This window comes from Streptomyces johnsoniae (assembly GCF_031845565.1).
In the GTDB taxonomy this organism is placed as follows: Bacteria; Actinomycetota; Actinomycetes; order Streptomycetales; family Streptomycetaceae; genus Streptomyces; species Streptomyces johnsoniae.
This window is the reverse complement of sequence record NZ_JAVREV010000010.1, coordinates 57,672-113,752: the sequence shown is the minus strand read 5'-3', so window position 1 is coordinate 113,752 and position 56,081 is coordinate 57,672. Positions and strand designations below refer to the sequence as shown.

General features: G+C 73.0%; 56 protein-coding genes, 1 tRNA gene and 1 pseudogene (2 of these 58 cut by a window edge). 28 read left to right on the top strand and 30 right to left on the bottom strand.

All coding sequences use genetic code 11. The features are described from left to right. The 4 genes from RM779_RS19015 to RM779_RS19000 form a co-directional block, all read right to left on the bottom strand. Positions 1–18 carry the start of a spermine/spermidine synthase domain-containing protein gene (locus RM779_RS19015; protein WP_311619036.1) on the bottom strand. Its footprint begins 702 nt before the window's first position, so only the first 18 of its 720 coding nucleotides appear in the window; the start codon lies at positions 16–18; the stop codon falls past the left edge of the window. A gap of 96 nt (positions 19–114) precedes the next feature. Continuing rightward, the gene (locus tag RM779_RS19010; protein ID WP_311618925.1) at positions 115–657 is read right to left on the bottom strand and encodes a VOC family protein; all 543 of its coding nucleotides are present in this window, start codon (positions 655–657) and stop codon (positions 115–117) included. Beyond that, positions 654–830 carry a hypothetical protein gene (locus RM779_RS19005; RefSeq protein ID WP_311618924.1) on the bottom strand — a complete coding sequence of 59 codons (177 nt, stop codon included), beginning with the start codon at positions 828–830 and terminating at the stop codon, positions 654–656. Before RM779_RS19005 ends, RM779_RS19010 begins: the two co-directional genes overlap by 4 nt. A gap of 103 nt (positions 831–933) precedes the next feature. Then, the gene (locus RM779_RS19000; protein ID WP_311618923.1) at positions 934–1,656 is read right to left on the bottom strand and encodes a hypothetical protein; all 723 of its coding nucleotides are present in this window, start codon (positions 1,654–1,656) and stop codon (positions 934–936) included. Positions 1,657–2,469: 813 nt separating this feature from the next. On the opposite strand from RM779_RS19000, the gene RM779_RS18995 reads away from it, so the two are divergent. The 3 genes from RM779_RS18995 (at position 2,470) to RM779_RS18985 (ending at position 4,509) form a co-directional block, all read left to right on the top strand. Continuing rightward, on the top strand, positions 2,470–2,697 hold the full coding sequence (locus RM779_RS18995; RefSeq protein ID WP_311618922.1) for a MerR family DNA-binding transcriptional regulator: 228 nt from the start codon (positions 2,470–2,472) through the stop codon (positions 2,695–2,697). A gap of 61 nt (positions 2,698–2,758) precedes the next feature. After that, positions 2,759–2,911: a hypothetical protein gene (locus tag RM779_RS18990; protein WP_311618921.1), complete on the top strand. Its 153-nt coding sequence runs from the start codon at positions 2,759–2,761 to the stop codon at positions 2,909–2,911. Continuing rightward, positions 2,908–4,509 carry a peptide chain release factor 3 gene (locus RM779_RS18985; protein ID WP_311618920.1) on the top strand — a complete coding sequence of 534 codons (1,602 nt, stop codon included), beginning with the start codon at positions 2,908–2,910 and terminating at the stop codon, positions 4,507–4,509. The genes RM779_RS18990 and RM779_RS18985 overlap by 4 nt, the downstream gene beginning before the upstream one ends. On the opposite strand, the gene RM779_RS18980 is transcribed toward RM779_RS18985, so the two are convergent. Then, positions 4,490–4,672: a hypothetical protein gene (locus tag RM779_RS18980; RefSeq protein ID WP_311618919.1), complete on the bottom strand. Its 183-nt coding sequence runs from the start codon at positions 4,670–4,672 to the stop codon at positions 4,490–4,492. The two genes, RM779_RS18985 and RM779_RS18980, sit on opposite strands and share 20 nt — an antisense overlap. On the opposite strand from RM779_RS18980, the gene RM779_RS18975 reads away from it, so the two are divergent. The 3 genes and pseudogenes from RM779_RS18975 (at position 4,659) to RM779_RS18960 (ending at position 6,238) form a co-directional block, all read left to right on the top strand. Further along, a complete protein-coding gene (locus RM779_RS18975; RefSeq protein WP_311618918.1) occupies positions 4,659–5,006 on the top strand; it encodes a hypothetical protein in 348 nt (115 codons plus the stop codon). The two genes, RM779_RS18980 and RM779_RS18975, sit on opposite strands and share 14 nt — an antisense overlap. 114 nt (positions 5,007–5,120) lie before the next feature. Further along, positions 5,121–5,606, top strand: a complete 486-nt coding sequence (locus RM779_RS18970; protein ID WP_311618917.1) for a sensor histidine kinase — start codon at positions 5,121–5,123, stop codon at positions 5,604–5,606. A gap of 67 nt (positions 5,607–5,673) precedes the next feature. Beyond that, positions 5,674–6,238, top strand: a pseudogene (locus RM779_RS18960) (response regulator). A gap of 15 nt (positions 6,239–6,253) precedes the next feature. Here the strand turns inward: RM779_RS18960 and RM779_RS18955 are convergent. From RM779_RS18955 to RM779_RS18940, 4 genes are all read right to left on the bottom strand, one after another. After that, positions 6,254–6,418: a hypothetical protein gene (locus RM779_RS18955; RefSeq protein WP_311618915.1), complete on the bottom strand. Its 165-nt coding sequence runs from the start codon at positions 6,416–6,418 to the stop codon at positions 6,254–6,256. Positions 6,419–6,427: 9 nt separating this feature from the next. Beyond that, positions 6,428–6,637, bottom strand: a complete 210-nt coding sequence (locus RM779_RS18950) for a helix-turn-helix transcriptional regulator (RefSeq protein WP_311618914.1) — start codon at positions 6,635–6,637, stop codon at positions 6,428–6,430. 405 nt (positions 6,638–7,042) lie between these two features. Then, a tRNA-Pro gene (locus RM779_RS18945) sits at positions 7,043–7,116 on the bottom strand. A 73-nt stretch (positions 7,117–7,189) separates the two neighbouring features. After that, entirely contained in the window at positions 7,190–8,614 is a 1,425-nt protein-coding gene (locus RM779_RS18940) for a lipase maturation factor family protein (protein WP_311618913.1), read from the bottom strand. Between the two features lie 135 nt (positions 8,615–8,749). Between RM779_RS18940 and RM779_RS18935 the strand changes: the two genes are divergently transcribed. The 8 genes from RM779_RS18935 to RM779_RS18900 all read left to right on the top strand — a co-directional run bounded on the left by RM779_RS18935 (position 8,750) and on the right by RM779_RS18900 (position 16,743). Beyond that, on the top strand, positions 8,750–9,730 hold the full coding sequence (locus RM779_RS18935; protein ID WP_311618912.1) for an acetylxylan esterase: 981 nt from the start codon (positions 8,750–8,752) through the stop codon (positions 9,728–9,730). Between the two features lie 96 nt (positions 9,731–9,826). Beyond that, complete coding sequence (locus RM779_RS18930; protein ID WP_311618911.1) at positions 9,827–11,425, top strand: ABC transporter substrate-binding protein; 1,599 nt, start codon at positions 9,827–9,829, stop codon at positions 11,423–11,425. A gap of 20 nt (positions 11,426–11,445) precedes the next feature. Further along, positions 11,446–12,414 (top strand): ABC transporter permease, encoded by a 969-nt coding sequence (locus RM779_RS18925; RefSeq protein ID WP_311619035.1) that lies wholly within the window; start codon positions 11,446–11,448, stop codon positions 12,412–12,414. Positions 12,415–12,418: 4 nt separating this feature from the next. Continuing rightward, positions 12,419–13,297 (top strand): ABC transporter permease, encoded by an 879-nt coding sequence (locus RM779_RS18920; RefSeq protein WP_077057340.1) that lies wholly within the window; start codon positions 12,419–12,421, stop codon positions 13,295–13,297. 62 nt (positions 13,298–13,359) lie between these two features. Next, positions 13,360–14,268 (top strand): ABC transporter ATP-binding protein, encoded by a 909-nt coding sequence (locus RM779_RS18915; protein WP_079252329.1) that lies wholly within the window; start codon positions 13,360–13,362, stop codon positions 14,266–14,268. After that, complete coding sequence (locus RM779_RS18910) at positions 14,261–14,923, top strand: ABC transporter ATP-binding protein (RefSeq protein ID WP_077057339.1); 663 nt, start codon at positions 14,261–14,263, stop codon at positions 14,921–14,923. The genes RM779_RS18915 and RM779_RS18910 overlap by 8 nt, the downstream gene beginning before the upstream one ends. Positions 14,924–14,993: 70 nt before the next feature. Continuing rightward, positions 14,994–15,650 carry a response regulator transcription factor gene (locus tag RM779_RS18905; protein ID WP_311618910.1) on the top strand — a complete coding sequence of 219 codons (657 nt, stop codon included), beginning with the start codon at positions 14,994–14,996 and terminating at the stop codon, positions 15,648–15,650. Between the two features lie 97 nt (positions 15,651–15,747). Then, on the top strand, positions 15,748–16,743 hold the full coding sequence (locus RM779_RS18900) for an LLM class flavin-dependent oxidoreductase (RefSeq protein ID WP_311618909.1): 996 nt from the start codon (positions 15,748–15,750) through the stop codon (positions 16,741–16,743). Between the two features lie 60 nt (positions 16,744–16,803). Here RM779_RS18900 and RM779_RS18895 read toward each other — a convergent pair whose 3' ends face one another. Next, entirely contained in the window at positions 16,804–17,394 is a 591-nt protein-coding gene (locus RM779_RS18895) for a TetR/AcrR family transcriptional regulator (RefSeq protein WP_311618908.1), read from the bottom strand. Between the two features lie 93 nt (positions 17,395–17,487). On the opposite strand from RM779_RS18895, the gene RM779_RS18890 reads away from it, so the two are divergent. Next, positions 17,488–18,231, top strand: coding sequence for an SDR family NAD(P)-dependent oxidoreductase (locus RM779_RS18890; RefSeq protein ID WP_311618907.1), 744 nt, complete (start codon positions 17,488–17,490; stop codon positions 18,229–18,231). A 134-nt stretch (positions 18,232–18,365) separates the two neighbouring features. Here RM779_RS18890 and RM779_RS18885 read toward each other — a convergent pair whose 3' ends face one another. The 7 genes from RM779_RS18885 to xylB form a co-directional block, all read right to left on the bottom strand. Beyond that, a complete protein-coding gene (locus tag RM779_RS18885) occupies positions 18,366–20,042 on the bottom strand; it encodes an ABC-F family ATP-binding cassette domain-containing protein (RefSeq protein WP_311618906.1) in 1,677 nt (558 codons plus the stop codon). Between the two features lie 356 nt (positions 20,043–20,398). Further along, positions 20,399–21,736 (bottom strand): carboxyl transferase domain-containing protein, encoded by a 1,338-nt coding sequence (locus RM779_RS18880; RefSeq protein WP_311618905.1) that lies wholly within the window; start codon positions 21,734–21,736, stop codon positions 20,399–20,401. Then, positions 21,733–23,175 (bottom strand): acyl-CoA synthetase, encoded by a 1,443-nt coding sequence (locus RM779_RS18875; protein ID WP_311618904.1) that lies wholly within the window; start codon positions 23,173–23,175, stop codon positions 21,733–21,735. Before RM779_RS18875 ends, RM779_RS18880 begins: the two co-directional genes overlap by 4 nt. Positions 23,176–23,214: 39 nt before the next feature. Next, a complete protein-coding gene (locus RM779_RS18870) occupies positions 23,215–23,985 on the bottom strand; it encodes a bestrophin-like domain (protein ID WP_311618903.1) in 771 nt (256 codons plus the stop codon). Positions 23,986–23,994: 9 nt separating this feature from the next. Further along, positions 23,995–24,627 carry a hypothetical protein gene (locus tag RM779_RS18865; protein WP_311618902.1) on the bottom strand — a complete coding sequence of 211 codons (633 nt, stop codon included), beginning with the start codon at positions 24,625–24,627 and terminating at the stop codon, positions 23,995–23,997. A gap of 94 nt (positions 24,628–24,721) precedes the next feature. After that, positions 24,722–25,897, bottom strand: coding sequence for an ROK family transcriptional regulator (locus tag RM779_RS18860; protein WP_311619034.1), 1,176 nt, complete (start codon positions 25,895–25,897; stop codon positions 24,722–24,724). 41 nt (positions 25,898–25,938) lie between these two features. Continuing rightward, positions 25,939–27,372, bottom strand: a complete 1,434-nt coding sequence (xylB, locus tag RM779_RS18855; RefSeq protein ID WP_311618901.1) for a xylulokinase — start codon at positions 27,370–27,372, stop codon at positions 25,939–25,941. 112 nt (positions 27,373–27,484) lie between these two features. Between xylB and xylA the strand changes: the two genes are divergently transcribed. After that, complete coding sequence (xylA, locus tag RM779_RS18850) at positions 27,485–28,657, top strand: xylose isomerase (RefSeq protein WP_311618900.1); 1,173 nt, start codon at positions 27,485–27,487, stop codon at positions 28,655–28,657. Between the two features lie 29 nt (positions 28,658–28,686). On the opposite strand, the gene RM779_RS18845 is transcribed toward xylA, so the two are convergent. Next, a complete protein-coding gene (locus tag RM779_RS18845) occupies positions 28,687–29,733 on the bottom strand; it encodes a LacI family DNA-binding transcriptional regulator (protein WP_311618899.1) in 1,047 nt (348 codons plus the stop codon). Positions 29,734–29,988: 255 nt separating this feature from the next. Beyond that, positions 29,989–30,885 (bottom strand): aldo/keto reductase, encoded by an 897-nt coding sequence (locus tag RM779_RS18840; protein WP_311618898.1) that lies wholly within the window; start codon positions 30,883–30,885, stop codon positions 29,989–29,991. 135 nt (positions 30,886–31,020) lie between these two features. Between RM779_RS18840 and RM779_RS18835 the strand changes: the two genes are divergently transcribed. Then, positions 31,021–31,977, top strand: a complete 957-nt coding sequence (locus RM779_RS18835; RefSeq protein WP_311618897.1) for a LysR family transcriptional regulator — start codon at positions 31,021–31,023, stop codon at positions 31,975–31,977. Positions 31,978–31,992: 15 nt separating this feature from the next. On the opposite strand, the gene RM779_RS18830 is transcribed toward RM779_RS18835, so the two are convergent. The 4 genes from RM779_RS18830 to RM779_RS18815 all read right to left on the bottom strand — a co-directional run bounded on the left by RM779_RS18830 (position 31,993) and on the right by RM779_RS18815 (position 34,185). Continuing rightward, positions 31,993–32,124: a hypothetical protein gene (locus tag RM779_RS18830; RefSeq protein ID WP_311618896.1), complete on the bottom strand. Its 132-nt coding sequence runs from the start codon at positions 32,122–32,124 to the stop codon at positions 31,993–31,995. Beyond that, positions 32,094–32,801, bottom strand: coding sequence for an alpha/beta fold hydrolase (locus RM779_RS18825; RefSeq protein WP_311618895.1), 708 nt, complete (start codon positions 32,799–32,801; stop codon positions 32,094–32,096). The genes RM779_RS18830 and RM779_RS18825 overlap by 31 nt, the downstream gene beginning before the upstream one ends. Positions 32,802–32,808: 7 nt before the next feature. Then, positions 32,809–33,093 (bottom strand): SGM_3592 family protein, encoded by a 285-nt coding sequence (locus RM779_RS18820; protein WP_311618894.1) that lies wholly within the window; start codon positions 33,091–33,093, stop codon positions 32,809–32,811. A gap of 117 nt (positions 33,094–33,210) precedes the next feature. After that, entirely contained in the window at positions 33,211–34,185 is a 975-nt protein-coding gene (locus RM779_RS18815; RefSeq protein WP_311618893.1) for a TerC family protein, read from the bottom strand. Between the two features lie 89 nt (positions 34,186–34,274). Here RM779_RS18815 and RM779_RS18810 point away from each other — a divergent pair, with 89 nt between their 5' ends. Both RM779_RS18810 and RM779_RS18805 read left to right on the top strand, forming a co-directional pair. Next, positions 34,275–34,763, top strand: coding sequence for a YbaK/EbsC family protein (locus RM779_RS18810; RefSeq protein ID WP_311618892.1), 489 nt, complete (start codon positions 34,275–34,277; stop codon positions 34,761–34,763). A 106-nt stretch (positions 34,764–34,869) separates the two neighbouring features. Next, positions 34,870–36,099, top strand: coding sequence for an MFS transporter (locus RM779_RS18805; RefSeq protein ID WP_311618891.1), 1,230 nt, complete (start codon positions 34,870–34,872; stop codon positions 36,097–36,099). Here RM779_RS18805 and RM779_RS18800 read toward each other — a convergent pair. Both RM779_RS18800 and RM779_RS18795 read right to left on the bottom strand, forming a co-directional pair. After that, positions 36,083–38,407 carry a glycoside hydrolase family 95 protein gene (locus RM779_RS18800; RefSeq protein WP_311618890.1) on the bottom strand — a complete coding sequence of 775 codons (2,325 nt, stop codon included), beginning with the start codon at positions 38,405–38,407 and terminating at the stop codon, positions 36,083–36,085. The two genes, RM779_RS18805 and RM779_RS18800, sit on opposite strands and share 17 nt — an antisense overlap. Before the next feature lie 127 nt (positions 38,408–38,534). Further along, entirely contained in the window at positions 38,535–38,960 is a 426-nt protein-coding gene (locus RM779_RS18795) for an ATP-binding protein (protein ID WP_311618889.1), read from the bottom strand. Positions 38,961–39,160: 200 nt separating this feature from the next. On the opposite strand from RM779_RS18795, the gene RM779_RS18790 reads away from it, so the two are divergent. The 3 genes from RM779_RS18790 to RM779_RS18780 all read left to right on the top strand — a co-directional run bounded on the left by RM779_RS18790 (position 39,161) and on the right by RM779_RS18780 (position 41,132). Further along, positions 39,161–39,994 carry a helix-turn-helix domain-containing protein gene (locus tag RM779_RS18790; RefSeq protein ID WP_394813335.1) on the top strand — a complete coding sequence of 278 codons (834 nt, stop codon included), beginning with the start codon at positions 39,161–39,163 and terminating at the stop codon, positions 39,992–39,994. A gap of 3 nt (positions 39,995–39,997) precedes the next feature. Further along, complete coding sequence (locus RM779_RS18785; RefSeq protein ID WP_077057315.1) at positions 39,998–40,234, top strand: DUF397 domain-containing protein; 237 nt, start codon at positions 39,998–40,000, stop codon at positions 40,232–40,234. An 85-nt stretch (positions 40,235–40,319) separates the two neighbouring features. Then, a complete protein-coding gene (locus RM779_RS18780; protein ID WP_311618887.1) occupies positions 40,320–41,132 on the top strand; it encodes an SAM-dependent methyltransferase in 813 nt (270 codons plus the stop codon). Positions 41,133–41,185: 53 nt separating this feature from the next. Here RM779_RS18780 and RM779_RS18775 read toward each other — a convergent pair whose 3' ends face one another. Then, positions 41,186–44,122 (bottom strand): glycoside hydrolase family 2 TIM barrel-domain containing protein, encoded by a 2,937-nt coding sequence (locus RM779_RS18775; RefSeq protein ID WP_311618886.1) that lies wholly within the window; start codon positions 44,120–44,122, stop codon positions 41,186–41,188. A 294-nt stretch (positions 44,123–44,416) separates the two neighbouring features. On the opposite strand from RM779_RS18775, the gene RM779_RS18770 reads away from it, so the two are divergent. Then, the gene (locus RM779_RS18770; protein ID WP_311618885.1) at positions 44,417–45,226 is read left to right on the top strand and encodes an SGNH/GDSL hydrolase family protein; all 810 of its coding nucleotides are present in this window, start codon (positions 44,417–44,419) and stop codon (positions 45,224–45,226) included. On the opposite strand, the gene RM779_RS18765 is transcribed toward RM779_RS18770, so the two are convergent. Together RM779_RS18765 and RM779_RS18760 are read right to left on the bottom strand one after the other, a co-directional pair. After that, entirely contained in the window at positions 45,199–46,533 is a 1,335-nt protein-coding gene (locus RM779_RS18765) for an SWIM zinc finger family protein (RefSeq protein WP_311618884.1), read from the bottom strand. The genes RM779_RS18770 and RM779_RS18765 overlap by 28 nt on opposite strands. Further along, on the bottom strand, positions 46,533–49,433 hold the full coding sequence (locus tag RM779_RS18760) for a DEAD/DEAH box helicase (protein WP_311618883.1): 2,901 nt from the start codon (positions 49,431–49,433) through the stop codon (positions 46,533–46,535). The genes RM779_RS18765 and RM779_RS18760 overlap by 1 nt, the downstream gene beginning before the upstream one ends. 217 nt (positions 49,434–49,650) lie before the next feature. Between RM779_RS18760 and RM779_RS18755 the strand changes: the two genes are divergently transcribed. The 4 genes from RM779_RS18755 (at position 49,651) to RM779_RS18740 (ending at position 52,420) form a co-directional block, all read left to right on the top strand. Continuing rightward, positions 49,651–50,712 (top strand): fatty acid desaturase family protein, encoded by a 1,062-nt coding sequence (locus RM779_RS18755; RefSeq protein WP_311618882.1) that lies wholly within the window; start codon positions 49,651–49,653, stop codon positions 50,710–50,712. 91 nt (positions 50,713–50,803) lie between these two features. After that, a complete protein-coding gene (locus RM779_RS18750; protein WP_077057308.1) occupies positions 50,804–50,986 on the top strand; it encodes a hypothetical protein in 183 nt (60 codons plus the stop codon). 200 nt (positions 50,987–51,186) lie between these two features. Further along, complete coding sequence (locus RM779_RS18745; RefSeq protein ID WP_311618881.1) at positions 51,187–51,579, top strand: roadblock/LC7 domain-containing protein; 393 nt, start codon at positions 51,187–51,189, stop codon at positions 51,577–51,579. Between the two features lie 94 nt (positions 51,580–51,673). Beyond that, positions 51,674–52,420: a DUF6397 family protein gene (locus RM779_RS18740; protein ID WP_311618880.1), complete on the top strand. Its 747-nt coding sequence runs from the start codon at positions 51,674–51,676 to the stop codon at positions 52,418–52,420. Here RM779_RS18740 and RM779_RS18735 read toward each other — a convergent pair. Next, on the bottom strand, positions 52,398–54,911 hold the full coding sequence (locus RM779_RS18735; protein ID WP_311618879.1) for a DEAD/DEAH box helicase: 2,514 nt from the start codon (positions 54,909–54,911) through the stop codon (positions 52,398–52,400). The genes RM779_RS18740 and RM779_RS18735 overlap by 23 nt on opposite strands. 123 nt (positions 54,912–55,034) lie before the next feature. Between RM779_RS18735 and RM779_RS18730 the strand changes: the two genes are divergently transcribed. Then, on the top strand, positions 55,035–55,823 hold the full coding sequence (locus RM779_RS18730; RefSeq protein ID WP_311618878.1) for a metal-dependent hydrolase: 789 nt from the start codon (positions 55,035–55,037) through the stop codon (positions 55,821–55,823). 68 nt (positions 55,824–55,891) lie between these two features. Here RM779_RS18730 and RM779_RS18725 read toward each other — a convergent pair whose 3' ends face one another. Beyond that, on the bottom strand, positions 55,892–56,081 hold the 3' end of the coding sequence (locus RM779_RS18725) for an ABC transporter ATP-binding protein (RefSeq protein WP_311618877.1). 1,592 nt of this gene lie beyond the right edge of the window; the window shows 190 of its 1,782 coding nt (coding positions 1,593–1,782); its start codon lies beyond the right edge, outside the window; the stop codon is at positions 55,892–55,894.

Here is a 56,081-nt window from a genome sequence, read left to right as displayed (position 1 = left end):
CTCGAAACGCACGCTCAGCCGCTCCCGCTCGCTCATCCAGTGATCCGTCCCGCATCCTGTCGCCGGGCGTGCCGCCCTCATGGGCCAGAAAGCCGGCCGAACGTTCCGATGCCGTCATGATTCCAGGCGGCGAACGTGGCACGTCAGCCTCTCGGGGCCGCTCAACCGCACCACGGGGCGGCCGGTCTTCTCGGACCAGGTGACGACGTCCGCCCCGTGGTCGCGTGCACGTGCGACGACGTGATCCGGATCATCGACGCCGATCACGACTTCCCACTGCCGGGTGGACGGCGGAAAGCTGCCTGCGGTGACGAACTCGGCGCGGGCGAGATCGGCGCCGGTTGTCGCGCGGTAGAAATGCCGGGCTCGATCCGGCTGATCGCTGGCCAGGACCATGCGCTGTGGGGTGCCCGCCAAGTGGGGTGGGAGGCTCCACCCGGCGAACCGATGCGGCTGCCACAGGGAGAAGGCGGCGCCCACCGGGTCGATCAACGTCGCCAGACGACCCTGATCGCCCGCGTCGAAGGGGGGAACGACCAAACGGGCGCCGTTCGCCGTCGCTGCTTCGGCGCGGCGGTCGACGTCGTCGACCGCCAGGTAGTAGGCGATGTGGGCAGGGGTCTCCGGTGGGTAGATGGGGCTGGCGAGGTCGCTCACCCGCCGATCCGGTGACCATCGACAGTGATCTTGGTGGCCTGGCGCCAGTCCTCCTCATCCACCGCGAAGTGCCGGCCCAGCATCTCCGAGAAGAAGGTGACGGTGCCGGGCACGTCGCGGGCCTTGAGGTCCATCCAGCAGAACTCGTTCAATGAACCCGGACGGGGCGTCATTCCGGTCTCCCTTTCTCCTGTACCTGATATCGGGACGTTCAGACGGTCCCTACAGGCGGCGTCCCACCCGGGCTGCCCTGGGCGTAGTCTTCCGTCCGCCATGTCATGGGCCGCCTCGTTCGCGAGGATTCGCGCCTGTGTGCTCGCGCGAGATGGCCTCTCCGCCGAGTCGCGCGATGCTGGGCTGCACCAGCGGTCGGGTGAGCCGGCGCACCGGCGGAGAGGCGAGGAACGCGGCCAGAAGCACCGCGCCGGTGATGACTGCCAAGTGGTCGTGCCACTGGTCGACGTGCTCGTGCAGCCCGTGGTCGCGGGCGGCACGGATGAAGAAGATGTGGAGCAGGTAGATGTACATGCCGCCCGTCCCCAGATAGGTCACCACGGGTATCCGGCGACGCGGGACCAGGTGGATGAAGCAGACGGCGACGGCGGCACCGAGGGCGATGACGGCGGCCCGTACGAGCCAGGCGCCGATCGTGCCGAATACCTCGCCCTCGCTGCCGTAGGGCCCCCGCATGGGCGGCCACGCCAGCCGGACGTCATCGTGCAGGACCCACATACAGGCCATGGACCCCGCTATCACCAGGGCACTGACCGGCCGGCTGCGGCGGGCGGCGAAGAATACGTCGAGGTCGCCCCGGCGAATCTTCCACCCCAGCACGAAGAACGGGAAGAAAGCCACGGTGCGAGAAGCGGAGAACTCCGTGCCGAACTCGTCGAAATAGCCCACGGCCAGCGCGGCCAGGACCGAGAGAACGAACGGGTGCGGCAGCAGGGCGACATAGGCAGGGCGATACGCCAGAAGATGAGGCTCAGCAGGAACCACAATCCCCACGCCGGATCGCCCAGGGAAAAGTCCCACTCGCCGGTGAGCAGGCGGATCTGCACGGCGTGCAGCACACTGAACGCCAAGTAGGGCACCGCAATGGACTCCACCAGCCGGCGGATGTCGCGGGCCGTGGGCGGCCCGGAGCTGCTGAAGCAGCCGCAGACCAGGGCGAAGACGGGCAGGCGCAGTGCCCACGTCGCCAGGTACAGCCACAAAATGCCGTCGATGTGCCGCAGTTCCTCGATGGCGTGCCCGGTGACGACCAGGCTTCCGGAAAGATAGCGGATGTTTCCCAGTGCGGGTCCCGTGTTGCGCTGCGTCGCCCATCAGAGGAGGGGGCCGCGGCCGGCGTCTCCGTATCTCCGCCGGTCTGCATTCCGGGTCTTCCTCTCACCGATCTCCTACACCCGTATGCCTCGGCGGGCGCTTGATCGCGTGGGCGTGTTCTTCTTGTTCTCGGTCCGGCTGTCATGGGTGTCGCCGTTACTCGGAACACGGCTGCGATCTCCCGGTAACGGAGGGCCGTTCGAGCACGCGTGGGGTGACGGCGTTCAGACCGGGGCAGTCGCCACCGGAGGTGAGAACACCAAGACGCATGGAAGGGCTGCTCCCTCGCAGAGGTCGGGCAGGCGGCGGCTCCAGGGCCGCGCCGGATCGGCACGGTGGGGGCGGGCTCCCGAACGCGTGCGGGGCACCCCTCGTGGGGAGGCAGCTTCGGACTGCCGTCTTCCACCGGCTACTAGCCTACCCTAACGTAAGAGTAAGTTGAGACCGGCGGAGGCCCGGTGGGCGATGCGAGGCGGTGTTGCCGTGAGCGGAAAACTGATGCAGATCGGCGAGGTGTCGGACCGCACGGGACTGTCCCTGCGCACGATCCGCCATCAGGAGAAAGCCGGCATTGTCGCGGCCAGCGGGCGCAGCGCGGGTGATTTCCGCCTTTACACGGAGTCGGAGGTGCGTCGGCTGGCGGCTGGTGCGGCGTATGAGGCCGCTGGGCTTCTGTCTGGAAGACACGCGTACGGTGCTGGCGGTACTTGAGTAGTTGCCGGGGCCCGGTGGGCCGTGGCCCACCACCGACGAACAAGCACATGAGGAACTCGTGACCATGCTGAGGAAGTACTGGACCGAGGCGGACGCCCGCTGCGAGGACCTGCGCCGGGAGCTGGCCGGCGCGGAGGACTTCGCCCGCTCGCTGCACGCCCATCTCGCGCGCCTGGTGGGCGCTGCCACGGAGTCGGTGGCGGGGAGGTGAGCGCGGGCCGGGAGTGTGCGGCGGGCGAGGCGGCCCGGCGGCGGACGTTCGCGGTGATCAGCCATCCGGATGCGGGTAAGTCCACGCTGACGGAGGCACTGGCCCTGCACGCGCGGGCGATCAACGAGGCCGGCGCGGTGCATGGCAAGGCCGGGCGGCGCGGGGTCGCTTCGGACTGGATGGAAATGGAGAAGGCGCGGGGTATCTCGGTGACCTCCGCGGTGCTGCAGTTCGCCCACCGCGGCTGCATCCTGAACCTGCTGGACACCCCGGGTCATGCGGACTTCTCCGAGGACACCTACCGGGTGCTGGCCGCGGTGGACTGCGCGATCATGCTCGTCGACGCGGCCAAGGGACTTGAGGAGCAGACGCGCAAGCTGTTCGACGTCTGCCGGCACCGGGGAGTGCCAGTGATCACTTTCGTGAACAAGTGGGACCGGCCGGGCCGCGACGCGCTGGAGTTGATGGACGAGATCCAGCGCGAGTTCTCGCTGCGTCCCACGCCGGTGACGTGGCCGGTCGGCCCGGCGGGTTATCTGCGCGGCTTGGTCGATGTCCGCGACCCAGGCCACATGCTGCGCTTCACCCGCGCCCTGCGGGGTGCGCACGAAGCGGCCGAGGAACGTATCAGGGCCGACCGCGCGGCTGCCGAGGAGGGCGGCGACTGGGATGTCGCGACCGAGGAGATCGAACTGCTGGAGGCCGACGGGGCGGTGCACGATCAGAAGGGCTTCCTGACCGGCACGACCACTCCTGTTTTCTTCGGCGCCGCGCTGTCGAACATCGGCGTGCGGCTGCTGCTGGACGCCGTTGTGGATCTCGCGCCGCCGCCCGGGGCCCGGGAGCTCGCCGGCGGCGGCACGCGGCCGGTGGACGCCCCTTTCGCGGGCCTGGTGTTCAAGGTGCAGGCCAACATGGACCCGGCCCACCGCGATCGCATCGCGTTCATGCGGGTCTGCTCCGGGGTCTTCGAGCGCGGCATGACCGTCACGCGGGCCGCCTCGGGCAAGCCGTTCGCCACCAAGTACGCCCACAGTGTCTTCGGCCAGGACCGTTCCATGGCCGACATCGCCTACCCGGGCGACATCATCGGCTTGGTCAACGCCGCGGCGCTGCGGGTAGGAGACACCCTCTACGCCGAGCGGCCGGCCGCCTTCCCGCCGATGCCGACCTTCAGCCCGGAGCACTTCGCGGTGGCCCGCCCGGCCGACATCGGCCGCACCAAACAGTTCCGCCGCGGTATCGCACAGCTCGGCGAGGAGGGCGTGGTGCAGGTGCTGGTCTCCGACGTCCGCGGCGAGCAGGCCCCGGTCCTCGCGGCGGTCGGGCCCATGCAGTTCGAAGTGGTCGCCCATCGCATGGCCGGCGAGTTCGCATGCCCCGTCCTGCTGGAGCCGCTGGCCTACCGTCTGGCCCGCGCCACCGACGCGGCCGGCGGCGAGGCGCTCAACCGCTCACGCCTGGTCCGCGGCGAGGCGCTGACCCGGCTGAACGACAAAACGGTACTGGCCCTCTTCCCGGATGTGTGGCAGGCCAATTCCTTCGAACGGGCCCACCCCGACGCCCGCCTCGCCCCGCTCATCGCCGCTCATACCTGACCGGGCCGGGTGCCCGGGTGAGGAGGGCGGCGAGGGCCGCCGCCACCGGGATGGTGGCCAGAACGAGGAGCACGGGGCCGTAGCCGCCGGTGAGGTCGCGCCCGACAGAGAGGGCGAGCGGGCCGAAGGCGCTGGCGGCGATCGCGAGGGTGTTCGCCAACATCGCCCCCATCGCCCTCGCGCTCTACAGCTACGCGGCATGGTTCACCGTCCGCGGGCGCCTTGCGGCCTGGTGCGCCGGCGCGCCCGTCGCGTTCGCCGTGGGCCTGTGGGACACCGCCGCCCTGGGCTGGTCGGCGGCCGCGGCGTGCCTGGTCGCCGTCGTCACCCCGGTCAGTCTCGGCCTGTGGACCGGCACCCGCCGGCAGCTGGTGGCCAGCCTGCAGGACCGCGCCGAGCACCTCGAACGCGCCCAGTGCCTCCTGGCCGAACGCGCCACGGCCGCCGAGCGGACGCGCAGCGTACGGGAGATGCACGATGTCGTCGCCACCGGGTGAGCTCATGGTTCTCCAGGCCGGCGGCCTGGAAATCTCCGCCACCGACCCGGCCGTGGCCACCGCCGCCGGCCACATCCGCAGTGCCGGCAGGGAGGCACTGAGCGACTGCGCGGCGTGCTTGGCGTGCTTGGCGTGCTTGGCGTGCTGCGCGAAGAAGAATCGGACGCGCCCACCGCCCCACAGCCGGTACTGGGCGATCTCGACGAGCTGATCGCGGGGTGGCGCGCCGCCGGGATGACCGTCCGTTTCCAACGGACCGGCACCGTCCGGCCCCTGCCCTCGCCCCTGGAGCGCACGGCCTACCGGGTCGTGCAAGAAGCACTGACCAACGCCGGCAAACACGCCCCCGACAGCGCCGCCCGCGTCCATCTCCGGTACAGACCCCCGGGGCTGACGGTGGATATCGTCACCGACACGCCCCGCCGCGGCGCCGCGACCGACGCGGGTGGCTACGGTCTGACGGGGCTGAGGGAACGATTGGCGCTGATCGGCGGCGAGTTCCCGCCGGCCGTCGGCCCGACGGCACCTGGCGGGTCCGCGCCACACTGCCGACGGACACCGCGCCGGAGGCCGTGGGCCCGGTCGGTGAGCCACCGCTGAGCGAGGAGCCCTCTTGGTGAAAGCACTGATCGTCGACGACGAGCAACTCGTCCGGCACGGCCTGCGCATGATCCTGGACACCGCCGATGATATCGAGGTCATCGGCGAAGCCACCGACGGAGCCGAAGCGGTCAGCCTGACCCGCGATCTGCACCCGGACGTCGTGCTGCTGGACATCCGCATGCCCGGCACCGACGGACTCACCGCAGCCGCCGGCCGTTCTCGTGCTCACTACCTTCGACCCCGACGAGTACGTCCACAAGGCCCTACGCGCCGAAGCCAGGGGCTTCCTGCTGAAGGACACACCGCCCCACGACCTGATCGCCGCCGTCCGCACCCTCCACCGCGGCGATGCTTCGCTGGCACCCCGCGTGACCAGACGCCTGCTGGGAAAACTCGCCTCCACCGCGCCCGACTCCGACACCGCGGCCCGCCGCCTGGAGGCACTCAGCGAACGTGAACGGGCGGTGCTGCTCGCCGTGGCCCGCGGTCTGTCCAACGCGGAGACCGGACGCGCCCTGGACATGCGCGAGGCCACCGTCAAAGCGCACGTCAGCAGCATTCTCGCCAAACTCGGCCTGGCCAACTGTGTGCAAGCCGCCATCCTCGCGCACGACGCCGGCTGGGCATGAGCAAACAGCCGTCCCTCACACACGACGCCGGGGCAGGGCTGCTCGATATCCCCGGCGGCATCGCCGCCCGGGCACCGACGCCCGCCGTCGCCCGCGCACCACCGCGGACACCACCTGGCCGTCCGGCAGCGTCAGCCACACCACCGGGCCGTCGGGCGCCCACCGCGGCTCGTCGTGCATGCGGCGAGGCTACGACGCCGACGGGTCCGGCACCCGCTCCGGCAGCAGATCCCGCGGCGAGACACCCAGCGCCTCAGCGATGTCGAGCAGCTGGTCCACGGCCAGCGTCGACGAGCCGCCCTCCAGGCGGTTGATGGTCTTCCGGTCCAGGGCCGACGTGTTCAGCCAGCCGCTCCTGCGTGAGGTCCGCCAACAGCCGCGCCTCCCGGATGCGGGCACCGACGGCGAGCCGGCGGAGAAGGAGTCGGCCGGGCGGGAGGGGCTGAGGCGGGCACACCGGCACGTCAGCCGACCAAGATCATGATGGCTGTACCTGGGCAGGTGCATTTTGGATCATGGGAAACGGGTGTGATGAGCACACATCGTCTCGTGGAGTGGTCTAAACCGGCCAGACTGGCCGGTATTCACCCCCCCCAGCACGCCGGGGCTGCTCGGGATGGCCCCCCTCTGGCTCCGGCGTTGAGCGGCCCCCCTCGCGGAGAGGGGGGCCGCGCTGCTGCCGGGAGAGAACTGGGAGATGATCTTGCCGGGGGAACTTCGAGAAACACCGCCCAACCCGGAGCAACGCAATGAAAAAGGCTCTGCCGCAGGCTAGATAACCTGCGGCAGAGCCAATTCACCGTGTCGGGACGGCGGGATTTGAACCCACGACCCCTTGACCCCCAGTCAAGTGCGCTACCAAACTGCGCCACGTCCCGGTGCCGGTCTGATCAGGGGGTTTCCCCCCGTTGCCGTGCACGAGAACCATACCGCATCCGTGAGGGTGCTCGCTCAGCCGTGCTGGGTGGGGAGGTGCTCGCCGACCGGGGTGCGGTGCCACCAGGTGCCGGTGTCGCGGCGTTCGCGCGGAGTGGTGAAGCGGTAGCGGTACACGCGTGCGCGGATGTGGCGGGGTGGAGCGTCGGGGAAGGGGTTCGTGCGCAGCAGTCTCAGGGTGGCGGGGTCGGCATCGAGGAGGCGGGTGATCAGAGTCCTCAGCCACGGGGCCGGAACGTGCGGGTTGAGCGCCGCGAACCACATCTGCCAGTCCAGCCGGAGGTGGAAGGGGGCGAACTGGCGGGGCAGGCGCCGGACATCGCCGGGCTTGCCGTGGAAGGCGTACTCCCGCCACTGCGTGTCCCGGCCCGGCTCGGGCTCGGCGGTGCCCTCCAGCACGATCTCGTGCCGTTCGCGGGTGATGCTGCCGAACGCGCCGTAGGTGTTGACCAGGTGGAGGCTGTTGTAGGCGCGGTTCATCTGCTGGGCGGGGGAGAGGAGGTTGCGGACCGGCCGGTAGCTCAGGGCGGCGACCACGGCCGCCGCGGTCAGGACCGTTGCCGTGAACCAGGCCGGGGCGTCCGGTTGCTCCGCGGGCGGGCCGGGCAGCGGCAGGTGCCGGGCGAGCAGCGCGCCGTCCACGGCGGCGACGGCGAGGATCATGGTCAGCCAGTTCAGCCAGGCGAAGTTTCCTGAGGCCACCAGCCACAGCTGGGTCACGATGACGACGGCCGCCGCCCAGGTCGCCACCGGCTGCGGCAGGAAGAGCGCGAACGGGACGATCAGCTGGGCCACGTGGTTCGCGGCGGCCTCCGCCCGGTGCAGTGGGCGGGGGAGATGGTGGAACCACCAGCTCAGCGGGCCGGGCATCGGCTGCGTCTCGTGGTGGTGGTAGAGGCAGGTCAGCTTCCGCCAGCACGGGTCTCCGCGCCATTTGATCAGGCCCGCGCCCAGCTCGACGCGGAAGACCAGCCAGATCACGAGGTACAGGGTCACGGTCGGCGGCGCGATGTCGTCGTTGCCCAGGAAGACCATCAGGAAGCCGGCTTCGAGCAGGAGCGATTCCCAGCCGAAGGCGTACCAGGTCTGCCCGATATTGACCACGGAGAGGTAGAGCAGCCACAGCGCGGCCCAGAGTGCCATGGCGGCCCCCAGGGGCACCGCGTCGCCCGCCCCCGCGGCCAGCGCCGCCGCAAGCGCCGCGCCGAGCCAGGCGACGGTGGCGAACGCACGGTCGGAGTAGTGGAGTTGGAAAAGGCCGGGGGCGTGGCGGAACGGCACGCGGCGCAGGAAAGCCGGGGCGGGGGTCAGTCCCCGTTCCCCGGCGAGCACGCGGAACTCCCGCAGGGCCGCGAGGAACGCGAGCAGGTAGATCACGGCCACGCCGCGCTGGACCACCAGTCGGCTCAGCCAGGCGTCGGGGGCTGCGATCCAGTCCATGCTCCATCACTACCACCAGGCCCGCCCACCGGCCCGGCGTACGCCGTTGACCTGGGATGTCGGCTCGGCTTAGCTTCTCGGCGGAGAACGCTTGCTGCGCCCCGCGGGGGCCCGGCCCGAAGGAAGGCCCTCGTCATGCCGCTGACCGATATGCCGCTGGAAGAACTGCGGGCCTACCGCCCCGGCGTTCCCGAGCCGCGGGACTTCGACGACTTCTGGGCCGGCACCCTCGCCGCGGCCCGGGCCGCGGGCGGTGGAACCGCCGAGTACCGGCCGGTCGCGGAGCTGCGGCTGGCCTCGGTGGACGTGTACGACGTGCGGTTCCCCGGCTGGGGCGGGCAGCCGGTCGCCGCCTGGCTGCTGGTGCCGCGCGGCGCCGCGGCGCCGCTGCCCGCGGTGGTGACGTACCAGGGCTACGGCGGCGGTCGCGGGCTGCCGGTCGAGCATCTGCTGTGGAGTGCCGCGGGCTACGCCCACCTCGTGGTCGACAGCCGCGGCCAGGGCCACGACACCCCCGACCCCGATCCGGTGCCCGCGCCGCAGTGGGTCGGCGGGTTCATGACGCGGGGCATAGAGAGCCCGGCGGACCACTACTACCGCCGCCTGATGACCGACTGCGTGCGCGCCGTGGACGCCCTGCGCGAGCACCCGGCCGTCGACGCGGCGCGGATCGTCGTGCACGGGGGCAGCCAGGGTGGCGGGCTGGCGCTCGCCACCGCTGGGCTGGCCGGGGACACGGTGGCCGCGGCCCTGGTCGACGTGCCGTTCCTGTGCCACTACCGGCGTGGCGCCGATGTCTCGTCCGCCGGTCCATACGGCGAGCTGGTGCACTACCTCGGCGTGCACAAGCGCGTCGACCCGGCGCGCGTCTTCGAGACCCTGAACTACTTCGACGGCCAGCACTTCGCGCCGCGGGCGAGCGCCGCCGCGCTGTTCAGCGTCGCCCTGATGGACCCGGTGTGCCCGCCGAGCACCGTCTATGCCGCCTACAACGGGTACGCAGGGGACAAGGACATCACCGTCTGGGAGTTCGGCGATCACGGCGGCGGGCGCGCCTCCCAGTCGGTCGTCCAGCTCGACTGGCTGGCCGGCCGGGGGCTCGGCGCGCAGGGTTGAGCCGCTGATCACAAACCCTGGACAGGGACTGCCGCCCCTCCTGTTTAATTGCGACTGCTTCGCAATTACCGACAAGGTCTGGCAGGGGTGTGCTTCATGACGGCCCGGACGCTACGCAGTGGGATGACCGCGGCGGCGGTGGTAACTGTACTGGCCGCCGCGGCCTGTTCCGCCCCCGGTGACGAAGGCGGCGACGACGAGGGCGGCGGCCACGACGCGCTCGTCATCGGCATAGCCAACGAGCCGGAGTCGCTCAGCCCGCTCCTGGGCTACGGCAAGGACGGCAACTCCAAAATATTCGACGGGCTGCTGCGCCACGACGAGAACCTGGAGCTCCAGCCCGCCCTGGCCACGGACCTGCCGCAGATCAGCGACGACGGGCTCACCTACACCTACACACTCCGCGACGACGTCGAGTTCAGCGACGGGCAGCCGTTCACCGCGCAGGACGTCGTCTTCACCTACGAGACCATCCTCGACGACGGCACGAACAATCCGGCCAAGGACGACCTGGCCGCCATCGACAGCGTCGCCGCGGACGGCGACCACACCGTCGTCTTCACCCTCGCTTACCCCTACGCGCCGTTCGCCGAGCGCACCGTGCTGCCCATCGCCTCCGCCGAGGCGGTCGGCGGGCAGGACGTGAACACCGGGGACTACAACTCCGAGCCTGTCGGCACCGGGCCCTACGTCGTGACCGGATGGAGCCGCGGCGAGCGCATCACCTTCGAGGCGAACCCCGACTACTGGGGCGGCGAGCCCGAGGTCACGCGCCTCACCATGGCGATCATCCCGGACGACGACGTGCGCGCCACCCGGCTGCGGTCCGGCGACCTCGACGCCGCCGTGCTGCCGCCCAACCTGGCCGACACGTTCGCCGAGGACGAAGGCCTGGTCACCATGAACGCGGAGAGCGCCGACTTCCGGGCCGTCACCCTCCCCACGGGCAACCCCGTCACCGGCGACCGCGACATCCGCCGCGCCCTCGACATCGCGGTGGACCGCGAGCTGATGGTCGAGCGCATCCTGGAGGGGGCCGGGCACGCCGCCCACGGGCCGGTACCGGCCAGCAGCCCGTGGTTCGCCGAAGGTACCGAACGGGCCCACGACCCGGACGCCGCACGGCGCATGCTGGACGAGGCGGGCTGGGAGCCGGGCGAGGACGGCATCCGGGTGCGGGACGGCCAGCGCGCCGAGTTCACCCTCTGGTACCCGGCGGGCGACCGGCTGCGGCAGGAGCACGCACTGGCCTACGCCTCCGATGCCAAGGAGATCGGCATCGACGCCACGGTCGAATCCGGCTCCTGGGAGGTCATCGACGAACGCCTCACCGAGGACGCCGTGCTCGCCGGCGGCGGCAGCCCCGCCGACCCCGACTTCGACCTGTACACGCTGCTCAAGTCCGACCTGGCGGGCAACGGCTACAACAACATGGGCCAGTACGACAACCCGGCTGTGGACGAGCAGCTGGACATCGGCCGCCGCAGCGGCGACGAGCAGGAGCGGGCCGCCGCCTACGATGCGGTGCAGCGCGAACTCGCCGACGACCCCGGCTACACCTTCCTCACCCACATCGACCACGTCTACGTGATGGCCGACCACTGGGACGGCGTCTCCACCCAGGTCGAGCCGCACGACCACGGCCTCGGCCACGGCCCCTGGTGGAACGTCGAGGACTGGACGGTCCGTTCGTGACCACCCTTCCCTGGGCCGCCATGGCCAGGCTCGCGGGACGGCGGCTGCTGGCCGCCGTCCCGGTGCTGGCCCTGGTGACCCTCGGCATGTTCGCGGTGGCCGCCGCCTCGCCGTTCGACCCGGTGCGCCGCTACATCGGCGATGGCGGCGTGGGCGCCTCCCAGGAGACGCTGGACGCCCTGCGGGAGAACCTGGAGGCCGGCGGCACGTTCGTCGAGCAGTGGTGGGCCTGGCTGCGCTCCGCCGTCACCGGCGACCTCGGCCAGTCCCTCGCCCTGCGGCAGCCCGTCGACCAGGTCATCGCGGAACGGCTCGGCTGGTCCGCGCTGCTGTGCGCCGTCGCGTTCGTCATCGCCGTGCTGCTGGGCACCACCCTCGGCGTCTTCGCCGCACGGCGCCCCGGCAGCACCTTCGACCGCGTCGTCACCTCCCTCAGCTACACCCTCCAGGCTGCCCCGCCGTTCTGGCTCGCCCTCCTGGCGATCTGGTTCTTCGCCCTGCGCCTCGACGTCCTCCCGGCCGGCGGCCTCACCGACGCCGGTTCCGACGTCGTCACCCCCGGCGCCCTGCTGAGTCATCTCGTCCTGCCCGCGGGCGTGCTCGCCGTCTCCCAGCTGCCCTGGTTCGTGCTGTACGTGCGCCAGGGCGTCGGCGACGCCCTCCGCGAGGACCCCGTGCGCGGCGCCCGCGCCCGCGGCCTGAGCGAACGCACCGTGCTCGTCGGGCACGCCCTGCGCTCCGGGCTGCTGCCCGTCCTGACCCTGATCGGCACCCGCATACCCGAGCTGATCACCGGCGCCCTGCTGATCGAGACGGTCTTCAGCTGGCCCGGCATCGCCTCCGCCACCGTCAAGGCCGCCACCGCCACCGACTTCCCGCTGCTCGCGGCCCTGACCGTGCTCTCCGCGCTCGCGGTGCTCGCCGGCAACCTGCTCGCCGACCTGCTGTACGGACTGGCCGATCCCCGCGTCGACCACGACGAGATGTGAACCCATGACCGCTTCAGCCGCCGAACAGCCCTGGCACGCCCCCGGCACCACCCGCCGCGGCACCCGCACCGCACGCGTCGTCGTCTCGGCCGTCCTGGTCTCGGCCGCGGCGCTCGCCGTGCTGCTCGTGCCGCCCCTCTTCCCTCTCGACCAGCAGGCCGTCGACCTCACCGCCAAGCTGTCGGCGCCCGGTGCCGACCACCTCTTCGGCACCGACGAGGTCGGCCGCGACGTGCTGCTGCGCAGCGTCTACGGCCTGCGCGTCTCCCTGCTCGTCGGCCTCGTCGCCGCGCTCGTGGCCAGCGGCATCGGCCTCGCGGTCGGCTGCGCCGCCGGGGCGCTCGGCGGCAGGACCGACCGGGTCGTGATGCGCCTGGTGGACACGTTCACCGCTGTCCCGCACCTGCTGATGGGCATCTTCATCGTGGCCATGTTCCGGCCGGGGGTCTGGCCCGTCGTCGCCTCCGTCGGACTCACCCACTGGGTGTCCACCGCGCGCATCGTGCGCGCCGAGGTGCTGTCGCTGCGCGCCCGCCCGTTCGTCGACGCCGCGATCTCCGGCGGCGCCTCGCGGCTGCGGGTCGCCGCCCGCCACCTGGTGCCAGCGGTGCTTCCCCAGGCGGGCCTCGCGGCCGTGCTGATGGTGCCGCACGCCATCTGGCACGAGTCCGCGCTGTCGTTCCTCGGCCTCGGAATCCCCGCGCACGAGGCCAGCCTCGGCACCATGATCAACGGTGCCCGCGGTTCGCTGGTGACCGGAGAGTGGTGGCCGACGCTCTTCCCCGGCCTGTTCATCGTCATCCCCACCCTCGCCATCGCCGGGCTCGCCGGTGCCTGGCGGGAACGGATCAACCCGCGCCGCCGATCGGAGCTGGTCCTGTGAACGACGCATCCGCCGCCCGGCCGCCGCTGCTGGCCGTCCACGAGCTGTCCGTGCGCTTCCTCATGCCCGGCGGTCGCCACGTCGCCGCCGTCAACGGGGTCTCCTTCGAGCTGGCCGCCGGCGAATGCCTCGCCCTGGTGGGGGAGAGCGGCTGCGGCAAATCGGTGCTGGCCTCGGCGCTTCTCGGCCTGCTGCCCGGCAACGCCCGCACCCGCGGCACCGCCCTGCTCGGGCCGGACGACCGCATCGACCTGCTCGGCGCGGAGGAGACGACCCTCGCCCGCACGGTGCGCGGCCGGCGCGCCGGGCTGATACCGCAGAGCCCGGCCGCCCATCTCACCCCGGTGCGGACGGTCCGTTCCCAACTGGAGGAGACGGTCCGCGAGCTGCGCGACACCCGCCGCGGCGCCCTGCGGGCCGCCGCGGAGGCCGCCGCCGCCCGCGCCGCGTTCCCCGCCGACCACCTCGACCGCTACCCGCATCAGCTCTCCGGCGGCCTCGCCCAGCGGGCCGCCACCGCCCTCGCCCTCGTCGCGGACGCGCCGCTGCTGATCGCCGACGAACCGACCACCGGCCTCGACCGGGACCTCGTCGACCGCACCGTCGACGAGCTGCGCCGGCACACCGACGAGGGCCACGGCCTGCTCGTCATCACCCACGACCTGGCCGCCGCGGCGCGCATGGCCGACCGCGTCGCCGTCATGTACGCCGGCCGTATCGTCGAAGTCGCCACCGCTGCCGACTTCTTCGGCGCCGCGGGGCCCCGCCACCCCTACGCCCGCGGCCTGCTCGACGCCCTCCCCGAACGCGCCTTCGCACCGATCCCGGGGCTGCCGCCCGAGCTGGACGCCCTTCCCGAGGGCTGCGCGTTCGCCGCCCGCTGCGACCGCGCCACCGACATCTGCACCACCCTGCCCGCCCTCACCGGCGGGGTCGCCTGCCACCACGCGTCGGAGGCCGTCGATGCTTGAGCTGGAGCACATCACCGCCGGCTATGTCCGCGGCGAGCCCGTCGTCCGCGAGCTGAGCCTCACCGTCGCGGACGGCGAGGCGGTCGGGCTGCTCGGCCCCAGCGGCTGCGGCAAGTCCACCCTGGCCAAGGTGGCGGCCCTGCTGCACCGCCCCTTCGCCGGGACCGTCCGCCTCGCCGGTGAGCCCGTCCGCGGCTTCCGCTACCGCGCCCCGCGCGCCCAGCGCACCCGCATCGGCGTCGTCTTCCAGCAGCCCCGCCTCGCCGCCGACCCCCGGCTCGCCCTGCGCGACCTGATCGCCGAGCCCGCCCGCGCCACCGGCCGCGGCCAGGAGCTGGCCGAGCGGGCCGCCGCGCTGGCCACGGAGGTCGGGCTCGGGCCGGAGCTGCTCGGCCGCCGCCCGCACGAGGTGAGTGACGGCCAGCTCCAGCGCGCCTGCCTGGCGCGCGCCCTGCTGCTGCGCCCCTCGCTGCTGATCTGCGACGAGATGACCGCCATGCTCGACGCCTCCACCACCGCGGCCCTCGTCGCCGTCGTCGAGGACTACCGACGAGAGAACGGCGCCGCGCTCCTCGCGGTCGGCCACGACCGGGTGCTGCTGCGCCGCTGGTGCGACCGCGTGCTCGACTTCCCCGCCGTTCCCGCCACGGCGTGACGCGCCGCCCCCCGGCGCCACCGCGGGGCCCGGGCCGCGGGCTCCGCCCCGCCCCGCTACCGTGACCCGCATGACCATCCGTGTGCTCCTGGTCGACGACGATCCCCTGGTCCGTTCGGGCCTGCGGCTGATGCTGGGTGCCGCCGAGGACATCGAGGTCGCGGGCGAGGCGGCGGACGGCGCCGAGGTGCGGGAGCTGGTCGAACGGCTGAGGCCCGATGTCGTCCTCATGGACATCCGGATGCCCGGCATCGACGGCCTCGCCGCGACCGAACGGCTGCGCGGCCTCGCCGAGCCGCCCGAGATCGTGATGCTCACGACGTTCAACGCGGACGAGCACGTGCTGCGGGCGCTGCGTGCCGGGGCGGCGGGCTTCGTGCTCAAGGACACCCCGCCCGGCGAGATCGTCGACGCGGTGCGGCGCGTGGCCGCGGGCGATCCGGTGCTCTCCCCGGCGGTCACCGAGCGGCTCATCGCCCACGTCACCGGCTCGTCCCGCGACGCCAGGCGCGCCCGTCGCAGCCTGGACGCCCTCGGCGAGCGCGAACGGGAGGTCGCCGTCGCGATCGGGCAGGGCAAGTCGAACGCCGAGATCGCCGCCGAGCTGTACATGAGCCTGCCGACGGTCAAGACGCACGTCTCGCGCATCCTGGCCAAGCTGGGCCTCAACAACCGCGTGCAGATCGCCCTGCTGGCCCACGACGCCCGCCTCCCGGGCGGCACGTGAGCCGGGCACATGAGCCGGGCACGTGAGCCCGGCGCGGGAATCTTCGGCGCGCCGCGCTGTTGACACCGGTGTGGACTCAACGGCACGACTGCGATCGGTGCGCTGGTCGGTCCTGGACCGCGCGCTGATCCGCTCGGGACAGCGGCCCGCCGAGGCGCTGCGGGACACCGTGCGCTTCGCGCGCCAGGTCGAGGACCTCGGCTACTTCAGATTCTGGGTGGCCGAGCACCATGGCGTGCCCGGTGTGGCCGGGTCCGCGCCGACCGTGCTGGCCGCCGCCGTGGCCTCCGCGACCGAGCGCATCCGGGTGGGTACCGGGGGCGTCATGCTGCCGAACCACCGTCCGCTGGTGGTGGCCGAGCAGTTCGGCGTCCTGGAATCCCTCTTCCCCGGCCGCGTCGACATGGGCCTCGGCCGCTCGGTCGGCTTCATCGATCCGGTGCGGCGGGCCCTCGGCGCCGACAAGGACGCCGCCGACCGGTTCGGCGAGCAACTGTCCGAGCTGCTCGGCTGGTTCGAGCCCGGCGGGCCGGTGCATGCCGTCCCCGCCGAGGGGCTGCGGGTGCCGGCCTACGTCCTGGCCGTGGGGGAGGGCGCGAGCATCGCCGCCGCACACGGACTGCCCTTGGTCATGGCCCACTTGAGCGACGAGGAACGGATGCGCGCCGCTCTCGACCGTTACCGTGCGGACTTCACCCCGTCCCGGCACGGCGACCGACCGTACGTGATCGTCGCCGTGAACGCGGCGGTCGCCGCGACCCGCGAAGCGGCCGAGCTGCTTCAGGTGCCCGAGGCGTGGGCGACGGTGTGGTCCCGCACCCGCGGCGTCTTCCCGCCCCTCGACCCGCCGGGGGACGTCCTGGCCAGGGAGCTGACCGAGCGGGAGCGCCGCTACTTCGCCCAGGCCCGTGCCGGACAGCTGTCCGGCACGGAGGAGGAGATGACGCGGACCCTCGGCCGACTCGTGGACCGCACGGGTGCGGACGAGCTGATGCTGACCCTCGCCGCCCACGACAAGACCGACCGGCTCGACTCGTACCGCAGGCTGGCCCGCCTCGCCGGACTCACCCCCCGCGGCGTCGTCGCCACCTGAGCCCCGGCCCGGGCTCGCACCCGCCGGGCCGCGCCCCGTCCGCCGGGTCGCGCCGCCGTGTTATCCGGGCCAGGCCGCCAGTGCGCGGTCGACCACCCGGTGCAGCGCCTCGGCGCCGGTGCCGTCCGAGGCGTGCACCGACAGGCCGAAGGAGACGGAGGCGATGTAACGGGCCAGGTCGGCGGCGTCCTCGTCCGGTGCCAGGTCCCCTTCGTCCTGCGCCCGTTCGAAACGGCGGCGGAGCGCCGTCTCCGCGGCGCGGCGGCCGTCGGCGAGCCTGGCCCGCGCGGCTTCGCCCTGCTCCCCGGTGGCCAGCGCGCCATGCACGAGCAGGCAGCCGCCCCCGGGGTTGCGGGCGGAGGTGACGACCGCGACGGAGCCGCGCAGCAGATGCTCGGCCGCCGCGCGGGCCGTGGGCTCCTCCAGCGCGGTGCGCAGATGGCGGGCGGGCCCGTCCTGGTAGCGGTCGAGGACCCGGCCGAAGAGAGCCTCCTTGTTGCCGTAGGCGGCATAGAGGCTGGGCCGGTTGATCCCCATGGCCTCGGTCAGGTCGGAGAGTGCCGTGCCCTCGTAGCCCTGACGCCAGAACACGTCGAGGGCCCGGTCGAGCCGTTCTTCGACGTCAAAGGCGCGCGGCCGTCCCACCGCCATGGGGTCACCTTCCCTGATTCCCTGAATTTCGTACTGATAGGTATAGTACCCTTTCGAGTTGAGTACCAATCGGTACAGAATCGGGAGAGATTCATGGGAACGGCACTGGCGGGGCGAACGGCCCTGGTCACCGGCGGCTCGCGCGGCATCGGCGCGGCGATCGCCCTGGCGCTCGCGGACGAGGGTGCGGACGTGGCGATCAGCTACGCGACCTCGCGCGAGCAGGCGGAGGAGGTCGTGGGCGCCCTCGCGCGCCGGGGGGTGCGCGCGACGGCGCACCGGGCCGACCAGAGCGACGAGCGGGCGGTCGAGAGCCTCGTCGAAACGGTGGCGGCGGAGTTCGGCCGCCTGGACATACTGGTGAACAACGCCGGCGTTTCGGTCCGCGGCCCGGTCGACGCCGGCGAACGCGCGGCGTTCGACCGGCAGCTCGCGGTCAACCTCGGCGGTGTACTCGCCGCCGTCAGGACCGCGAGCCGGGTACTGGGCGAGGGCGGCAGGATCATCACGGTCGGCTCGACCCTCGGCTCCCGCGCCGGATTCACGACCGTGGCGGAGTACGCGGCGACCAAGGCGGCGGTGGCGGGGTACAGCCGGGGCGCGGCCCGCGACCTGGCGCCGCGCGGCATCACGGTCAACGTCGTCGAGCCGGGCGCGGTGGACACCGACATGAATCCGGCGGACGGCGCGGAGGCCGACGTCCAGCGGACGGCCAACGCGATGGGCCGCTACGGCCGCCCCGAGGAGATCGCCGCGGGCGTCATCTTCCTGGCCACTCCGGCCGCGTCGTTCATCACCGGCACCACACTGACGATCGACGGCGGCTATCTGGCATAGGTCCCCGCCCCGGCCCCCTCCTGCGGACCGGGCCCCCTCCTGCGGACCGAAAAGGCCCGCAGGAGGGGGCCTGACCGTCCGGCGCCACTACCGCATCGGCAAGGGCCCCGAACCGGCCGGGGAACTGCCGCGGCTCACCGCGGGTCCGATCCAGGTTCTCGTGTGCCCACCTCCAGCCGCGGCCACTCCGCGAGATCCCGCAGCAACTGCCGGTCGTGCGTCGCGACGACCACGGCGGCGCTCGTGTCGCGGATCGCGTCGGTCAGCTCGTCGACCAGCGCCGACGACAGGTGGTTCGTCGGTTCGTCGAGCAGGATCAGCCCGGGCCGCCCGGCCAGCGCCAGCGCCAGGTCGAGGCGCCGCTGCTGCCCCTGCGACATCCGCCCGACCGGCGTGCGCATCGCGTCGGAGTCCAGCAGCCCGACCGCCCCGAGCGGAACGGCGTCGGCATCGCGCAGCGCCCCGCGCGCCACCAGCCGTCCCACGTGGCGGGCATGCACCTCGTGGGCGGTGAGCGCGGGGTCCTGCCCGGCGGTCTCCTGGGTGACCCGGACGACCCGTGCCCCCTTCGCCGTCCGGACGTACCCGTCCGTGGGCTGGAGCGAACCGGCCAGCACCGCGAGCAGCGTGGACTTCCCGGCGCCGTTCGGTCCGGTGACGAGCAGCCGGTCGCCGCCGTCGAGGGAGAGGTCGACCGGACCGGCCAGCCGCCCGTCCACGGCGACGCCGTGTGCCCGCAACTGCGCCGCACCCGGCCGGACGGCCAGATCCGGCCACCGCAACGACGGCGGCGGCGCCGGCACGTCGACCCGGTGCGATTCCAGGGCCTCCTGCTGCCGGCTCAGGGCCTGCACGACGCCGGGCGCGCGGGACTGGCGCTGGTGCTTGCCGGTCCCCTTGTCCGGCCGCCACCCGGTGGAGAGCCGGTCGCGGGCCTTCGACACCGCGTCCTGGAGCCGCCGGTGCTCGGCCTGCTGCTCGTCGTGGTCGTGCTCCCAGCGCTCACGCTCACGACGCCGGGCCTCCTGCCAGGCGTCGTAGCCGCCGGCGTACAGGCGCGGCTGCCCGTCGCGGGTCGGGTCGAGGTCGAGAAACCGGTCCGCGGCATCGCGCAGCAGCGCCCGGTCATGGCTGACGATGGCGAGGCCGCCGTCGTGCTCGCGCAGCGTGCGGGTCAGGAAGCCCAGCCCGTCGGCGTCGAGGTGGTTGGTCGGCTCGTCGAGCAGCAGAACGTCGTGCCGCGCGCCGAGCAGGCACGCCAGCCGGACCCGGTACCGCTGCCCGACCGACAGCGTCGACAGGGGACGGCCGCGCTCGGTGCACGCACCGAGGGCAGCGAGAGCGACATCGACGCGGCGTTCGGCGTCCCACGCGTCGAGCCGGGTGGCGGCGTCGAGCGCGGCGGCGTAGCGGTCGTCGGCAGCGGGATCGCCCTCGGCCATGGCCAGGGCCGCCTCGTCCAGCGCACGGAGGGCCGCGAGCGACGCGGCCAGCGCCTCGGAGGTCAAGGTGCCGACGGTCGCACCGTCGCGCGCCGACAGCTCCTGGCGGGCCAGACCGATGGTGCCCGCCCGGTGCACGGTGCCCGCGTCGGGCGTGATCAGTCCGGCGAGGACGTGCAGCAGCGTCGTCTTGCCACGGCCGTTCTCGCCGACGACGGCGACCCGGGACCGGGCGGAGACGGTGACCGAGACGTCGTTCAGGACGCGCCGGGACCCGCGCGTGAGGGAGACGCCCTCGGCGCGGACGTGTGCACTGCCGCCCGCCTCGGCGGGCAGGGACATGGCTCCGGGGGTTGGGGAGAGGGTCAACGGTGCTCCGCAGCTCGCAGTGGAGCCGGGCAGCAGGAAGCGGCCGCCCGGACATGACCGGGACGGCGAGCGCAGATTCACACAGGGAGAAGGCGCCGCCGTCAGCGGGCGGAACGGACCTTCTGCGACCAGATACCTCGTGCCATGCCGACCATGGTAACAACGGCGGCGGACAGGTGCCGCTACCGATACCGGTACCGGTACCGGTCGGGTGGCGTGTTGCCTGATCGAGGACCTGAGGCGGTCGATCGTTCAGCCACTCCCGCGCCGCCGTGGCCGAGACACCGGCCGGTCCTCCGTTCCGCAGCATGCCGAACGGAGGACCGGGGGAGCCGGGTGGTGCCGGGGGCCGGACGTCAGGCCGGCTCGGCGGGCACGATCCCGCGGGCGATGCCGAGGTCCACCAGGTCCTGCGGGCGCAGCCGCAACTGCTCGGCCGTCGTGGGCACGTCGTCCGGCCCGCGCTTCAGGATCGCCACGGCCCGCTCCGGAGCGACGACCGAGTAGTAGCTGTCCGGCGTCACCCACGTGTGTCCTGGGGAGGTGAGCGCCACGGCACCGCCAGAACCGCCCTCGCCGACGAGCAGCGTCGTCACCGGGATGCGGCAGCCGGCCACGGCCGTGATGGTCTCCGCGATGGCCGCCCCCACCCCGTCCCGTTCGGCCTCGGCGTCGTTGGCCGCGCCCGGGGTGTCGACCAGGCTGAGGACCGGGACCGACAGCCGGTCCGCGAGCGTCACCAGGCGCGTCGCCGCGCGGAACCCGGCCGGCCGGGTGGCGGCGCCGCACTGCGCGACGTACGCGACGCTGCGGCCGTCGCGCATCCCGAACCCACACAGCAGACCCGGATCGGTCCCGCCCAGCGGCGCCCGCTCCGCGAAATACGCCTTCAGGTACGCCTCCGCGCCCGGGCGGTCCGCCTCCCGCGCGCGCCGCACGGCCTGCCAGCCGCTGTCCGGCGGCGGAACGGCCCGCAGCGCCTTGGGCGGCGCCACCGGTCCCGCCGCGGGCGCGGTGAGCAGCCGCAGCCAGCGCGCCGCGACGGTCCCGAGACCGGCGGCGGGCACGATCTGGTCGACCTGGCCCGCGGCGAACTGCGCCTCGGCCGTGTACGCGTCCGCATCGGCCCCGGGCGGCCTGGTCCGTGACCCGGCGAAGCCGATCTGAGCCCCGGGCAGCGCCACCCGCACGTCCGCACCCGCGCCGAGAGTGGCCCACCCGCCACCGGTGACGGGCCCGGCGAGCACCGCCAGGTGCGGCAGCCCGGCTGCCCGCAGCCGGACCATCTGGCGCGCGATCCGCTGCAACTGCGTGAGGGCGCACATGCCTTCCTGGATGCGGCTGCCGCCGCTGGCGATCAGTGACACCACAGGAAGCGAGAGGTCGCGGGCGGTGATGAAGGCGTTCTCGATGCGCGCCCCGGTTTCCTCGCCGATGGAGCCGCCGAGGAAACCGAACTCGAAGGCGATCAGCACCGCCTCGGTGCCCCCCACATCGCCGATCCCGCAGACCACCGACTCCGGCTCACCGGTGCGCGCCCGGGCCCGGGCCCGCGCCTCGCCGTAACCGGGCCAGCCGATCGGACCGTCGGCCGCGGCCGCCTCGGCGGCCCTGGGCAGCTCCGTGAACGCGGGCGTCAGAGCCGCGATCAGCTCCCGGGCCGGAACGGCCCGGCCGGTGACGGCCGCCGTCACGCCAGCTCCTTCTTGAGGACCTTGCCCATGTCGTTGCGGGGCAGCATGGCGAGGAACCTGACCTCCCGGGGGCGCTTGTGGGAGGCGAGCTGCCCCGCGACGTGGTCGGTCAACTCCTGTGCGGAGGGCGGACTCGTCTCGTCCCGCGGCACGATCCAGGCGACGATGCGCTCGCCCAGGTCCGGGTCGGGAGCCGCGGTGACGGCGGCCTCGGCGACACCGGGGTGGGTCAGCAGCACGTTCTCGATCTCCCCGGCCCCGATCTTGTAGCCGCCGGACTTGATGAGGTCGGTCGACTTGCGCCCCACGATCCGGTAGCACCCGGCCGCATCGCGCGTGGCCATGTCGCCGGTGCGGAACCAGTCGCCGTCGAACGCCGCCGCGGTGGCGTCGGGCCGGCCCAGGTACTCGGTGAAGAGATTCGGCCCGCGGACCTGGATCTCGCCCACCGTCTCGCCGTCGCCGCCCGCCACCGGCCGGCCCGACTCGTCGACCAGGCGGACCTCGACCCCGGGCAGCGGCACCCCGACCGTGCCGGTCGCGGGCGGCGCGTCCGCGCGGACGCTCGTGTTCATCATCGTCTCGGTCATGCCGTACCGCTCGATGACCCGGCGCCCCGTAGCAGCCTCGATCCGCTCGTGGTCGGTCCGCGGGAGCGGCGCCGATCCCGAGACCAGCAGCCGCGCGCCGGCCAGCGCGGCGGCGATCCGGTCGTCCGCCCCGGCGGCCTCGGCGAGCCGGTGGTACATCGTCGGCACACCGAACAGCATGGTGCCGCCGTCCGAGAGGGCATCGGCGACGCCTTCGGGCGAGAAGCGACCGAGATGGCGCACGGTGCCGCCGCGCCGCAGCGGGCCCAGCACGCCAAGTACCAGCCCGTGCACGTGAAAGAGGGGGAGCGCGTGGACCACGACGTCCTCCCCGGTCCACTGCCACGCGTCCGCCAGCGCGTCCAGCGTGGCGGCCACCGCGCGGTGGGGGACGACGACCCCCTTCGGCGGTCCCGTGGTCCCGGAGGTGTACACGATCAGCGCCGGGTGCTCGGGTCCTGGCTCGGGCGGTGCTCCGCCGTCCGGCTCATCCCCGGCGGCCAGGGCGGTGTCGAGCCGGGGGAGCGCGGCCAGGGCCTCGGGCAGCACGGCCCCCGGCGGCGCGAGTATCAGCGACGGCGCGCTGTCGGTGACGATGTGGACCAACTCGCGGGCGCCGCTCTTCGGGTTGACCGGAATGACGGGCACCCCCGCCAGAAGGCAGGCGACGGCAGCCACCGCGGTCTCGGGCGCGGGGGTGGCCCAGACCGCGACGCGGCCGTGCCCGGCCAGCCGCCGGGCCAGGGCGACGGCCGCCGCGTGCAGCCGGGCGTGGCTGAGTATCTGGTCGCCGAAGTGCAGGGCGGGCTTGGCCGATCCATCGGCCAGCTCCGGGAACAGTGCGCTCATTCGCATCATGCTAGAGCCTGGGGCCGCGGCCACGTCGGCTCATCCGCCGCTGACGGCCTGCGGAAACAGCGCCCGGAACGCCTCTCCGGAGTCGCCGACGCCGTGGGCGAACGGATTGTCGAAGTACCAGACCAGAAACAGCAGAAAGGCGATCAGCGCACTGAACATTCCGGCCAGCAGCAGCTCACGTCCGGACCGTTGGATCTGGAGGGCGAACACCATGCCCACCGCCACCGCGGCGCCCGCGATCAGACCGATCCACACCACGACGGGCATCGTCGGCTCGGCGCTCTGCCCGCGGCCGACCCGGGCCTCGTCCGCGGCGGCCACCTGGTCGATCATCCCCTGGTAGGCCTGGATCTCACGCACAGTCTCCGGCTCCTGGCCCAGTACGGAGGCCCGCAGCTGCTTGAGCAACTCGTCGCCCTTTTCGGTCAGTTCGCCGTTGTCGACCATGTAGGACCACTCGTCGTCCACCGTGTGGGCGACGTAGGCGTCCACGTCCGAGCGGATGCCGTCACGTATGCCGGCGGAGAACACCGCGGCGCGTTCGCTGACTTCGTGCAGGGCCTGCGCCTCCTGCCGTACCCACTCGTCCGCCGCGCCGCGCGCCTCCCAGACGCCGGCGATGGCCAGGCCGAGCACGATGGCGTACACCACGCCCATCATCATCGTCATGTACTCGATGACGTCGGGCGTTTCCGAGGGATCGTCGTCATCCCCGGCCCGCCGTTGCCGCATCACGACGGCGACGAGAACGACCAGGCAGGTGGTGATGACCACGAGGGTCAGCATGAGCCAATCGGACACCGGGACCTCCTAGGAGCCGCCGGAGCGGGGGCCGGAACGGGAACGGGGGTGCAGCGCCGCCGCGGCCAGCACGGCGGGGGCCACGATCAGGAGCGTGCGGGTGGTGAGCGAGCCGTCGCCGGCGGGTGGTTCATCGTCCACCGGAAGCCGCAGGGCAGCGGACAGCGAGGTGGGCGAGGTGGGCGAGGGGGACGGCGGGGGAGGCTCGGGAACGGCGGGCGGTGACGGAGACGGCTCCGGCTCCGGTGACGGCTCGGGTTCCGGTTCCCGTTCCGGCTGCGGCGGCGCGGGCGGCGGGGCCGCAGGCGCGGGCTCCGGCTCCGGCTCCTGAAGCTCCGGCTCCTGGGGCTCGGGCTCGGGCGGCGGACTCGGCGGCTCGGGCTCCGGCGGGGGAGAGGGCGTGGGTGGTGGCGTCGGCTCCGGCGGCGGAGTCGGGAGCGGCGGCGGGGTGGGCACGGGCGGGACGGGCGGCGGCGGGGGTATGGGGCACGGCGGCAGCCAGGGGAACGGCGGTGGCCAGGGCCAGTCGCCGAAAGCCGGTGCGGGCTGGGCCGATGCGGCTCCGGGCCCAGCGCCCACCACGATCAGCGCGGCGCAGGCGGCTCCGGCGCCCGCCCGGAGTGCGTGCAGCCTCTTCTTCACGGGGCGATCCTGCGCCCACTCCGTGTGCGGCATGAGGCTCTTGCCGGTAATTCGCCTGATCGGGTGAAGGCGGGGGCCGGATACGGCCCCGGGGTCAGCTCCGCAGCAGCCCGGCGGGCTCGTCGAGGGCCGCCCTGACGGCGAAGCGCGCCGCGCCGAGCAGCGGCCCGTCCGGGCCGAGCGGCGAGGCCGTCACCGGCACCGGTGTGCTCCGGCCCCCGGCGGCGACCGCGGTGCGTCGGGCCAGCTCCCGGCCGACGGGCGGCAGCAGCCACGGCGCGAGCCTGGCGAGTGAGCCGCCGATGACCACCTGCCGGGGATCGAGCAGATTGACCGCGCCCGACAGCGCGATGCCCAGGGCGGTCCCCGCCTGTTTGACGGCGCGCAGCGCGTCCGGGTCGCCGGCCTCGCAGCGCTCGGTCAGCGCGCCGAGCCGGACACCAGGACCAGGCTCCAGCCCGGCGGCGCGCAGCACCGCCTCCTCGCCCGCGTAGGTCTCCAGACAGCCCCGGCCGCCGCAGGAGCAGGGCCTGCCTTCCGGCCGGACCGGCAGATGGCCCAGTTCGCCCGCGAACCCGTGGGCGCCGCGGAGCAGTTCGCCGTCGAGCACCAGCGCCGAGCCGATGCCGATCTCGGCCGAGACGTGCACGAAACTGTCGGGCCCGCCTTCCGGTGGCACGTGGTGGGCGGACCACAGCTCGGCCAGCGCGCCGAGGTTGGCCTCGTTCTCCACGGTGACCCGGCCCAGATCCGAGGGCAGCGCCGCGGCCAGGTCCGTGCCGTGCCAGCCGAGGTTCGGCGCGCGCAGCACGGTGGCGGAGTCCCGGGCGACCAGGCCGGGCACGGCCACCGTCAGCCCGGCCGGGCGCAGGCCGAGGCCCTGGGCCCGCTCGGCCGCGGTGTGCAGCATGCCGCCCAGTGCGTGCAGGACGACGGCGGGGTCGCTGCCCTGGTTGCGCGTGGCGTGCACCGCCCGCACGCGCACGTCGCCGCGCAGGTCCATGACGCACACCGCCAGGTGGTCCACGCCGATCTCGGCGCCGACGCCGCACGGGCCGCGGTCGGTCAGGAGCAGCTGGGTACCCGGCCTGCCCACACTTCCCGACCGGCCGGGACCCTGTTCGACGAGGAGGCCGCCGCGCAGCAGCTCGTCGACGAGCGTGGAGACGGCGGCCCTGGTCAGGCCGATCTCGGCGGCGACGGCGGCGCGGGAGAGCGGCCCGCCCGCGGCCAGGGCGTGCAGCACGCGGGAGAGGTTGCGCTGCCGCATCTCGTGCTGCGCCTTCGGCGCGGGCTGGGCCACGGCGTTCCTCAGCGCCGCCGCAGCAGCGCGTCCGCGTCGGTGAGTGCGGCGTCCAGCCTGGCCAGCGCCTCCTCGTCGCGGGCCACGGCCGGGTATTCGGGACCGGCCGCGGTGTCCCATTCCCGTGCGACCGCGGCGGGGGCGCGGCCGAGGAGCAGCCCGGCGGCCTGTGCGGCGGCCCCGAGGGCCACCAGCTCGTCGGCGCGCGGGACCTTGACCGGTCGGCCGGAGAGCCTGCGCACGGTTTCCCGCCAGGCCGTGCCGCGGGCGCCGCCGCCGATGAGCAGGATGGGCTCGCCGGGGTCGGCGGAGTCGTCCAGCACCAGGTCGAGGGCCCTCAGCAGCGCGAACACGGCGCCGTCGTAGGCGGCCTGGAGGACCTGACCGCCGGAGGTCGCGTGCACGAGTCCGTGCACCAGGCCGGTGGCGTACGGCAGGTCGGGGGTGCGTTCGCCGTCGAGGAACGGCAGCACGACCGCGGAGCCGCCGGGCTCCGTGGCCTCCCGGTCCAGGCCGAGGAGGGTGGCGAACCGGTCGACGGCCTGCGTGCAGTTGAGGGTGCAGGCCAGCGGGAGCCAGCCGCGCCACGCGTCGGCGAAGCCGGACACGATGCCGCTCGGGTCCGCTGGCCGCTGTTCGCTGACCGCGTAGACGGTGCCGGAGGTGCCGAGGCTGAGCACCGGGCGGCCCGGTGCCAGGCCGAGGCCGAGGGCACCGGCCATATTGTCCCCGGTGCCCGCGGCCACGAGGATGCCCTCGGGCAGCGGCAGGCCCTTGGCCACCGTACCGGCGGGCTCGCCGGCGCCCACGACGCGGGGCAGCAGGTCGGGGTCGAGGCCGACGCGTCCGAGGATGTGCTCGTCGTAGCTCTCGGTCGCGGTGGACCACCATCCGCTGCCCGAGGCGTCGCCCCGGTCGGTGGTGCCGCCGTGCACGCCCTGACCGGTCAGCCGCCCGGTCAGGTAGTCGTGGGGCAGCCGCACGGCCCGGGTGGCGGCGGCGGCCCGCGGCTCGTTCTCCCGCAGCCAGGCCCACTTCGTCACGGTGAACGAGGGCGGCGGCACGCTTCCCGTCCGCCGTGCCCACTCCGCCGGTCCGCCCAGCTCGTCGATCAGCCGGTCGCGCTGCGGTGCGGACCTGGTGTCGTTCCACAGCAGCGCGTTGCGCACGGGGCGGCCGTCCGCGTCGAGCGTGACCAGGCCGTGCTGCTGCCCGGCGACCGAGACGGCGGCGGCCTGCCGGGCGGCGGGGCCGCACTGGTCGACGGCCTCGGCCAGTGCCCGCCACCACTGTTCCGGGTCGCTGTCGTGCTCGTCGGTCACCACGTGCGGCGCCTGTCCGCGCGCCACAACGGCACCGGTGGCGGTGTCCACCACCAGCGCCTTGGTGGACTGCGTGGAACTGTCCACGCCGACGACGAGGGGTCCATCCGGTGCAGCCATGAGCGCGGTCCTCTCTGACAGGCCGGTGTAGGGGCCTGGATTCCCCAGGCGTGCCTGTGCATACTAATTTGTCAACGGCCATGACGAAATACTGGGGAGCCGAGGAGCCGCCATGTCATTCCAGCCCACACCCGCGGACAAGTTCAGCTTCGGTCTGTGGACCGTCGGCTGGCAGGGCCGCGACCCGTTCGGGGACGCCACCCGCCCCGCCCTCGACCCGGTGGAGTCCGTCACCAGGCTGGCCGAGCTCGGTGCCCACGGCGTCACCTTCCACGACGACGACCTGATCCCGTTCGGCGCCTCGCAGAGCGAGCGCGAGGGACACATCAAGCGGTTCAGGCAGGCGCTGGACAGCACCGGGATCGTCGTGCCGATGGTCACGACCAACCTCTTCACGCACCCCGTCTTCAAGGACGGCGCCTTCACCGCCAACGACCGCGACGTGCGCCGGTACGCGCTCCGCAAGACCATGCGCAACCTGGACCTCGCCGCCGAACTGGGCGCCGAGACCTTCGTGGCCTGGGGCGGCCGGGAGGGCGCGGAGTCCGGCGGCGCCAAGGACGTCAGGGCCGCACTCGACCGCTTCAAGGAGGCTTTCGACCTGCTGGCCGAGTACGTGACCGAGCAGGGTTACGGGCTGCGCTTCGCGCTGGAGCCGAAGCCGAACGAGCCGCGCGGCGACATCCTGCTGCCGACCGTCGGCCACGCCCTGGCGTTCATCGAACGGCTGGAGCGGCCCGAGCTGTTCGGGGTCAACCCGGAGGTGGGCCACGAGCAGATGGCCGGGCTCAACTTCCCGCACGGCATCGCCCAGGCACTGTGGTCGGGCAAGCTGTTCCACATCGACCTGAACGGGCAGAACGGCATCAAGTACGACCAGGACCTGCGCTTCGGCGCGGGTGACCTGCGGTCCGCCTTCTGGCTGGTGGACCTGCTGGAGTCGGGCGGCTATGAAGGGTCGCGCCACTTCGACTTCAAGCCGCCGCGCACCGAGGACTTCGACGGCGTGTGGGCCTCCGCAGCCGGCTGCATGCGCAACTACCTGATCCTCAAGGAGCGCGCCGCCGCCTTCCGCGCCGACCCGGCCGTGCAGGAGGCGCTGCGCGCCTCGCGCCTCGACGAGCTGGCCAGGCCCACCCTTCAGCCGGGCGAAAGCCCGGCGGCGCTGCTCGCCGACCGTTCGGCGTTCGAGGAGTTCGACCCGGAGGCCGCCGGCCGCCGCGGCATGGCCTTCGAGGCCCTGGACCAGCTGGCGACCGACCACCTGCTGGCCGCCCGCGGCTGACGCGGGAGGGCCGGCGCGAGCGCCCCCGGTCAGGCGGCCGGGGGCGCCGTGCTGTCCCGCACCACCAGGCGGGTCGACAGTTCGGTCCGCATGCCCTCGGGGCGTTCGCCGTCCAGGAGGCGCAGCAGCAGCCGCAGCGCCGCCGCGGCCATCTCGGACAGCGGCTGCCGCACGGTCGTCAGGGCCGGCGTCGCCCACACCGCCTGTGGCAGATCGTCGAAGCCGACGACGCTCACGTCCCGCGGTACGCGCAGGCCGCGTTCGCCCAGCGCCCGCACCGCCCCGAGCGCCATCGCGTCGGAGCACGCGAACACGGCGGTCGGCGGCTCGGGCAGCGCCAGCAGATCGAGCACCTGCCGCCCGGCACCCGCCTCGTCGAACGACCCGTACCGCACGTACTCGGGCGGCACCTGCAGCCCGGCGGCGGACATGGCGGAACGGTGGCCCGCCACGCGCCCGGCGCCGCACGTGCGGTGCCGGGCGCCTCCGATCACCGCGATCCGCCGGTGCCCGAGGCCGATCAAATGCTCCGTGGCGCTGACCCCGCCCTGCCAGTTGGTGGCGCCGACCGAGGGAATGCCCGCCGGTGGATCGGCCACCGGGTCGATCATGACGCAGGGGATGTGGTGCTGCTCCAGCCACGCGTGCTGCGCGGCATCCAGTTCTTTCACGTGGAGCAGCACCCCCGCCGGGCCGTCCGCCGGGCCGCGCGCCGACAGGCGTTCCAGCCAGCCGCGCCCGGGCCCGTCGCCGCGCGCGCCGGTGAGTGCCGCGGAGATCACCACGCCGAGCCCGGCCTCGTGCGCCGCCTGGTCCACGCCGTGCAGGACGGCGCCCGCCCGCGGACCGGACAGGTCGTGCACCACCAGGTCGACGAGGTCCGGCCGGCGGCGCGCGGCCGGCCGCTGGCGGCGCACGTAGCCGAGCCGGTCGAGCACCTCGGTGACCCGGCGGCGGGTCTCCGGTGCCACATCCTGGCGGCCGTTGGCGACCTTGGAGGCCGTGGGCACGGAGACGCCCGCCTCTCTGGCCACGACCGCCAGGGTGGGGCCACCCGATCCCGTGGCACGGACCATGCGAAACCCCTCTCGCCCGGCGAGGGCCCGAAACTTTCGGATATCGCGCGAAGGCCCGCCGAAATATCGGCCGAGTGGCAGGCTTCTCTTACGTTAATGCCGCCCCAAGTGACTGTGAAGACCCGGGGAGTGGCATCGACGGCGGCCCCGAAATAAAGAAAGCCATCGCTCGAAATACCGAACGGCGAAGGGGGAAGTCCGGGCGAAACGGCGCTATTCCCGCACGTTCGCGAATGCGGGAATTTCCGGCCGGGTTCAGGGTGCGGCGGGGGAATCCGCGCCCGGACCGCCGAAGACCGCCACGTCGAGCCGCGCGAGCTGGTCCGCCGACAGGGCCAGCCCGGCCGCCGCGGCCGAGTCCCGTGCCGTCTCCGGACGGCTCGAACCGGGGATCGGCACGACCATGGGCGAGGCGGCCAGCATCCAGGCCAGGCAGACCTGGTGCGGGCTGGCCCCGAGCTCCGCCGCCACTTCACCGAACGCGGCGTGCCGCTCGCCGAGTTCACCGGCGTTCGTGATGCCGCCGAGCGGGGCCCAGGGCAGGAACGCCACGCCCAGGTCCGTGCACAGGTCGAGCTCGGGACGGCTGGAGAGGAACGCGGGGGAGTACTGGTTCTGCACGCCGGCCAGCCGGCCGCCCAGCACCTCCTGCGCCTGGCGGATCTGGCCGGGGTCGGCGTTGGAGATACCGGCCAGCCGGATCTTGCCCTCGTCCAGCAACTCCGCGAGCGCCCCGATGGAGTCCGCGTAGGGCACCTCGGGGTCCGGGCGGTGGAACTGGTAAAGCCCGATGGCCTCCACGCCGAGCCGGGCGAGGGACTGCTCGCAGGCGCGCTTCAGGTCCTGCGGCCTGCCGTGCTTCTGCCAGGACCCGTCGCCCGGCCGCCGCAGGCCGCCCTTGGTGGCCACCAGCACGTCCGCACCCGCGGGGTGCGACGCCAGGGCCTTGGCGACGAGGCGTTCGTTGTGGCCGACCTCGTCGGCGTGAATGTGGTAGGCGTCGGCGGTGTCGATGAACGTCACGCCCGCCTCCAGCGCGGCGTGCACCGCCGCCAGCGAGCGGGCCTCGTCCGGCCTGCCCTCGATCGACATGGGCATTGCCCCGAGCCCGATCGCGCTGACCTGGACGGAGCCGATGCGACGCGTCTGCATGGGAAAGCCCTTTCGCGAAGAAGTGGTTCACGGACCGCGCCCGCCTCGGGACGGGCGCCAGGCGATCCTCACCCCGTGGCTTCCATCTGTCCAATAGAAGAAGGTGCACCGACTGATCGCGTAGCCTTCTCAATCGTGGAGATCCGGCAGCTGGAGTACGTCATCGCCGTGGCGGAGGAGCGTCATTTCACCCGTGCCGCCGATCGCCTGCTGGTGTCCCAGTCCGGGCTGTCCGCATCGGTGCGCGCGCTCGAACGCGAGCTGGGCGCCCGGCTGTTCCTGCGCAACACGCGCAGCGTGGAGCTGACCGAGGCCGGGCGGGCCCTGGTGGCCGAGGCCCGGCGCACCCTGGCCGGGATGCGGGCGGCGCGGGAGGCGGTGGCCGCCGTTCAAGGGCTGCTGCGCGGCACCCTGGCCGTCGGCACCGAGCAGTGCGTCGGCGCCGTCAACGTCTCCGCGCTGCTCGCTGGGTTCCGCACCCGCTACCCGGGCGTGGAGATACGGCTGCGGCAGGGCGGCTCGCAGTCCCTGGCCGAGGACGTCGCGGCCGGCCGGCTCGACCTCGCCTTCGTCGCGCTGTGCGGGCGGCAGCCGCCGCCGGGTGTCCGCTCGCTCCCGCTGGCCGAGGAGCCGATGGTGCTGCTGTGTCCGCCGGGACACGCCCTCAGCGGCCGCGAGCGCGCCGAGTGGGCGGAGCTGAGCGGCGAGACCTTCATCGACTTCGCCCCCGACTGGGGCGCCCGTGCGCTCAACGACCGCTCGTTCGCGGCGGCCGGGGTGAGCCGCACGGTCGGACTTGAGGTGAACGACGTGCACAGTCTGCTCGACCTGCTCGGGCACGGCCTCGGCATCGCCCTCGTGCCCCGGCACATCGCCCGCAAGCCGCAGGCCGCGGCCCTCACGGTGGTGCGGCTGCCGCCCTCGGCCACCCCGGTGTGGACCGCATCGGTCGCCGCGCCCGCGCCGGACGCGACGGGCCCGGCCGCGCAGCGGCTGCTCGGCCTCGTCCCCGGCCTCGCGGCGGAGGGTCGGCGGGACGAGCGGGGCCAAAAGGCCAGGGAGGGCAGGGCGGACCGGGCCGGCCCCGCCTGAGCGGCCCGCGGAAGGTCAGCGCGGGTCCGCGCACCACTCTCGCAGCAGCGCCGCCAGCTCGGCCGGGCGCTCCTCGTGCAGGTAGTGGCCGCAGCCCGCCCACAGCACGACGCGGGTCAGGGGTGGGCCACCGCGGTGCGCTCCCACGCGGCGGCCGCCGGGGAGGCGTGCACGGACAGCGCCGGGCACCCGCGGCGGCGCAGGTACGCCTCCGCGGCGGGGCGCGGCCCGAACGCGCCGGGCGCCAGGTACATCCCCTCGCGGTAGCGGGCCAGCAGCTCCGCGTCCATCGCGGCCATCAGCCGCTCGTGCCGCTCCCGCACCGCCCGCGGCGTCGTGCCGCCGCAGGCACGGCGCACGAACGCCACCGCCATCGACGCCCCCTCGCGGCGCAGCGCCTCCTGCTCCGCCGGCAGCCGCGCCGCCTCGGCCGAGTCGCCGCCGTAGCCGGCGGCCACGGTGACCATGGACCGCACCAGATGCGGGTGCCCGACGGCGAGCGCCGTCACCACCTGCTCGCCCATGGAATGGCCGACCGCGATCACCGGGCCGGTGCCCCGGCGATGTAGCCAGCCGCCCAGATCGGCCGCGACGTCCCGCGGGGTGCACCGGTCCGTGCGGCGCGGGGTGCCGCCGTGCCCCGGCAGGTCGGGGACGAGGAGCCGGTGGTGCGGGCCGAGCAGCGGCATGAGCGGAGCCCAGTCGCCGCCGTCACCGCCCCAGCCGTGGACGAGGAGCAGCGGCGGCCCGGCGGCGTCCGGCGGCGTTCCCGAATCGACCGCGGCGGGTGTGAATACCGGATGTGCGTGATCGCTCCCGCTCACCGACGGCTCACGATCCGTCGCCGTCGTCCTTCTTCCTGCGGAACCAGCGCCGCTTGCGCTGCCGGGGCGGCCGCTCGCGCCTGCGCCCCGAACCGTGCACCCAGCCCGCGGGCGGCTCATCGGACCGCCAGGGCTGCGGCGCGGGGCCGCCGTCCTTCCAGCGCTCCCTCAGCATGCGCGTTCTGGCCGTCGGCTCCTGCACTTCCGCGTCGCGCACGAAGCTCTCGTCCAGCACCACGTCGTCCCACTCGTCGCGCTGCGGGTCGTTCTCGCCCTTCGGCTCGGTGCCCATGAGCTGTCTCCCGTCCACCCGAGATGCGCGGAATCCCCGCGAGGTCAACGCCTCGCGGGGTCCCGTGGTTCCTGTCGTCGCCGGCGTGGCCCGCCCGGGCCACGCCGCCGCGTTGTCCTACGAATTGCTCTCCGACGCCTTGGCGCGCTCCTGCTCGCGGCGGGAGGCCATCAGGCTGGTCACCGTGGTGACCACCAGCACCACGCAGATCACGCCCAGCGAGACGAAGGTGTTGATCTCCGGGACGTGCACCCCGGACTCGTGCAGGGCGTGCAGCACCAGCTTCACGCCGATGAAGCCGAGGATGATCGACAGGCCGTAGGAGAGGTGCACCAGCTTCTGGAGCAGGCCGCCGATCAGGAAGTACAGCTGGCGCAGGCCCATCAGCGCGAAGGCGTTGGCGGTGAAGACGATGTAGGCGTCCTCGGTCAGGCCGTAGATCGCCGGGATGGAGTCCAGCGCGAAGAGGATGTCCGTGCTGCCGATCGCCAGCATCACGATCAGCATGGGCGTGATCAGGCGGCGGCCGTTCTCCTCGATCCACAGCTTGGTGCCGTGGTACTGGTCGGTGGAGGGCACGCGCCGCTCGACCATCTTGAGGAAGCGGTTCTCCTCGTACTCCTCGTCCTCGTCGTTGCTGCGCGCTTCCTTGACCAGCTTCCAGGCGGTCCAGATGAGGAAGGCGCCGAAGATGTAGAAGACCCAGGAGAAGCTGGCGATCAGGGCGGCGCCCGCGGCGATGAACGCGCCGCGCAGCACCAGCGCGATGAGCACGCCGACCAGCAGCACGCGTGCCTGGTATTGCGCCGGCACCGCGAATTTGGTCATGATCAGCACGAAGACGAAGAGATTGTCCACACTCAGGGACTTCTCCGTCACATAACCTGCGAAAAATTCACCGGCGGGCGTGCCGCCCTCCATGAGCAGGAGCGCAAGCCCGAACAACACCGCCAGCACGATCCAGATGATGGTCCACGTCCCGGCCTCTCGGAGCGACACTTCATGGGGCTTGCGCCCGAAGAAGAAGTCGACGGCGATGAGTGCACACAGCACCAGCACCGTGAGCACCCACATGGTCAACGAGACGTCCACTGTTCCTCCGGTCTTCCGCTTCCGTTCGATCAAACTGTCCGGCGAAATGCTTGGCATGGCACGTCGGGGGGCCGCTAGGGTCCCCGTTCATGACTGTGTCCGCCACCACTCATCCCCGGTTCGCCGCAGCCCTGGCCGCCCTTGGGCTGGACGGCATCGAGACCCGTTCCTTCCCTGCGGCGACCCGCACCGCGGCCCAGGCGGCCGAGGCGATCGGGTGCAAGCTTAATGGAATAGTAAAGTCGCTCGTGTTCGAAGCGGATAAGGAACCCGTACTGGTGCTGATGGACGGCGCCTCCCGCGTGGACACCGAGCGCCTGCGTGCCGAGCTCGGCGCCGCCCGGGTGCGCCGGGCCGATGCCACCACCGTGCGCGCGGCCACCGGCTACGCCATTGGGGGTGTTCCGCCGTTCGGCCACGTCACCCCGCTGCGCACGCTGGCCGACCGCGGCCTGCTCGGCGAGGAGGTCGTGTGGGGCGCGGCCGGCACGCCGCACACCGTGTTCCCGCTGCCCCCGGCCGCCCTGATCGCGCATGCGCGCGCCACCCTGGTCGATATCGCGGAACGCCCGGCGTGACGCCCCGGTGATGCCCACGGCACGGGCCGCCGTCCGGGCCCGCGCGTTACGGGCCCGCGCGTTATTCGAGTGCGGGGCGGCGGGCCGACCGGCAGGATCGGGCGCCATGGGGCAACCTGCCGCGGGGCTGCGGCTCTACCGTGACATCTTCCGGATACCGGGCGCCCGGGCGTTCGTCGGTGCGACCCTCGTGGGCCGGCTGCCGATGTCGACGCTGTCCCTCGGCACCGTCTTCCTCATCACGCACGTCACCGACAGCTACGCCGCGGCCGGGGCCGTCGCGGCGGGCGGTGCCCTGTGCTACGCGCTGGTTGTTCCCCAACTCGGCTACGCCGTGGACCGGTTCGGCCAGCGGCGGGTGCTGCGTCCGGTGGCCGCGGCGTTCGGCCTGGCCGGCACGCTCTTCGTGCTCGCGGCCCAACTGGCCGCCCCCGGCTGGCTGCTGTTCGCCTCCGGCGCGGCGTTCGGCGCGCTGATGCCGCCGCTGTCCGCGCTCGTACGGGCCCGCTGGAGCCATCTCGCGGCCGGCGACGCCGGCGGCACCCTGCTGCGTTCCTCCTATTCCTTCGAGTCGGTGGCCGACGAGCTGATCTTCGTCGTGGGCCCGCTGCTGATCGCCACCGTCGTGCTGATCCATCCCGCGGCCGGTGTGGTGACCGTCACACTCTTCGGGGTGACCGGCTGCCTGCTGCTGGCCGCCCAGCGCCGCACCGAGCCCCCGGTGCTGCCGCGTCCCGCCGTCGGCGGCCGCGCACTCTCCTCGGCCGGGCTGCGCCTGGTGTGCGGCGTGTACGTGTGCACCGCCGCGATGTTCGCCGGGTGGGAGCTGAGCACCATGGCGTTCGTCGACGAGCACGGTGAGACCTGGATGGTCGGCGGGGTGATGGCCACCTACGCCCTGGGCAGCGCGGTCGGCGGCCTGTGGTACGGGACGCGGGAGTGGCGGCTGCCGCTGGACCGCCAGTTCCTGCTCGCGCTCGCCGCCGTCGTGCTGGGCACGGGGCCGCTGTGGGCGATGCCGAGCGTGGCCGCGCTGTGGATCTTCTCCCTGTTCTCCGGCATGCTCATCGCCCCCACGGTCATCGCGGGATACAGCCTGGTCCGGCAGGGCATGCCCGCGGCGATGCTCACCGAGGGCATGGCCTGGATGTCCACCGCGGTGGGCATCGGCCGCGCCCTCGGGGTGCTCGCCGTGGGCCTCGTCATCGAGGCCCACGGCGCCCGCTGGGCCTACGCGCTCACCCTCGGCTGCGGCCTCGCGGGGCTCGTGGTCGCGCTGTCGGGTCTTGGCCGGCTGCGGGCACTGGCCACCGCCCGTTTCACCGACGCGGCCTGAGCACGTAGTCGGCGCCCGCGCGCGTGGGGAATTCCAGCAGGCCCGGTGCGGGCCGCGTGGCCGCGGCCGGTGAGCCGTCGCCGCTCTCCACCTCCAGGTCGGCCGCCGAGCGGACGCGGGCGACGCGGCCGAGCCGGGACGTCACGCGGGCCTCGGCCAGCGCGCCGCCCGACCAGTTCAGCGCCACCTCGAAGCCGCCGCGTGCCAGCAGGCCGCGCACCCGCCCCTCGGGCAGGGCGCCCGGCAGGGCCGGCAGCAGGCGCAACTCGTCGGTGTGGCTCTGCACCAGCCATTCGGTGATGCCCGCGGTGGCCCCGAAATTGCCGTCGATCTGGAACGGCGGGTGCAGGTCGAAGAGGTTCGGCGCGGTGCGCTCGGGGGTCAGCTGGTCCGACAGCAGCTTGAACGAGCGGTCGCCGTCGGCGAGGCGCGCCCAGAAGTTGATCTTCCAGCCGAGGGACCAGCCGGTGCCCGCGTCGCCGCGCTGTTCCAGCGTGACGCGGGCTGCCTCGAACAACTCGGGGGTGTCCGCCGTGATCTGGTTGCTCGGATGCAGCCCGTACAGGTGCGAGACGTGCCGGTGGTCCTGCTCGGGGGCCTGCGCGTCCCAGTCCTGCTGCCACTCCTGCAACTGTCCCAGGGCGCCCACGCGCATCGGCGGCAGCCGCCGCGCCGCCGCCCGCGCCCCGGCCCGCAGCTCCTCGTCGATGCCGAGCAGGCGGCCGGCCGCGTCCACCGCGCCGAAGAGGTCGCGCAGAATCTGCCCGTCCATCGTCGGACCCGCGCACAACGAGCCGCCGTCGCCCGGGTGGTGTGCGTTCTCGGGGGACACCGAGGGGCACGTGACGAGGTGCCCGCTGCCGGGGTCCTCGACGAGCGTGTCCAGGAAGAAGCGGGCCGCGTCCGCAAGCACCGGGTAGTGCTCGCGCAGGGCCGCCATGTCGCCGGTGAAGCGGTAGTGCTCCCACAGCGACATCGCGAGCCAGGCACCGCCGGTGGGCCACATGCCCCAGAACGCGCCGTCCACGGGGGCCGTTCCGCGCCAGGCGTCCGTATTGTGGTGCGCGACCCAGCCGCGCGCCCCGTAACTGTCGCGCGCCGTGCGCGCCCCCGACTCCCGCAGCTCCCGGAGCAGGTCGAACAGCGGCTGCCAGCAGTCCAGCAGGTTGGCGGGCCCGGCGGGCCAGTAGTTCATCTCGGTGTTGATGTTGATGGTGTACTTGCAGCCCCACGGCGGGTCGGTCATGTCGTTCCACAGACCCTGGAGGTTCGCCGGCTGGGTGCCGGGCCGGGAGCTGGCGATCAGCAGGTAGCGGCCGTACTGGAAGCACAGCGCGGCCAGTTGCGGGTCGTCCCCGTTCGCGAAGCCGGCGATCCGTTCGTCCGTGGGCAGCACGGCCGCGGCGGTCGCGGGCACCTGGAGGTCGGCCCGCCCGAACAACTCGCCGTGGTCCGCCACGTGCCGCTCGCGCAGCCGGGCGTAGGTCAGGGACCCGGCGGCCGCCAGATCGCGGTCGGCCCGCGCCCGCGGGTCGCCGCCGAGATCCCGCCACGAAACGTAGTTGGTCCCGGCCGAGACGAGCAGCGTCACCGCATCGGCGCCGTCCACGCGCAGTTCGCCGTCGCGGGAGGTCACCGTGCCGCCCTCGGCGACCGCGCGGGCCAGCGCGGTGAACCGGACCCGCCCGGCCACCCCGCCGGAGTCCTCGCCGCGCCCGGCCAGCGCGATGGTGGCCGCGTCGGGGGAGGAGGTGCCGGTGGCCAGCGGACTGCCGAAGGCGGCGGTGAACGTGACAGCGCCCGGCGAGTCCGCGGTGAGCCTGACGGCGATCACCTGGTCCGCCGCGGTCGCGAACACCTCCCGCCGGTGCCGCACCCCCGCCCGGGAGAACTCCACCGCGTGCACCGCGGTGGCCAGGTCCAGCTCGCGCCGGTAGCCGGAGACACCTCCGTCCTCTCCGCCCTCGTCGTCCTCGCCCGCGGGGAAGGCCAGCCGGAGGCTGCCCACGGTCTGATAGGGCGGCTGCTTGACCGGAATGCCCATGAACCCGGCATCGATCAGCCGCTGCGCCGCGTCCCACTCGCCCGCGAACACCAGGCGGCGGATCTCGGGCAGCGCCTCGCGCGCCCCGGGGTTGTCGAAGACGTGCGGGCCGCCGGCCCACACGGTGTCCTCGCTGAGCTGAAGCTCCTCCGTCGCGGTCCCGCCGTACACCATCGCGCCCAGCCGGCCGTTGCCGACGGGCAGGGCCTCAAGCCATGCGCGGGCCGGTCGGGGGTACCACAGGCGGTGCGGAGTCGTGGACATGCGGGCGGGCCTCTCGACGCGTACGGCAGGGGCGGCCGGACCGCGCCCGTTCGACATGGTGAACGCCGTTCGGCATCCAGGGGATTGTGCCATTTTCGCCCCTGCCGCGCGCCCCCGTGGGCCGTGCTCAGGCGTGGGCGGGGCCCATGAGCAGCTCGGCCCAGACGACGTGTCCCTCGCCCGCGTTCCCCGGGCGCACGCCCCACAGCTGCGCGAGCGCGCACACGAGCAGCAGGCCGCGCCCGCCCTCCTCGTCCTCGCCCGCGTGCCGCACCCGGCGCTCCGGTCCGCTGCCGGCCCCCGTCACGGCGACCCGGAGGCGCGGGCCGTCGAGGCGCAGCTCGCAGCCGACGATCTCGCTCTCGGTGTGCCGCAGCGCGTTCGTCACCAGCTCGGACAGGATCAGCGTGGCGTTCTCGCAGGTCTCCTCGGGCGTCCGCCAGGCGACGAGCTGGCGGTGCGCCCGCCTGCGGGCCTCGGCTGCCGAGGTGTCCACCGCCGGCAGGAGGAACCGGAGTCGCTCGTTCGACTGAACCGCGCTCCCCGTTCGCATGAGCGGCTGAGGGTGTGAGGAGAAAACCACCGTCCTACTGTGCGGGCTGTCCCTCTCATCCGGCAAGAGGCATCCTGCAAATTACAAAATCGTCGGTAGCAGACTGTCGAGCACGCTGATGGCATGGCACACTGCTTGACCATGGCGGCAGTTGAAGTGGGGTGCTAGTGGCGGGCGGACAGGCCAGCGGAGCGGCGACCGTGTTGCGGCTCGTGCTCGGCAAGCGACTTCAGGACCTCCGCGAGGCGGCCGGCGTCTCGTTCGACGAGGCGGCGCGGGCCCTCGACGTCACGCACGCCACCATTCGCCGGATGGAGAAGGCCCAGGTCGGGCTGAAGATCCCGTACGTGGAGAAGCTGCTGCGGATCTACGGGGTGATCGACCAGGAGGAGATCGAAGGCTTCCTGCACCTGGTCCGCGAGGCCAACCAGCCCGGCTGGTGGCACCGTTACCGCGACGTGCTGCCCGACTGGTTCACCGCGTTCGTCAGTCTGGAGGCCGAGGCCGACCAGATCCGTGCCTACGAGCCGCACTACGTACCCGGCCTGCTGCAGACCGAGGCGTACGCCGCGACCGTGCTGCGCGCCGGACTGCCGCACGCGCCCGCCGAGGAGATCGAGCGACTGGTCGCGCTGCGCCTGGCGCGCCAGGAGTTGCTCACCGGCAAACGGCCGCCGCTGCTGTGGATTGTCCTGGACGAGACCGTGCTGCGCCGGCCCATCGGCCGGCCCGACGTGATGCGCGACCAGATCACCCGCCTGATCGAGAGCACCGCCTCGCCGCACGTGAGGCTACAGATCATGCCGTTCTCGGCAGGGCCGCATCCCGCCATGTACGGGCCGTTCCACCTCTTCCGGTTCCCGCTGCCCGAGCTGTCCGACGTCGCGTGCGCGGAAAGCCTGGCAGGCGCCGCCTACTTCGACCAACGCGACGACGTGTCGGCGTTCCGGGAGGCGCTGGACAGGATGTGCGCGCAAGCCGCGCCAGTGCACCGCACCGAGGCCATCCTCAGTGGTATTCGCAAGGAGATCTGAACCATGGATCGCATTTACAACGGCATGCCCGCGAAACACCTCGGCACGGAGGGCTGGGCCAAGCCGTGGAGCGGCGGCAACGGCGGGAGCTGCGTCGAGGTGATGAGGCTCGGGGACGGGCGGGTGGCCCTGCGGCAGTCGACCGATCCGGACGGACCTGCACTGATCTGCTCGCATCATGAGATCCAGCGATTCATCCAGGGCGTGAAATCAGGGGAGGCCGATTTCCTGCTGGTATGACCGCGCAGGAGAGCAGGCACGGTGTCCACCCACGGGGGGGCGGACACCGTGCCTGCACGACACGGACGAAGAGACGGAGCACGGTGTGAGCGAAGCGGGCTTCACGGCCGACCAGATCGACACCAGCCGGCCCCACCCGGCCCGTATGTACGACTATTACCTCGGCGGCCAGGACAATTACGAGGTCGACCGGGCCGCCGCCGAGCGTGTCATCCAGCTGCTGCCCGACATCAAGCTCGCCGCGCGGGAGAACCGAAGCTTCCTGCATCGTGCCACCAAGGCCGTCGCCCGTCGCGGCATCCGGCAGATCATCGACATAGGCACCGGCATACCGACGTCGCCCAACACCCACGAGGTCGCCCGGTCCATCACCCCGGACGTCCGGGTCGCGTACGTCGACAACGATCCGATCGTCAGCGCGTACGCGGGCGCCAAGCTCGTCAACGACGGGAACGCCGCGTTCGCCCTGGCCGACCTGCGCGACCCGAAGGCCGTGCTGGAGAATCCGGCGATCAGCAGGCTGATCGACTTCGAACAGCCGGTGGCGCTCCTGCTCGTCGCGATCCTGCACTTCATCGAGGACGCCGCGGACCCGGGCGGCATCGTGCGGGCCCTGACCGAGCCGCTGCCTCCCGGGAGCTGCCTGGTGCTCAGCCACGGCACGCTCGACTTCCACGACGAGAAGCAGATCGCGGCGGTGCGCGAGGTGTACTCGCGCGCCACGGCGAGCCTGACGCTGCGTCCGCGCGCCGAAGTCGCCGCATACTTCGACGGGTTCGACGTGCTGGACCCGCCCGGCCTGGTCCAGCCGCCGTTCTGGCAGCCGGAAAGCCCGGTACCCGACGACCCGGAGCTGCACGGCCTCGGCTTCTACTGCGGCGTCGGCGTCAAGCGCTGACCGGCCCGCGGTGTGCCGCCGGCCGGAGCCGGCGGCACACCGCGTCCCGGCCGTCAGCCCTCGGCTGTGACCTCGCGGAACCCGAGCGAGAACTCGGCGGTGCCCGCGTGCAGGTAGTACTGCGGCAGCGGGCCGGGACCGCAGGACTGACTGCCGATGCCGTGCTGGCCGTGGTCGAGGTTCACCCACACCGTGTCACCCGGCGCCAGGTCCGTGGTGTGCTCCGCGGCGTCGAGCTGCTCGGAGGTCCAGCGGCGGGCGGTGAACCAGAACGGCGCCGAACCGGCGGTCATCCGCAGTCCGCGGTCGTCCCCGTCCCGCAGCTCGGCCCAGCGCACGTCCGCCCGCGCGCCGTTCTCCTGGGGACGCACGTACGGCGTCTGGAGCGCGTCGACCGTGGACGCGTACCGGCCGAGGCGGGAGGCGGCCCGGGTGTCGGGGTACGCCTCGCCGGGGCCGCCGCCGTACCAGGTGGCCTGTGAGAACGCGGCGGGCAGTCCGAGGCGCAGCCCGAGCCGCGGCAGCGGGCACGGCCATGCGCTGTCCGGCGTGACCGACACGGTCAGCCACAGCTCGTCGTCCGTGGCCGTCCACCGGTAGTCGGCGCGCAGCCCCAGCTCCTCGCCCGCCGGGGCGACCCGGGTGCGCACGGTGAGCGCGTCGCCGGTCAGGTCCACGCCGTCGATGCGGTGGCGCATGCGGTCCAGGCCGAGTTCGCGCCAGCGCATGCCGTACCTGGCGTCCTCCTGCCAGGACGCACCGAGATCGTTGTCGGTCGGCGCCCGCCAGACGTCCAGGCGCGGGGCCTGGGCGGGCGTGAGGCCGCCGAGGCGGAGCAGACGGCCGTGGGCCGCGTCGAACGAGGCCGGACCCAGCTCGATCCGGCCCCCGGCACGGCGGCCCGGCACGGCCGCAGCGGCGGGGGCGCGCCGCGGGACGGCCCCGCCCGCGCTCACCTGCCCCCAGGCGACGACGTGTCCTTCGGCGGCCCAGGCGGTGTCCCGGGCGAGCACCGCGCGCACGGTCCTGACGGCCTCGCCGCCGTCCGTGCCGCCGGGCGCGGGCGGCAGTTTGACGTCGGCGGACTCGCCCGGCGTCAGCGGCGGCACGTTCAGCCGGCCCTCGGCCAGCCGCTCGCCCTCGACCTCGTGGACCCATTCGAAGGCGAGGTGGGAGGTGTCGGCGAAGTCGTGCCCGTTGGTGACGGTGACCGTTCCTGCACCGGCGTCGCCGGTGATGTGGACGGGCTCGATGACCTTCTTGAACTCGATCAGACCGGGGGAGGGGGTGCGGTCGGGGAACAGGAGGCCATCGCACACGAAGTTGCCGTCGTGCAACTCCTCGCCGAAGTCGCCGCCGTAGCCGAAGTAGGTGCGCCCGTCGGGCGTCTGCTTGGGCAGGCCGTGGTCGATCCACTCCCAGACGAAGCCGCCCTGGAGCCGTTCGTACTTCTCGAACAGCCGCTGGTACTCGGACAGGCCGCCGGGCCCGTTGCCCATGGCGTGGGCGTACTCGCACAGCAGGAACGGCAGCGAGCGGCGGTGCGCGTCCAGCTCGGGATCGGCCAGCGGCGGCTCCTCCCTGCGGCCGATCCGCTCGACCTCTTCGTGCGAGGCGTACATGCGGGAGTAGAAGTCGCTGTCGGGGTAGTCGGAGTCGTTCTCGTAGTGGATGGGGCGTGACGGGTCGCGGTCGCGTATCCAGCGGGCCATGGCGCCGAGGCCCGCACCCGCGCCGCACTCGTTGCCCAGCGACCAGATCACGACGGAGGGGTGGTTCTTGTCGCGTTCGACCATGCGGCGGGCGCGGTCGAGGAGGGCGGGGGTGAAGCGCTCGTCGTCGACCGGGTTGCCGCGCCATTCGGGGAAGAAGCAGAAGCCGTGGGTCTCCAGGTCGCACTCGTCGATGACCCACAGGCCCAGCTCGTCGCACAGGTCGAGGAACGCGGGGTGCGGCGGGTAGTGGCTGGTGCGGACCGCGTTGATGTTGTGCTGCTTCATCAGCAGGATGTCCTGGCGCATGGTGGCCTCGTCGACCGCGCGCCCGGCCTGCGGGTGGAATTCGTGCCGGTTGACGCCGCGGAAGAGGATGCGACGGCCGTTGGCCTTGAACACGCCGTTCTCGATGCCGACGGTGCGGAAGCCGATGCGCAGGGGGATGCGCTCGCCCGCCGTGGCCAGTTCGCCGTCGTACAGGCGGGGGATCTCGGCCGTCCACGGCTGGACGGGGACGGCAGTCTCCTCACCGGTGGCCAGGTCGATGCCCAGCTCGGGAACGGTGACGCGGCCGCCCGGCTCGGCGTCCACGCGCAGGGTGCCCCGGCCGGTGGCGTGGTCGTAGCCGGCGTGGACGAAGAAGTCGGCCGGTGCCTGCCGCGGGCGGTGCAGGAGCGTGACCTCGCGGAAGATACCGGGCAGCCACCACATGTCCTGGTCTTCCAGGTAGCTGCCGGCCGACCACTGGTGGACGCGGACGGCGAGCACGTTGCCCGTGGGGCGCAGGAGCGCGCCCACGGCGAACTCGTGGGGCAGGCGGCTGCCCTGGAACGTGCCCAGCTCCTCGCCGTTGAGCCACACCCGCGCGGCTGACTCCACGCCCTCGAAGCGCAGCACGCTCTCGCCGTCGGCGGGCCAGTCGGCCGGGAGGTCGAAGACGCGGCGGTGGTCGCCGGTCGGGTTCTCGGTCGGCACCCGGGGCGGGTCGACGGGGAAGGGGTAGCGGACGTTGGTGTAGGCCGGGGCGCCGTGCCCCTGGAGGACCCAGTGCCCGGGAACGGTCACTTCGGACCAGCCGGCGGCGTCCGCTCCGTCCGCGGTGAATCCGGTGTCCGCCTCCTCGGCGGTGCCGGAGAGCCGGAAGGCCCAGGTGCCGTTGAGAGCAAGGCGGGCGGCATCGGACGCGGCGTACCAGGCGCGGGCGGGAAGCGAGCCGCTGCCGGGCGACGGGTCCTCGTAGTAGGGGAGCCGGTCGTCCTCGGGCCGGGTGTCCATGAGTCTCCTCTGACGTGCGGGTGCGGCCGGCGGGCCGGGCCGCCGACGTCGATCTGTTGATATCTGTGCTTCGTTGTTTGATCACGCTAGAACGTGCCGGGGCTTCCGACAAGCCCCCGCCGGGCGGGTGGTCCCCGGTGGCGGACCGGTGAGGAAACAGGCGCGGCCGTCACCGCGGGGCGCTCCCCTCGTTCGTGTTCACGAAGCCGTAACACCCTTGGCATGGACACGACTTGGCGAGGGTAAAGCGCTCATGCACCACTCATCCCCCGAAGACCTTCCTTGGGAGGTTCCATGAAGCTGCGCCGCTGTCTGACAGTGGCCGCCACCGCGGTCGTCGCCCTCGGCGTATCCGCCCTCGGCCCCGCGACGGCCTCGGCCCAGGAGACCCCTGCCGCCGCCGTCGAGTATGTGGCCCTCGGTGACTCCTACTCCTCCGGTGTCGGTGCCGGAAGCTACGACGGCGGCAGCGGCGACTGCCGCCGCAGCACCGTCGCCTACCCCGAACTGTGGGCCGATGCCAACGCGCCCGCCTCGTTCGACTTCACCGCCTGCTCCGGCGCGCGCACCACCGATGTCCTCGACAACCAGCTCGGCCCTCTCGACGCGGGCACCACCCTCGTCAGCATCAGCATCGGCGGCAACGACGCGGGCTTCGCGGACACGATGCTGACGTGCGTGCTCCAGGGCACCAGCGCCTGCCTGTCCGCGGTCGACACCGCCAACAGCTACATCACCGGCACCCTGCCCGGCCGCCTCGACACGGTGTACGACGCCATCAGCACCCGCGCCCCCAACGCCGAGGTGGTGGTGCTCGGCTACCCCCGCATGTACGAGCTCGACGGCAGCTGCCTGCTGGGCATCAGCGAGCAGTCGAGGGCCGCGATCAACGGCGCCGCGGACAACCTCGGCGAGGTCATCGGCAAGCGCGCCGCCGATCACGGCTTCACCTACGGCGACGTGCGCCCCGCCTTCACCGGACACGAGATCTGCTCGGGCGACGCGTGGCTGCACAGCGTCACCTGGCCGATCGGCGACTCCTACCACCCCACCGCGGACGGTCAGTCCGGCGGCTACTACGCGGTGTTCGAGGATCTGGCCTGACGCGGCTCCGCCGCTCCGGCGCCGTCCACCGCAACGGACCGGCCGCCGCCCCCGCCGCCCCGCGCGGCGGCCAGGGCGGCGGCCGGCTCCGACTCGGCGGGCCCGGCGGGCCACCACCGCCCCCGGGACTTGAGGAACGGCCACCACCGGCCGTCCGGGCCCCAGCGCAGCTGCACCCCCTCGCCCACCACCGTCCACCGCCCGTCGCCACCGCGCAGCACCGGGCGGGACTCCTCGCCCGCCCAGGCCGCGGCGAGCTGTCCGAGCGCCGCGGCGGGCACCTCGCCGGGCTGCTCCTCCAGCGCGGCGAGCGCGGGGCGCCCGCCGAACCGCCAGGCCCGCACGGCCAGATCGAGGTCGAGCGCGGAACGGTCGCAGCCGGCCGCGAGCCGCGCCGCGATGTGCGCGGCGGGCCCGGCCGTGGCCATCCGCACCGCGTCCTGCCACTCGCCGAGCGGCGCGGGCTGCGCCTCCTGCGCGTGGCCCGGTCCGAGGGCGGCGGCCAGCAGCCTCGCGGCCCGTGCCGCCGTGTCCGCGACCAGGAACTCCAGCGCCCCGACGTCAAGTCCGTCCGCCGGCGGCACCCCGCCGCCCAGCGCCGGGCCGGTGCCCGGCTCGGCGACGCGGGGCGGCGGGGCGGGCAGCGGCAACGGACCGGCCGCCCACCGCGCGTACGACTCCGCGGCCGGTACCCCCGCGGGCTGCGCCGCGGCGTTCCCGGCCGGCTCCGCCCGGGCGGCGCTGCGCCGTTGCAACTCGTCCGTCAACTCCTGCTCCCCGCGCCCGCGCAGCAGCAGCAAGAGGAACGGGTCGGTGTCCAGCAGCCGCGCCACCTGGTAGCTGAGCGCCGCGGTGTGCGCGCAGTGGTCCCACTCCCCGCACTCGCACTCCGGCTCCAGATCGCCGATGCCGGGGAGCAGATCGACCCCGGCCGCCGCGGCGTCCGCCACGAGTTGCGGGGACATCTCCCGGTCGAGCAGCGCGGCGATGTGCCCGCCCTCGCCGGCCACAGTGTGCAGCAACCGGTCCCATTCACGGTCGGACAGCTGCCGCAGCAGCACGTCCGCACGGTGGCCGGTGCCGTCGCCCGCCTTGACCACGGCGGTCAGCCGGCCGGGCCGCACCGAGACGGCGCCGACCGCGCCCGCCCTGGCGTGCCGTCTGCCCTGCCGCAGCCGTTCGCCGTCCAGCGCGGTGTCCTCCAGTGCCTTCAGCCAGCTCCTGCCCCACCAGGTGGTCGCGAAGCCGCGTCCACGGGCGGGCGGCAGGGCCTCGAAGACCAGTTCCTCCGACGTTGCCCGGTTCATCATGCGCTCCCCAGCCGCTCGGTGCCGCGCAGGGCCACCAGCTCCGCGAGCTCGGCGTCCGACAGCTCCGTGAGGGCCGCCTCGCCCGAGCCGAGCACCGCGTCCGCAAGCGCCCGCTTCCGTTCCAGCATCGCGGCGATCCGGTCCTCCACCGTGCCCTCCGCGATCAGCCGGTGCACCTGCACCGGACGGTCCTGCCCGATCCGGTAGGCCCGGTCGGTCGCCTGTTCCTCGACCGCGGGGTTCCACCAGCGGTCGTAGTGCACCACGTGCTCGGCGCGCGTCAGGTTCAGCCCGGTGCCCGCGGCCTTGAGGGACAGCAGGAACACCGGCACCTCGCCCGCGGAGAAGCTGCGCACCATCTCCTCGCGCCGTGGCACCGGGGTGCCGCCGTGCAGCAGCAGGGTGCCGATGCCGCGCGCGGTCAGATGCGCCTCCAGCAGCCGCGCCATGCGCACGTACTGCGTGAACACCAGCACGCTCGCGTCGCCGGCCAGGATCGTGCCGAGCAGCTCGTCCAGCAGCTCCAGCTTGCCCGAACGGCCCGCGAGCCGCGGGGCGTTCTCCTCCTTGAGGAACTGCGCGGGATGATTGCAGATCTGCTTGAGCGAGGTGAGCAGCTTGACCACGAGGCCGCGACGGGCCAGCCCGTCGGCATCGGCGACGGCCGCGAGGCCCTCGCGGACCGCGGCCTCGTACAGCCCGGCCTGCTCGGCGGTGAGCGCGACGGCGCGGTCGGTCTCCGTCTTCGGCGGCAGCTCGGGTGCGATACCGGGGTCGGACTTGCGCCGCCGCAGCAGGAACGGCCGGATCAGGCGGGCGAGCCGGTCGGCCGCCGCCGGGTCGGCGCCGCTCTCGACCGCGTCGGCATGACGGCTGCGGAACGTGGCGAGGCCGCCGAGCAGCCCCGGCGTGGTCCAGTCCAGGATCGCCCACAGCTCCGACAGGTTGTTCTCCACCGGCGTGCCCGTGAGCGCCACGCGGGCCCGGCCGGGGACGGCCCGCAGCTGACGGGCGGTGGCGGAGTGCGGGTTCTTCACGTGCTGCGCCTCGTCGGCGACCACGAGGGACCAGTCCGCCGCGCCGGCCAGCCGCGGCGCGTCCCGCCGCAGGGTGCCGTAGGTGGTGAGCACCACCTCGTCCGGCCCGAGTCCCTCCAGGTCACGCGCGGCGCCGTGGTACCTGCGCACCGGGGTCGCGGGGGCGAACGTGCCGATCTCCCGCTGCCAGTTGCCGAGCAGCGACGCGGGACAGACCACAAGCGCGGGCCCCGCCGTCCCGGCGTCCGCCTGGCGGTGCAGATGCAGCGCGATCAGTGTCACGGTCTTGCCCAGGCCCATGTCGTCGGCCAGGCAGGCGCCGAGACCGAGCGAGGTCATCCGGTGCAGCCACGTCAGGCCACGCAGCTGGTAGTCCCGCAGCGTGGCGGCCAGCGCCGGGGGCGGTGCGACCGGTTCGGCATCGGCGCGTTCGGGGTCGGCCAGCCGGTCGCGCAGCGCGGCCAGCCAGCCGGTGGCGGTCACCTCGACCCGTTCACCGTCGATCTCCGTGGCACCGGTGAGCGCGGCACCCAGCGCCTCGATGGCGGTGACCTTCCCGTCCCGCCGGTCGCGGACCCGGCGCACCTCCTCGGGCGCCACGAGCACCCACTGGTCGCGCAGGCGCACCACGGGCCGGGCCGCCTCCGCAAGGCGATTCAGCTCCTCGCGGGTCAACTCCGTCCCGCCCACGGCGAATCGCCAGTCGAAGGAGAGCAGCGCGCCGGGGGACAGCAGCGCCGGCCCGGCGGATGACCGCGCGCCGTCCGCCGCGCCCGCCTCCGGGCCCACCACGGCCTGCGCGGTGAGCCCGCGCACCAACTCGCGCGGCCAGTGCACCTCGACCCCGGCCGCGGCGAGCGCGCGGGAGACGGGGACGCCGAGCAGCTCGCCGATCTCGTCGTCGGCGAGGTCCACCGCGTCCGGCACGGCGGCCGAGAGCAGCGGGGTCAGCGCCCCCCAGGCCGCCGCCGCGCGGCGCAGTGTGAGCAGCGTGTCGGCCCGCACCCGGGGCCCGAACGAGCCGGCCGCCGCGGACGTTCCCGCCCACACTTCGGCGGCGTCCGCGACCAGGCCTGGATCGCCGACGCTGTGCAGCTGGAGCACGGCGCGGAAGCCGGCGGCCGCGCCCTCCGCCGCTGGCCCGTCGGCCGAAAGCAGCGCTGCCTCGATGCGCAGCGAGAGGCGGACCCCCGCGTCGTGGCCCGCGGCCACGCCCTCCGCCCACGGCCGGTGCCCGGGGAACCGGCGCGGCGCCGCCGCGGCGAACGCGGGCCCGCCCGCCGCGGACGCCGCGGCCGGGGTGCGCGGCAGCCCGTCCGCGACCGCGTCGAGGAAGGCGCGCAGCAGCGCATCGGGGCGCGGCAGCAGCGGCCCGCCGTCGGCCGCCTCGCCGGGCAGCGGCACCGCGTGGGCGTGCGGCGGCATGGCCCGGGCCAGCTCCCGCAGCCGCGCCGCGTCGGGGGTGTCCAGCGGGCCCAGCCGCCAGGCGTCGTGGTCGGCCGGGCTGATTCCCGGCAACAGCCGCCCGCGGGCCGCGAGTTGCAGGGCCAGAACGGCTGCGGCGCCCCAGCTGGCCGCGGCGGGGTGCGCACCTGTCGCGGTGCGGGCCCTGGTCAGCACGGGTACGGCCGCTGCCACGGGCACCAGCAGTGCGGGCACCTCCTGGACGCGGACCCGACCGTCGGCGTCGGGCAGCGCGACGGCCAGGTTCTCGGAGGGCTCCTCGCCCGGTACGGGTGGGCTGCCGTCGGGACGCCAGAAGGCGACGTGCGAGGCGCGGGGCGGATCGGCCGGCAGGAAGACGGCCGCGCAGGAGGCGAGTGCGGAAAGGCGGGCGGGGGCGGCCGGGCCGGATGTCACAGCGCTGACCCACTCCTCAAACTTGACTAGCGGCAAGGCGACCGCCGAGGGTACCTCAGGTATCCCGCGATCCGGAAATCGACCCCGCAAAACCGGCAAATGCCGCACGAATAGGGGGGTTGAGTACACCCCTGGGGCGGGGGTTGCGGCCATGGTGAGGGTTCGGCTCCGCTTCTACGCTGTTCAGGAGCGTTCCATCCACCCTTCCGGAGACGACATGCCGCAGGCTTCCGCCGCCCTTGCAACACCGCGTTCCAGGCCAAAACCGGCGGATGAATTCGCCCCGCTGCTCCGGGAGATCAAGGGGCAGGAGCTGCTTGCCCGCCGCACCGGCTGGTACGCGGCCGCGATCACGGTCAACCTGGTCATCTTCGCCGCGCTCGTCGCAGGCGTGCTGCTGGTCGGCGATTCCTGGTGGACGGTGGCGCTCGCGGCGCCCCTCGCGCTGTTCTCCACGCGCACCGCGTTCTTCGGCCACGACGCGGGGCACTCGCAGATAGCGTCGTCGCGGCGGATCAACCGCCTCCTGGGCCTGTTTCTCGGCAATCTGCTGCTCGGCATGAGTTCGGCCTGGTGGAACGACAAGCACAACAGGCACCACGCCAACCCCAACCATCTCGACAAGGACCCGGACGTCGGGGAAGGCGTCCTGGTGTGGACGCAGGCCCAGGCCGCGAGGCGCGCCGGCTTCAACCGCTGGCTCACCCGCAACCAGGCATGGCTGTTCTTCCCGTTGCTGCTGCTCGAAGGCATCGCGCTGAAGGTCTCCAGTATCCAGATGGTGGCCTCTTCCCGGGGCTGGGAGCGGCAGGGCCGGGCCCGCGCTGTCGAGGGGCTCCTGCTCGCCGCGCACTTCGTGGCCTACGTCTCGCTGCTCGCCATGGCCATGGGCCCGGGGAAGGCCGTCGTCTTCGCGCTCGTTCACCACGCCCTGTTCGGCCTTCACCTCGGGAGCGTCTTCGCGCCCAACCACAAGGGCATGGAGATGCCCGACCCGGACAGCGGCCAGCGCTGGGGACACCTGCGCCGGCAGGTCCTGACCTCGCGGAACGTTCGCGGCGGGCCGGTCACCGACTGGCTCATGGGCGGCCTCAACTACCAGATCGAGCACCACCTGTTCCCGAGCATGCCGCGCCCGCACCTGCGCCTCGCCCAGCCCGCCGTGCGCCGGTACTGCCAGGAGGCCGGCGTGTCGTATGCCGAGACCGGACTGGTCGACTCCTACCGGCAGGCCCTGCGCCACATGCACGAGGTCGGCGCCCCGCTGCGGCAGGACTGACGTAACGGGACGGTTCCGCGCGGAACGGTGGACACTGGAAGAACGTTCACTCATCGGCGCGGCGGCCGCCGCCGCTAAGGAGGTAGCAAGGATGTCTCGTGGCGGAAAGGTGGCCATCGGTGCGGTGGCCGCGGGCCTCGTGCTGTGGGCGCTGACCAACTTCTGGATCGCTGCGCTCGTCATTTTCGGCGTTCCCGCCGCCGCCTACCTCTTGCTCGACGCGCCACAGCGCCGTCGGCTGCGGAGGGCGGGGCGCAAGGAGCTGGGCCGCTGATCCGGGCCGTGCCGCCCCGACCGCAGCCGCGGTCGGGGCGGCTGCCGTGCCCGGCGCGTTCTGCCCGCCCCGGTGGCGGGGTTGACCAGAGGAAACGGTACGGTCCCTTCCGGATAGCGGTACCGCACAGGTGGTTGCCCACAGCCTCTTACTGGGGAAGGCTGACACAGCAGTCGCCTTACGAGAAGGGGGAGCTGGGGATGGCACTGAGTACCACGCTTGACTGGCTGCTGGACGACCTGGCGCAACGGCTGCCGCGCGTGCGGCACGTGCTGCTCCTGTCGAGCGACGGGTTGGTCACCTCGGTGAGCCGGGGCCTGAAGCGGAGCAGCGCGGAGCACCTTGCGGCGGTCGCCTCCGGACTGCACAGCCTTGCCAAGGGGGTCGGGGAGCACTTCCGATGCGGCGATGTCCGTCAGACCATGATCGAGTTCGATGACGGTGTGCTGTTCGTCACCGCCGCGGGCGACGGCAGTTGTCTGTGCGTGCTGGCCGGGGCCGATGCGGACATCGGGCAGGTCGGCTACGAGATGACCCTCCTGGTGAACAAGGTGGGCGAGCATATGGGGCTCGCCGCGCGCGACGTCACATGACTTTCCGTCGCTGATTGACTACGGAGGGTTGCGGTGGGGGAGGGTCTGCCGCTAGGGTGGTTACACAGAGTAATCACCCCTGAGGGAGACCCTGATGAATGTCACGCACACCGGCATCGGCACCGCGGACCGCCCGGACACCGTCGTCCCCGGACGGCGGCCCGCCGCCCGGACGCCCCGCCCCCGGGCCGTACGGCCCGCTCCGGCTGCACGGCCCGCTCCGGCCGAGCGGCACGAGCGGCCCGGCGGCCCGGGCGATCCTTTCCCGCTGGTCAACGCCACCGGCGGCGCGGAGCTCCTGCGCATCGGCGCGGCACGCTTCGCCCGCCTGGCCCGCGTCGGCTGTTTCGACCCGGTGGACATCCGGCTGAACCGGCACTGGGTCATTGTCTGGCGCTATCCCGCCGAGGAGCTGCTGACCTTTGCCGAGCAGTATCCCGCCCTGCTCAAGGGGCCGGCCCCGGCCGAGCTGCGCGACCTGCTGCGCCACGGCGCGGATCTCAGGCCCCCACGCTGGCGCCGCCGCCGCACGGCACTGCTCGCCGGGCAGGCGGAGGACCCCTGGCAGAAGGCCGCCGCACTCGCCGTGGTCCTGGAGCCCCCCGCCCTCGACGCCGCGGTGCCGGACGCCGAGGAGCGCAGCCTGCTGTGCCGGCTGCGCCCCCCGCTGATCGACGGGCGGCTCAGCCCGGAGCAGCAGGACGTCGTCGCCCCGCTGCTCACCGCCGCCGACCCCGCCGAAGCCCGCGAGTACCGCGCCGCACTCCTCGACGCCCTGGCCGCGGCCCGCGCCGTGCAGCCGGCGGCCAGTGCGGCGGTCAGAGCTGTCCGACGTCCATGACCTTGATCACCGCACGTCCCTCCGCATCCGACGCGGTCAGGTCCACCTCGGCGGAGATGCCCCAGTCGTGGTCGCCCGCCGGATCGGCGAAGGTCTGCCGCACCCGCCACAGGCCGTCCTCGGGCCGCTCCTCGATACTCAGCAGCCGCGGACCCCTGGCATCCGGGCCCGTCCCGATTTCGTCGTACTCCTGCCAGTAGTCCTCCAACGCCGCCGCCCAGGCGTCCGCGTTCCAGCCCGACTCGCCGTCCAGCTCGCCCAGCTCGCCGGTCCGGTCCAGCGCCGCCAGCTCCACCCGGCGGAAGAGGGCATTGCGCACCAGCACCCGGAAGGCGCGGGCGTTCGCGGTCACCGGCCGCACCTGGTCGGCCCGGTCCTGAGCCTCGCTGGCGTCCTCGCTCTCCGGATTCGCCAGCTGCTCCCACTCGTCGAGGAGGCTGGAGTCCACCTGGCGCACCAGCTCGCCGAGCCAGGCGGTGATGTCCTGGAAGTCCTCGGACTTCAAGTCCTCCGGCACGGTGTGCTCCAGGGCCTTGTAGGCGCCGGCGAGGTAGCGCAGCACGATGCCCTCGGTGCGTGCCAGCTCGTAGTGCGAGACCAGCTCGGAGAATGTCATGGCCCGCTCGTACATGTCACGCACGACCGATTTGGGGGAGAGCGGGTGGTCACCGACCCACGGATGGCTCTTGCGGTAGACGCCGAAGGCGTGGAACAGCAGCTCCTCCAGCGGGCGGGGATGGCTGATGTCCATCAGCCGCTCCATCCGCTCCTCGTACTCGACGCCCTCGGCCTTCATGGCGGCCACCGCCTCACCCCTGGCCTTGTTCTGCTGGGCGGCGAGGATCTGGCGCGGATCGTCCAGCGTGGACTCCACGACGGAGACCATGTCCAGCGCATAGGAAGGAGATTCCGGATCAAGCAGCTCAAATGCGGCCAGCGCAAACGTCGACAGGGGCTGGTTCAGCGCGAAGTCGGCCTGGAGATCCACGGTCAGCCGCACGATGCGGCCCTGCTCGTCGGGCTCCTCCAGGCGCTCCACGATCCCGCCGTCCAGCAGCGAGCGGTAGATGGCGATGGCGCGGCGAATGTGCCGCAGTTGCTGCCGACGGGGCTCGTGATTGTCCTCGAGCAGCCGCCGCATCGCGTCGAAGGCATCGCCCGGCCGCGCGATGATGGACAGCAGCATCGTGTGGGTGACGCGGAAACGGGAGGTCAGCGGCTCCGGATCGGCGCCGATCAGCCTCTGGAAGGTGTCCTCGCTCCAGTTGATGAAGCCCTCCGGCGGCTTCTTCCTGACCACTTTGCGACGCTTCTTCGGATCGTCGCCCGCCTTGGCGAGCGCCTTCTCGTTCTCCACGACGTGCTCGGGCGCCTGCGCCACGACAAAACCGGAGGTGTCGAAGCCCGCCCGCCCCGCCCGCCCGGCGATCTGGTGAAACTCGCGGGCCCGCAGCACCCGGACACGGCTGCCGTCGTACTTGGTGAGCGCGGTGAACAGCACTGTGCGAATGGGGACGTTGACGCCGACCCCGAGCGTGTCGGTCCCGCAGATGACCTTCAGCAGACCCGCCTGCGCCAGCTTCTCCACCAGCCTGCGGTACTTCGGCAGCATCCCGGCGTGATGCACCCCGATGCCGTGCCGCACGTACCGGGAGAGATTCCTGCCGAATTTGGTGGTGAAGCGGAAGTTTCCGATGAGCGCGGCGATTTCGTCCTTCTCCGCACGCGTGCACATGTTGATGCTCGTCAGCGCCTGGGCCCGCTCGACGGCCTGGGCCTGCGTGAAGTGCACGATGTACACCGGCGCCTGATGCGTCTCCAGCAGCTCCGTCAGCGTCTCGGTCAGCGCCGTCGTCCGGTACTCGTAGCTCAGGGGCACCGGACGCGTGGCCGACCGCACCACCGCCGTCTGCCGCCCGGTACGGCGCGTCAGGTCCTCCTCGAAGCGGGACATGTCCCCGAGCGTTGCGGACATCAGGACGAACTGTGCCTGCGGCAGTTCGAGCAGCGGAATCTGCCACGCCCAGCCCCGGTCCGGCTCGGCGTAGAAGTGGAATTCGTCCATCACCACCTGGCCGATGTCGGCCTGCGCGCCGTCCCGCAGCGCGATCGAGGCGAGGACCTCGGCGGTGCAGCAGATCACGGGGGCATCGGCATTGACGGAGGCGTCACCGGTGAGCATCCCGACGTTTTCCGTGCCGAAGAGTTTGCACAGATCGAAAAACTTCTCGGAGACCAGGGCCTTGATCGGAGCCGTATAGAACGTCACCTCGTCCCGTGCGAGGGCCGCGAAGTGCGCGCCCGCCGCCACCAGGGACTTCCCCGAGCCCGTCGGAGTGGACAGGACGACGTTCGCCCCGGAGACCACTTCGATCAGCGCCTCCTCCTGAGCGGGATAAAGGGAGATCCCCCGCTCCTCCGCCCACGACGAGAAGGCGTCGAAAAGGGCATCCGGGTCGCTGGCCGTCGGCATCTGATCGATAAGGGTCACCGGTCCATACTGCCCGCACCCGGCCCCCGACGGGGAACCGGCCCGTACGGCGAAGATCGACTGGCACTACGCTGTGCCGCCGACGGGGTAGCACAGAACAGAAGAAGGGGCGGGGCCGCAGCCATGATGGGACCGGCGCACTCACTGTCCGGAGCAATGGCCTGGCTGGGGGTCGGGGCCGCCGCGGCGTGGGCGGACCATGCCATGCCCTGGCCGGTACTCGTGGCGGGCACGCTGATCTGTGCGGGGGCGGCGCTCGCTCCCGACCTCGATCAGAAATCCGCCACCATCTCCCGAGCCTTCGGACCCATATCCAAGCTCCTGGCCGGGCTCATCGACAAGATCTCCGAGTGGGTCTACAACGCGACTCGCGGCAGGAAGGACCGCCGCCGCACCGGCGGCCACCGCACCCTCACCCACACGTGGATATGGGCGGTGCTGATCGGAGCAGGCTTCTCCTTCGCCGCCATCACCTGGGGCCGCTGGGCCGTGCTGATCATCCTGTTCATCCACATGGTGCTGGCCGTCGAGGGGCTGCTGTGGCGCATGGCCCGCGTCTCCAGCGACGTCCTGGTGTGGCTGCTGGGCGCGACCAGCGCCTGGCTCCTGGCCGGCGTGCTCGACCAGCCGGGCAACGGGTCGGACTGGCTCTTCGACGGAGAGCCCTACCTGTGGCTCGGCCTGCCCATCATCCTGGGCTCGATCGTCCACACCCTCGGCGACTCCCTGACCATATCCGGCTGCCCGATGCTGTGGCCGCTGCCGATAGCGGGCAGGCGCTGGTACCCCATAGGCCCGCCCCGCTTCATGCGCTTCCGCGCCGGAGCCTGGGTGGAGAACCGGGTGCTGATGCCCGCGTTCATGATCCTCGGAGCCGCGAGCGGAGTCGGCGCCGTCGTCATGGGCGCCTGATCCGGGGCGAGCACGGCCCGGCCCGCGGAAGAGCCGGGCCGCACCCGCCTGTGCCGTGGCGGCGCGGATCACCCGTGCCAGGACCGCCACAGCGCCGCATAGGCGCCGTCGGCGGCCACCAGCTCGTCGTGACTGCCCAGTTCGCTGATGCGCCCGTCCTCCACGACCGCGATCACATCCGCATCGTGGGCCGTGTGCAGCCGGTGGGCGATGGCGATGACCGTGCGCCCCTCCAGCACCCGGGCAAGCGATCGCTCC

Bases quoted from the DNA above. Each gene is read 5' to 3' on its own strand.
- RM779_RS19005 (WP_311618924.1), bottom strand. From the start codon at position 830: ATGACGCCCCGTCCGGGTTCATTGAACGAGTTCTGCTGGATGGACCTC.
- RM779_RS18980 (WP_311618919.1), bottom strand. From the start codon at position 4,672: ATGTTGGCGAACACCCTCGCGATCGCCGCCAGCGCCTTCGGCCCGCTC.
- RM779_RS18955 (WP_311618915.1), bottom strand. From the start codon at position 6,418: ATGCACGACGAGCCGCGGTGGGCGCCCGACGGCCCGGTGGTGTGGCTG.
- RM779_RS18940 (WP_311618913.1), bottom strand. From the start codon at position 8,614: ATGGACTGGATCGCAGCCCCCGACGCCTGGCTGAGCCGACTGGTGGTC.
- RM779_RS18935 (WP_311618912.1), top strand. From the start codon at position 8,750: ATGCCGCTGACCGATATGCCGCTGGAAGAACTGCGGGCCTACCGCCCC.
- RM779_RS18930 (WP_311618911.1), top strand. From the start codon at position 9,827: ATGACGGCCCGGACGCTACGCAGTGGGATGACCGCGGCGGCGGTGGTA.
- RM779_RS18925 (WP_311619035.1), top strand. From the start codon at position 11,446: ATGGCCAGGCTCGCGGGACGGCGGCTGCTGGCCGCCGTCCCGGTGCTG.
- RM779_RS18920 (WP_077057340.1), top strand. From the start codon at position 12,419: ATGACCGCTTCAGCCGCCGAACAGCCCTGGCACGCCCCCGGCACCACC.
- RM779_RS18915 (WP_079252329.1), top strand. From the start codon at position 13,360: ATGCCCGGCGGTCGCCACGTCGCCGCCGTCAACGGGGTCTCCTTCGAG.
- RM779_RS18910 (WP_077057339.1), top strand. From the start codon at position 14,261: ATGCTTGAGCTGGAGCACATCACCGCCGGCTATGTCCGCGGCGAGCCC.
- RM779_RS18905 (WP_311618910.1), top strand. From the start codon at position 14,994: ATGACCATCCGTGTGCTCCTGGTCGACGACGATCCCCTGGTCCGTTCG.
- RM779_RS18895 (WP_311618908.1), bottom strand. From the start codon at position 17,394: ATGGCGGTGGGACGGCCGCGCGCCTTTGACGTCGAAGAACGGCTCGAC.
- RM779_RS18890 (WP_311618907.1), top strand. From the start codon at position 17,488: ATGGGAACGGCACTGGCGGGGCGAACGGCCCTGGTCACCGGCGGCTCG.
- RM779_RS18875 (WP_311618904.1), bottom strand. From the start codon at position 23,175: ATGAGCGCACTGTTCCCGGAGCTGGCCGATGGATCGGCCAAGCCCGCC.
- RM779_RS18860 (WP_311619034.1), bottom strand. From the start codon at position 25,897: ATGCGGCAGCGCAACCTCTCCCGCGTGCTGCACGCCCTGGCCGCGGGC.
- xylB (WP_311618901.1), bottom strand. From the start codon at position 27,372: ATGGCTGCACCGGATGGACCCCTCGTCGTCGGCGTGGACAGTTCCACG.
- xylA (WP_311618900.1), top strand. From the start codon at position 27,485: ATGTCATTCCAGCCCACACCCGCGGACAAGTTCAGCTTCGGTCTGTGG.
- RM779_RS18845 (WP_311618899.1), bottom strand. From the start codon at position 29,733: ATGGTCCGTGCCACGGGATCGGGTGGCCCCACCCTGGCGGTCGTGGCC.
- RM779_RS18840 (WP_311618898.1), bottom strand. From the start codon at position 30,885: ATGCAGACGCGTCGCATCGGCTCCGTCCAGGTCAGCGCGATCGGGCTC.
- RM779_RS18820 (WP_311618894.1), bottom strand. From the start codon at position 33,093: ATGGGCACCGAGCCGAAGGGCGAGAACGACCCGCAGCGCGACGAGTGG.
- RM779_RS18810 (WP_311618892.1), top strand. From the start codon at position 34,275: ATGACTGTGTCCGCCACCACTCATCCCCGGTTCGCCGCAGCCCTGGCC.
- RM779_RS18805 (WP_311618891.1), top strand. From the start codon at position 34,870: ATGGGGCAACCTGCCGCGGGGCTGCGGCTCTACCGTGACATCTTCCGG.
- RM779_RS18800 (WP_311618890.1), bottom strand. From the start codon at position 38,407: ATGTCCACGACTCCGCACCGCCTGTGGTACCCCCGACCGGCCCGCGCA.
- RM779_RS18795 (WP_311618889.1), bottom strand. From the start codon at position 38,960: ATGCGAACGGGGAGCGCGGTTCAGTCGAACGAGCGACTCCGGTTCCTC.
- RM779_RS18785 (WP_077057315.1), top strand. From the start codon at position 39,998: ATGGATCGCATTTACAACGGCATGCCCGCGAAACACCTCGGCACGGAG.
- RM779_RS18775 (WP_311618886.1), bottom strand. From the start codon at position 44,122: ATGGACACCCGGCCCGAGGACGACCGGCTCCCCTACTACGAGGACCCG.
- RM779_RS18770 (WP_311618885.1), top strand. From the start codon at position 44,417: ATGAAGCTGCGCCGCTGTCTGACAGTGGCCGCCACCGCGGTCGTCGCC.
- RM779_RS18765 (WP_311618884.1), bottom strand. From the start codon at position 46,533: ATGAACCGGGCAACGTCGGAGGAACTGGTCTTCGAGGCCCTGCCGCCC.
- RM779_RS18755 (WP_311618882.1), top strand. From the start codon at position 49,651: ATGCCGCAGGCTTCCGCCGCCCTTGCAACACCGCGTTCCAGGCCAAAA.
- RM779_RS18750 (WP_077057308.1), top strand. From the start codon at position 50,804: ATGTCTCGTGGCGGAAAGGTGGCCATCGGTGCGGTGGCCGCGGGCCTC.
- RM779_RS18745 (WP_311618881.1), top strand. From the start codon at position 51,187: ATGGCACTGAGTACCACGCTTGACTGGCTGCTGGACGACCTGGCGCAA.
- RM779_RS18740 (WP_311618880.1), top strand. From the start codon at position 51,674: ATGAATGTCACGCACACCGGCATCGGCACCGCGGACCGCCCGGACACC.
- RM779_RS18730 (WP_311618878.1), top strand. From the start codon at position 55,035: ATGATGGGACCGGCGCACTCACTGTCCGGAGCAATGGCCTGGCTGGGG.